General features: G+C 41.0%; 61 protein-coding genes and 1 tRNA gene (2 of these 62 running past the window's edge). 39 read left to right on the top strand and 23 right to left on the bottom strand.

Annotated elements, in window-relative coordinates; genetic code table 11:
• Positions 1-302 carry the 5' portion of a VOC family protein gene (locus G509_RS0103540; RefSeq protein WP_026990263.1) on the bottom strand. Its footprint begins 61 nt before the window's first position, so only the first 302 of its 363 coding nucleotides appear in the window; it begins with the start codon at positions 300-302; its stop codon lies off the left edge, out of view.
• 145 nt (positions 303-447) lie between these two features.
• On the opposite strand from G509_RS0103540, the gene G509_RS23620 reads away from it, so the two are divergent.
• Positions 448-621, top strand: a complete 174-nt coding sequence (locus tag G509_RS23620; protein ID WP_211219579.1) for an SDR family oxidoreductase — start codon at positions 448-450, stop codon at positions 619-621.
• A 134-nt stretch (positions 622-755) separates the two neighbouring features.
• On the opposite strand, the gene G509_RS0103530 is transcribed toward G509_RS23620, so the two are convergent.
• A complete protein-coding gene (locus G509_RS0103530; RefSeq protein ID WP_026990262.1) occupies positions 756-2,258 on the bottom strand; it encodes a hypothetical protein in 1,503 nt (500 codons plus the stop codon).
• Between the two features lie 270 nt (positions 2,259-2,528).
• On the opposite strand from G509_RS0103530, the gene G509_RS0103520 reads away from it, so the two are divergent.
• From G509_RS0103520 to G509_RS0103510, 3 genes are read left to right on the top strand one after another with little or no spacing between them, the layout of a single operon-like run.
• Complete coding sequence (locus tag G509_RS0103520) at positions 2,529-5,780, top strand: tetratricopeptide repeat protein (protein ID WP_131450744.1); 3,252 nt, start codon at positions 2,529-2,531, stop codon at positions 5,778-5,780.
• The gene (locus tag G509_RS0103515; RefSeq protein WP_161627164.1) at positions 5,749-7,695 is read left to right on the top strand and encodes a DUF3857 domain-containing protein; all 1,947 of its coding nucleotides are present in this window, start codon (positions 5,749-5,751) and stop codon (positions 7,693-7,695) included. Before G509_RS0103520 ends, G509_RS0103515 begins: the two co-directional genes overlap by 32 nt.
• A complete protein-coding gene (locus G509_RS0103510) occupies positions 7,692-9,671 on the top strand; it encodes a DUF3857 domain-containing protein (protein WP_026990259.1) in 1,980 nt (659 codons plus the stop codon). The genes G509_RS0103515 and G509_RS0103510 overlap by 4 nt, the downstream gene beginning before the upstream one ends.
• 113 nt (positions 9,672-9,784) lie before the next feature.
• On the opposite strand, the gene G509_RS0103505 is transcribed toward G509_RS0103510, so the two are convergent.
• Complete coding sequence (locus tag G509_RS0103505; RefSeq protein WP_035738446.1) at positions 9,785-10,621, bottom strand: GIN domain-containing protein; 837 nt, start codon at positions 10,619-10,621, stop codon at positions 9,785-9,787.
• 155 nt (positions 10,622-10,776) lie between these two features.
• Between G509_RS0103505 and G509_RS0103500 the strand changes: the two genes are divergently transcribed.
• Together G509_RS0103500 and G509_RS0103495 are read left to right on the top strand one after the other, a co-directional pair.
• Complete coding sequence (locus G509_RS0103500; RefSeq protein ID WP_026990257.1) at positions 10,777-14,064, top strand: S41 family peptidase; 3,288 nt, start codon at positions 10,777-10,779, stop codon at positions 14,062-14,064.
• A gap of 79 nt (positions 14,065-14,143) precedes the next feature.
• The gene (locus G509_RS0103495) at positions 14,144-14,539 is read left to right on the top strand and encodes a rhodanese-like domain-containing protein (RefSeq protein WP_026990256.1); all 396 of its coding nucleotides are present in this window, start codon (positions 14,144-14,146) and stop codon (positions 14,537-14,539) included.
• Positions 14,540-14,587: 48 nt separating this feature from the next.
• Here the strand turns inward: G509_RS0103495 and G509_RS0103490 are convergent, their stop codons facing one another.
• The 5 genes from G509_RS0103490 to G509_RS0103470 all read right to left on the bottom strand — a co-directional run bounded on the left by G509_RS0103490 (position 14,588) and on the right by G509_RS0103470 (position 18,926).
• Entirely contained in the window at positions 14,588-15,316 is a 729-nt protein-coding gene (locus tag G509_RS0103490) for a head GIN domain-containing protein (RefSeq protein WP_026990255.1), read from the bottom strand.
• Between the two features lie 40 nt (positions 15,317-15,356).
• Positions 15,357-17,150: a PspC domain-containing protein gene (locus G509_RS0103485; protein WP_026990254.1), complete on the bottom strand. Its 1,794-nt coding sequence runs from the start codon at positions 17,148-17,150 to the stop codon at positions 15,357-15,359.
• Complete coding sequence (locus tag G509_RS0103480) at positions 17,147-17,485, bottom strand: PadR family transcriptional regulator (protein WP_026990253.1); 339 nt, start codon at positions 17,483-17,485, stop codon at positions 17,147-17,149. Before G509_RS0103480 ends, G509_RS0103485 begins: the two co-directional genes overlap by 4 nt.
• Positions 17,486-17,536: 51 nt before the next feature.
• A complete protein-coding gene (locus G509_RS0103475; protein WP_026990252.1) occupies positions 17,537-18,304 on the bottom strand; it encodes a GIN domain-containing protein in 768 nt (255 codons plus the stop codon).
• Between the two features lie 145 nt (positions 18,305-18,449).
• The gene (locus G509_RS0103470) at positions 18,450-18,926 is read right to left on the bottom strand and encodes a DUF4870 domain-containing protein (protein WP_026990251.1); all 477 of its coding nucleotides are present in this window, start codon (positions 18,924-18,926) and stop codon (positions 18,450-18,452) included.
• Between the two features lie 148 nt (positions 18,927-19,074).
• Between G509_RS0103470 and G509_RS0103465 the strand changes: the two genes are divergently transcribed.
• The 8 genes from G509_RS0103465 (at position 19,075) to G509_RS0103425 (ending at position 27,195) form a co-directional block, all read left to right on the top strand.
• Positions 19,075-19,527 carry a DUF4442 domain-containing protein gene (locus G509_RS0103465; protein ID WP_026990250.1) on the top strand — a complete coding sequence of 151 codons (453 nt, stop codon included), beginning with the start codon at positions 19,075-19,077 and terminating at the stop codon, positions 19,525-19,527.
• Positions 19,528-19,652: 125 nt separating this feature from the next.
• A complete protein-coding gene (locus G509_RS0103460) occupies positions 19,653-20,558 on the top strand; it encodes a TIGR01777 family oxidoreductase (RefSeq protein WP_026990249.1) in 906 nt (301 codons plus the stop codon).
• A 192-nt stretch (positions 20,559-20,750) separates the two neighbouring features.
• Complete coding sequence (locus G509_RS0103455; protein ID WP_394363567.1) at positions 20,751-21,323, top strand: nucleotide exchange factor GrpE; 573 nt, start codon at positions 20,751-20,753, stop codon at positions 21,321-21,323.
• A gap of 26 nt (positions 21,324-21,349) precedes the next feature.
• Entirely contained in the window at positions 21,350-22,480 is a 1,131-nt protein-coding gene (gene dnaJ, locus G509_RS0103450; RefSeq protein ID WP_026990247.1) for a molecular chaperone DnaJ, read from the top strand.
• A gap of 195 nt (positions 22,481-22,675) precedes the next feature.
• Positions 22,676-23,605 carry an ABC transporter ATP-binding protein gene (locus tag G509_RS0103445; RefSeq protein ID WP_026990246.1) on the top strand — a complete coding sequence of 310 codons (930 nt, stop codon included), beginning with the start codon at positions 22,676-22,678 and terminating at the stop codon, positions 23,603-23,605.
• A gap of 1 nt (position 23,606) precedes the next feature.
• The gene (locus G509_RS0103440; RefSeq protein WP_026990245.1) at positions 23,607-24,905 is read left to right on the top strand and encodes an ABC transporter permease; all 1,299 of its coding nucleotides are present in this window, start codon (positions 23,607-23,609) and stop codon (positions 24,903-24,905) included.
• Between the two features lie 179 nt (positions 24,906-25,084).
• Positions 25,085-26,695 carry a T9SS type A sorting domain-containing protein gene (locus G509_RS0103430; protein ID WP_026990244.1) on the top strand — a complete coding sequence of 537 codons (1,611 nt, stop codon included), beginning with the start codon at positions 25,085-25,087 and terminating at the stop codon, positions 26,693-26,695.
• A gap of 281 nt (positions 26,696-26,976) precedes the next feature.
• Positions 26,977-27,195: a hypothetical protein gene (locus G509_RS0103425; protein ID WP_026990243.1), complete on the top strand. Its 219-nt coding sequence runs from the start codon at positions 26,977-26,979 to the stop codon at positions 27,193-27,195.
• 75 nt (positions 27,196-27,270) lie between these two features.
• Here G509_RS0103425 and G509_RS0103420 read toward each other — a convergent pair whose 3' ends face one another.
• A complete protein-coding gene (locus G509_RS0103420) occupies positions 27,271-28,371 on the bottom strand; it encodes an AI-2E family transporter (protein WP_026990242.1) in 1,101 nt (366 codons plus the stop codon).
• Positions 28,372-28,707: 336 nt separating this feature from the next.
• Between G509_RS0103420 and G509_RS0103415 the strand changes: the two genes are divergently transcribed.
• Together G509_RS0103415 and G509_RS0103410 are read left to right on the top strand one after the other, a co-directional pair.
• On the top strand, positions 28,708-29,391 hold the full coding sequence (locus tag G509_RS0103415; RefSeq protein WP_026990241.1) for a hypothetical protein: 684 nt from the start codon (positions 28,708-28,710) through the stop codon (positions 29,389-29,391).
• Between the two features lie 161 nt (positions 29,392-29,552).
• Complete coding sequence (locus G509_RS0103410; RefSeq protein WP_026990240.1) at positions 29,553-29,807, top strand: DUF7218 family protein; 255 nt, start codon at positions 29,553-29,555, stop codon at positions 29,805-29,807.
• Here the strand turns inward: G509_RS0103410 and G509_RS23615 are convergent.
• The 3 genes from G509_RS23615 to G509_RS0103395 all read right to left on the bottom strand — a co-directional run bounded on the left by G509_RS23615 (position 29,804) and on the right by G509_RS0103395 (position 33,122).
• Positions 29,804-30,436 (bottom strand): hypothetical protein, encoded by a 633-nt coding sequence (locus tag G509_RS23615; protein ID WP_026990239.1) that lies wholly within the window; start codon positions 30,434-30,436, stop codon positions 29,804-29,806. The two genes, G509_RS0103410 and G509_RS23615, sit on opposite strands and share 4 nt — an antisense overlap.
• Positions 30,437-30,548: 112 nt before the next feature.
• A complete protein-coding gene (locus G509_RS0103400; protein ID WP_026990238.1) occupies positions 30,549-32,417 on the bottom strand; it encodes an ABC-F family ATP-binding cassette domain-containing protein in 1,869 nt (622 codons plus the stop codon).
• Between the two features lie 183 nt (positions 32,418-32,600).
• The gene (locus G509_RS0103395) at positions 32,601-33,122 is read right to left on the bottom strand and encodes a DUF4833 domain-containing protein (RefSeq protein ID WP_026990237.1); all 522 of its coding nucleotides are present in this window, start codon (positions 33,120-33,122) and stop codon (positions 32,601-32,603) included.
• A gap of 256 nt (positions 33,123-33,378) precedes the next feature.
• Between G509_RS0103395 and G509_RS21395 the strand changes: the two genes are divergently transcribed.
• The 6 genes from G509_RS21395 (at position 33,379) to G509_RS0103365 (ending at position 37,744) form a co-directional block, all read left to right on the top strand.
• Positions 33,379-33,930, top strand: coding sequence for a DUF2199 domain-containing protein (locus G509_RS21395; RefSeq protein WP_035738445.1), 552 nt, complete (start codon positions 33,379-33,381; stop codon positions 33,928-33,930).
• Positions 33,931-34,009: 79 nt separating this feature from the next.
• Positions 34,010-35,173, top strand: a complete 1,164-nt coding sequence (locus G509_RS0103385) for a sigma-54-dependent transcriptional regulator (RefSeq protein ID WP_026990236.1) — start codon at positions 34,010-34,012, stop codon at positions 35,171-35,173.
• A 146-nt stretch (positions 35,174-35,319) separates the two neighbouring features.
• Positions 35,320-36,006, top strand: coding sequence for a DEAD/DEAH box helicase (locus tag G509_RS0103380; RefSeq protein WP_026990235.1), 687 nt, complete (start codon positions 35,320-35,322; stop codon positions 36,004-36,006).
• Between the two features lie 7 nt (positions 36,007-36,013).
• Positions 36,014-36,235 carry a putative signal transducing protein gene (locus tag G509_RS0103375; RefSeq protein ID WP_026990234.1) on the top strand — a complete coding sequence of 74 codons (222 nt, stop codon included), beginning with the start codon at positions 36,014-36,016 and terminating at the stop codon, positions 36,233-36,235.
• 176 nt (positions 36,236-36,411) lie between these two features.
• Entirely contained in the window at positions 36,412-36,951 is a 540-nt protein-coding gene (locus G509_RS0103370) for a GNAT family N-acetyltransferase (RefSeq protein WP_026990233.1), read from the top strand.
• Positions 36,938-37,744 carry an alpha/beta hydrolase gene (locus G509_RS0103365; protein WP_026990232.1) on the top strand — a complete coding sequence of 269 codons (807 nt, stop codon included), beginning with the start codon at positions 36,938-36,940 and terminating at the stop codon, positions 37,742-37,744. Before G509_RS0103370 ends, G509_RS0103365 begins: the two co-directional genes overlap by 14 nt.
• 99 nt (positions 37,745-37,843) lie before the next feature.
• On the opposite strand, the gene G509_RS0103360 is transcribed toward G509_RS0103365, so the two are convergent.
• Positions 37,844-38,464 (bottom strand): HAD family hydrolase, encoded by a 621-nt coding sequence (locus G509_RS0103360; RefSeq protein WP_026990231.1) that lies wholly within the window; start codon positions 38,462-38,464, stop codon positions 37,844-37,846.
• Entirely contained in the window at positions 38,457-39,569 is a 1,113-nt protein-coding gene (ribD, locus tag G509_RS0103355; RefSeq protein ID WP_035738443.1) for a bifunctional diaminohydroxyphosphoribosylaminopyrimidine deaminase/5-amino-6-(5-phosphoribosylamino)uracil reductase RibD, read from the bottom strand. The genes G509_RS0103360 and ribD overlap by 8 nt, the downstream gene beginning before the upstream one ends.
• A 103-nt stretch (positions 39,570-39,672) precedes the next feature.
• On the opposite strand from ribD, the gene G509_RS0103350 reads away from it, so the two are divergent.
• Both G509_RS0103350 and prmC read left to right on the top strand, forming a co-directional pair.
• Positions 39,673-40,161 carry a GNAT family N-acetyltransferase gene (locus G509_RS0103350; protein WP_026990229.1) on the top strand — a complete coding sequence of 163 codons (489 nt, stop codon included), beginning with the start codon at positions 39,673-39,675 and terminating at the stop codon, positions 40,159-40,161.
• Positions 40,162-40,234: 73 nt separating this feature from the next.
• Positions 40,235-41,080: a peptide chain release factor N(5)-glutamine methyltransferase gene (gene prmC, locus G509_RS0103345; RefSeq protein ID WP_026990228.1), complete on the top strand. Its 846-nt coding sequence runs from the start codon at positions 40,235-40,237 to the stop codon at positions 41,078-41,080.
• A 75-nt stretch (positions 41,081-41,155) separates the two neighbouring features.
• On the opposite strand, the gene G509_RS0103340 is transcribed toward prmC, so the two are convergent.
• Positions 41,156-42,400 (bottom strand): ABC transporter permease, encoded by a 1,245-nt coding sequence (locus G509_RS0103340; protein ID WP_026990227.1) that lies wholly within the window; start codon positions 42,398-42,400, stop codon positions 41,156-41,158.
• Positions 42,401-42,590: 190 nt separating this feature from the next.
• On the opposite strand from G509_RS0103340, the gene hisS reads away from it, so the two are divergent.
• On the top strand, positions 42,591-44,210 hold the full coding sequence (gene hisS, locus G509_RS0103335; protein WP_026990226.1) for a histidine--tRNA ligase: 1,620 nt from the start codon (positions 42,591-42,593) through the stop codon (positions 44,208-44,210).
• Positions 44,211-44,321: 111 nt separating this feature from the next.
• Here the strand turns inward: hisS and G509_RS0103330 are convergent, their stop codons facing one another.
• Positions 44,322-44,555: a hypothetical protein gene (locus G509_RS0103330; protein ID WP_026990225.1), complete on the bottom strand. Its 234-nt coding sequence runs from the start codon at positions 44,553-44,555 to the stop codon at positions 44,322-44,324.
• 276 nt (positions 44,556-44,831) lie between these two features.
• On the bottom strand, positions 44,832-45,446 hold the full coding sequence (locus tag G509_RS0103325) for a hypothetical protein (RefSeq protein WP_026990224.1): 615 nt from the start codon (positions 45,444-45,446) through the stop codon (positions 44,832-44,834).
• A 99-nt stretch (positions 45,447-45,545) separates the two neighbouring features.
• Between G509_RS0103325 and G509_RS0103320 the strand changes: the two genes are divergently transcribed.
• The 4 genes from G509_RS0103320 to G509_RS0103305 all read left to right on the top strand — a co-directional run bounded on the left by G509_RS0103320 (position 45,546) and on the right by G509_RS0103305 (position 47,603).
• Positions 45,546-45,968, top strand: coding sequence for a hypothetical protein (locus G509_RS0103320; protein ID WP_026990223.1), 423 nt, complete (start codon positions 45,546-45,548; stop codon positions 45,966-45,968).
• Positions 45,969-46,136: 168 nt separating this feature from the next.
• Entirely contained in the window at positions 46,137-46,424 is a 288-nt protein-coding gene (locus G509_RS21390) for a hypothetical protein (RefSeq protein WP_051199923.1), read from the top strand.
• 119 nt (positions 46,425-46,543) lie between these two features.
• Positions 46,544-47,386, top strand: a complete 843-nt coding sequence (locus tag G509_RS0103310) for a hypothetical protein (RefSeq protein WP_026990222.1) — start codon at positions 46,544-46,546, stop codon at positions 47,384-47,386.
• A gap of 4 nt (positions 47,387-47,390) precedes the next feature.
• Positions 47,391-47,603: a hypothetical protein gene (locus tag G509_RS0103305; protein WP_026990221.1), complete on the top strand. Its 213-nt coding sequence runs from the start codon at positions 47,391-47,393 to the stop codon at positions 47,601-47,603.
• A 71-nt stretch (positions 47,604-47,674) separates the two neighbouring features.
• Here the strand turns inward: G509_RS0103305 and G509_RS0103300 are convergent, their stop codons facing one another.
• Together G509_RS0103300 and G509_RS23260 are read right to left on the bottom strand one after the other, a co-directional pair.
• Positions 47,675-47,863: a hypothetical protein gene (locus G509_RS0103300; RefSeq protein WP_026990220.1), complete on the bottom strand. Its 189-nt coding sequence runs from the start codon at positions 47,861-47,863 to the stop codon at positions 47,675-47,677.
• Between the two features lie 136 nt (positions 47,864-47,999).
• Complete coding sequence (locus tag G509_RS23260; RefSeq protein WP_154657760.1) at positions 48,000-48,155, bottom strand: hypothetical protein; 156 nt, start codon at positions 48,153-48,155, stop codon at positions 48,000-48,002.
• A gap of 195 nt (positions 48,156-48,350) precedes the next feature.
• On the opposite strand from G509_RS23260, the gene G509_RS0103290 reads away from it, so the two are divergent.
• The 5 genes from G509_RS0103290 (at position 48,351) to G509_RS0103270 (ending at position 52,883) form a co-directional block, all read left to right on the top strand.
• Entirely contained in the window at positions 48,351-48,887 is a 537-nt protein-coding gene (locus tag G509_RS0103290) for an AAA family ATPase (RefSeq protein ID WP_026990219.1), read from the top strand.
• A gap of 4 nt (positions 48,888-48,891) precedes the next feature.
• Complete coding sequence (locus G509_RS0103285) at positions 48,892-50,784, top strand: RecQ family ATP-dependent DNA helicase (RefSeq protein WP_026990218.1); 1,893 nt, start codon at positions 48,892-48,894, stop codon at positions 50,782-50,784.
• Positions 50,785-51,732 (top strand): methionyl-tRNA formyltransferase, encoded by a 948-nt coding sequence (fmt, locus tag G509_RS0103280; protein WP_026990217.1) that lies wholly within the window; start codon positions 50,785-50,787, stop codon positions 51,730-51,732.
• A 189-nt stretch (positions 51,733-51,921) separates the two neighbouring features.
• Complete coding sequence (locus G509_RS0103275; protein WP_026990216.1) at positions 51,922-52,200, top strand: HU family DNA-binding protein; 279 nt, start codon at positions 51,922-51,924, stop codon at positions 52,198-52,200.
• Between the two features lie 122 nt (positions 52,201-52,322).
• Positions 52,323-52,883, top strand: coding sequence for a YqgE/AlgH family protein (locus G509_RS0103270; protein ID WP_026990215.1), 561 nt, complete (start codon positions 52,323-52,325; stop codon positions 52,881-52,883).
• A 14-nt stretch (positions 52,884-52,897) separates the two neighbouring features.
• Here G509_RS0103270 and G509_RS0103265 read toward each other — a convergent pair whose 3' ends face one another.
• Positions 52,898-53,737 (bottom strand): aminotransferase class IV, encoded by an 840-nt coding sequence (locus G509_RS0103265; protein WP_026990214.1) that lies wholly within the window; start codon positions 53,735-53,737, stop codon positions 52,898-52,900.
• Positions 53,738-53,788: 51 nt separating this feature from the next.
• Positions 53,789-54,181 (bottom strand): START-like domain-containing protein, encoded by a 393-nt coding sequence (locus G509_RS0103260; RefSeq protein ID WP_026990213.1) that lies wholly within the window; start codon positions 54,179-54,181, stop codon positions 53,789-53,791.
• 148 nt (positions 54,182-54,329) lie between these two features.
• Here G509_RS0103260 and G509_RS0103255 point away from each other — a divergent pair.
• Together G509_RS0103255 and G509_RS0103250 are read left to right on the top strand one after the other, a co-directional pair.
• Positions 54,330-54,403: transfer RNA gene (locus G509_RS0103255), tRNA-Met, on the top strand.
• A 177-nt stretch (positions 54,404-54,580) separates the two neighbouring features.
• Positions 54,581-54,823, top strand: coding sequence for a hypothetical protein (locus G509_RS0103250; RefSeq protein WP_026990212.1), 243 nt, complete (start codon positions 54,581-54,583; stop codon positions 54,821-54,823).
• Between the two features lie 163 nt (positions 54,824-54,986).
• On the opposite strand, the gene G509_RS0103245 is transcribed toward G509_RS0103250, so the two are convergent.
• A complete protein-coding gene (locus G509_RS0103245; RefSeq protein ID WP_026990211.1) occupies positions 54,987-55,229 on the bottom strand; it encodes a hypothetical protein in 243 nt (80 codons plus the stop codon).
• A 146-nt stretch (positions 55,230-55,375) separates the two neighbouring features.
• On the opposite strand from G509_RS0103245, the gene G509_RS0103240 reads away from it, so the two are divergent.
• The 3 genes from G509_RS0103240 to G509_RS0103225 all read left to right on the top strand — a co-directional run bounded on the left by G509_RS0103240 (position 55,376) and on the right by G509_RS0103225 (position 56,812).
• Positions 55,376-55,627: a hypothetical protein gene (locus G509_RS0103240; protein ID WP_026990210.1), complete on the top strand. Its 252-nt coding sequence runs from the start codon at positions 55,376-55,378 to the stop codon at positions 55,625-55,627.
• Positions 55,628-55,702: 75 nt separating this feature from the next.
• Positions 55,703-56,353 carry a hypothetical protein gene (locus tag G509_RS0103230; protein ID WP_026990209.1) on the top strand — a complete coding sequence of 217 codons (651 nt, stop codon included), beginning with the start codon at positions 55,703-55,705 and terminating at the stop codon, positions 56,351-56,353.
• Positions 56,354-56,356: 3 nt separating this feature from the next.
• The gene (locus G509_RS0103225) at positions 56,357-56,812 is read left to right on the top strand and encodes an NUDIX hydrolase (protein WP_026990208.1); all 456 of its coding nucleotides are present in this window, start codon (positions 56,357-56,359) and stop codon (positions 56,810-56,812) included.
• Between the two features lie 81 nt (positions 56,813-56,893).
• On the opposite strand, the gene G509_RS0103220 is transcribed toward G509_RS0103225, so the two are convergent.
• A protein-coding gene (locus tag G509_RS0103220) for an SRPBCC family protein (RefSeq protein ID WP_081663232.1) crosses the window boundary here: on the bottom strand, positions 56,894-56,921 show its final stretch. The gene runs 770 nt beyond the window's last position; the window shows 28 of its 798 coding nt (coding positions 771-798); its start codon lies beyond the right edge, outside the window — the gene reads right to left on this strand; its stop codon occupies positions 56,894-56,896.

Raw genomic sequence — 56,921 nt, 5'->3', positions numbered from 1 at the left:
CCCCAATGTTCATCGCGTATGGGTACCAGTCTTGCGGAGCTGTATTTTTTGGGTAGGTTCAGTGCGGCTAATTCTTCGTAAACAAGGGCTGTGTTTTTTACCTGGAAAAATATCATGGTATTATCTACCCAGTCCTGCTGATAGTAGTTTTGCAGATAAAAGCCCAGCTCTCCCCATGTAAATAAAGACAATACGGGGCTTAAAACCACTTCGGTAAAACCAATATCCTGGTAAAAGTTCCTGGATTCGTCAAAATTTTTGGCACCTATAAACGGGCGGATAGAAATGGCCTCTTGTTTCATTATAATTGCTTTTTGTTTATTTGATGGACTAAATTAGAAAATTTATTTATGCTGGCACCAAACCTGCAAGACATTTCTCATAATGTTTCATGTAGTTAGTTACATTATAACTAATTTTTAGAAATTTTTTAGAAAACTTTAAGAATTGCTTGGCATAATTGGTAAAACAGCGGTGTTCCTGGCATCTGACGATTCATCGTTTATACTTGGTACCGAAATTTTGGTTGATGGCGGTATGACCTACCTGTCTAAGCAATTATCCAAAAGCAATTTTAATAGGGTATGTATGGTTTTTAAGTCCACAAAAATCAAAAATTAAAGACAAGGAAACAGTATTATTAAGTAGTAATACTTTTACCTAAAATAATTGTTATGTCTTATCTCAACACAAAAGCCGAACAATACTGTTCGGCTTTTGTTATGTTTTAAATTATTTTACAGAACTTTTAATATTTAGAAGCTTATTTTAGTAATTGTGCCTGTTTGCTTTTGCTGGCCAAACATAAAAATTTCGTTTTCTTTAGGTTGTTTTCCAAATTTAGGATTGTACACTATTTTTTCGCTCTTAATTTCTGCTACACTCTTAATCTCTGCTACACTCTTAACCTTTATTTCGCCGTTATCGTTAATATCAAAAAGGGTTATATATGTGTTTTCGCCTGATTTTGCTTTCTTGTCGGATTTTTTCTCATCTTTAGTAGAGGTTACTACTAAATGCATTTGGCCATTCCAGATAACTGGAACTGCACCTCCGTTAACAGCACCATCCAGATAAGGACTGTCTTTGGTAATATCTCTTGAATAAAGCATCTTACCATCTGTAGAAATCCGTGCTATAATAATATCATCAAATCGTTCTTGAGCAATTATTCCGGATGCCGATGTACTGGCCAGGCTATGGTCTTGTACACTGTATAAAATATCGCCATTAGATGCAAATCCGCACTCGCGCAACTCATAAGTTCCAATTATTTTTTCGGCTTTATCTCTTCCAAATTTATCAATATTAAACTGAGATGTAAAAGGGTTGTATTTAATATTTTTAACGGCTAATGTGGCTGCATCAATATCATAAAAGAAAAAGCCGCTTTCGCGCCTGTCCCTTTTTTTATTTTCGCCATAACCCCCTACGCAATATACCCTTTCATTTTTAACCATTACCTTTACATTAGATACTGCTAAATAGTCTTCTGTTTTTAGTGCCAGTTGATTATAACCCTGTGTGTCAACTTTTTCAAGCTGGTAATAAAAATAATCCTGCGGTACCGAAAGTCCCTTCCTTTCCAGTAGATAACTGGTTAGGTATGCTGCCGTTCTGTTTTCATTAAGTACAAGGCTTTCGTAGCCATGTGCATATTTTTGAGCATCCTTTTCTGTAAATTTCTTTTCAAAAAGTAAATTCTGGGTTGCAGTATCGTATATATATAGCTCTTTTCGGCCTATTCCTTTAATTGGGGCAAAATCTACATATAAAGCAAAAGCACTTTTATCGTCGCTAAAAGTAACAGTTATAACATGTTCTTTTGAAGACATAAGGCCATAACTTGTCATACTTTTATAAGTATCTACTTCTTTTGATGCAAAAGCCAGTAAAGTTTTTGAGGTAAATTTAAAATCGCTTGTAGCTGCACTAGCAGCATTGCATTTGTATTCTCTAGTCTTTTCATCATAATAAAAAGATATAAGTAGCGCCACATTGTTTGTAAAGGCTTTTCCGCGGCAGTAGCTTGGGGTAATGTATTTGTATTCGCGGTTGGATTTAAGTTCTTTGTCAAAAATCCGGAATATATGGTTATCCCCATCACTCATCATCATAATTTCATTATTGTCTGTAACAGCTATTTCTTTTAATATATAGCCCTTAGCAATTGTAAAGTCGGGTCCGTTTTGTGTATTTTGGGCAAAGGCGTTACTACAAAGTAACAATTGTAGTGCTGCAATAAGGAAGTGTTTCATGGGGTAGAAATTTTTTCTAAAGATATCTATTTGTACAAGATACCGTGCCTTGCTAAAAAAATAATTATTAAGGGTAACATAATATAAATAAAGGCATTTGCATTTTACAGCTTATCTTTTATTCAAATCCAAACCTGAAAGACATTTCTCATAATGTTTCAGGTAGTTAGTTATATTATGACTAATTTTTAGAAATTTTTTAGAAAACTTTAAGAATTGCTTGGCATAATTGGTAAAAAAATTATATTTGGAGAAATTATTATTCTCCCCATGAAAAACATATTGGCAGCCCTTGTTTTTGGGCTATGTAGCACAGCTTATTCTCAGGTAGATTACTCTGTTGTTTATGATGGTAATGCTTTTGTTGCCGAAGGTATCAGGCTGTATGATGAAGGTAAATATGTCGATGCCATTAAGCAATTTGATAAGGTTGCTAAAAACGACCCCAAATTTTATACTGCTCAATACGAAAAAGCCCTGGCTCTTGCCGCCGGCGAAGATAAAGAAGCTGCTAAAGCTTTTTACGAAGCTGCCTATACAAAAGGCTACATGAACGAAGTTACTGATTTTTATATGTCGTACGGTAACTTGCTGAGTGACCAGAAAGACTACGAAAAATCGGAAAAGATGTTTTTAGAGGCCCAGAAATCACTGCCCAATTCGGCAGTGCTGCTTTACAATATGGCGTTGCTTTATATTAGAAAAGACGAACGCCAAAAAAGTGTAGACCTGCTGGAAAAGGCCATTACAATAAATCCCAACCATACCGGGTCGCATTACCTGCTGGGCCTTATGGCGCTGGAAGACGGCCGCGTTGTAGAAGGGTCTATGGCATTGCTGGCTTATTTAACGCTGGCACCAAACAGTTCTGCCAACGCCGATATTATTATAAAACTAAATTCTAAGTTTGCCGAGAACTATCTGGAAAAGAATAAACTTATATTCTCAAGAGCCGGGGGCGATAATTTTGAAGACATTGATGTTATTCTTCGTAACTCGCTGCCGTTAAAGAGTGCCTATAAAATTAACTCAACGTTTGATGATGTAATTATCCGCCAGATGCAGGCTATTGTAGATTATTCTGCAGAACATAAAGTGCAAAACGGCTTTTTTGAAACCATGTACATTCCGTGGCTTGCCGATATGGCAAAAAAGAAACAGTTTGAAGGCTTTTCATATTATATCTTAAATGGTTTAAAAGAAAAGCTGGGCAAAAAACTGTCATCGCAAAGTAAAAAAACCGATGCTTTTACAAACGGATATTTAGCTAACGATTTTTGGGATGTTTTTGCCAAACGCAAAGTAGATCTTTTTGGTAAAGAAGAAGAAGTGGTAGTATACCTGGAAAATGGCAAGCCCTACCTGTTAGGCAAAGTGGTTAACGGTAAAAAAGAAGGTAAGTACAAAGTGCTTAACGCCAGTGGCAACGTTGTTAGCGAACTTAATTTTGTTAACGATGAGGCAGACGGCCTACAAAAATATTTTGACCATAAAGGCCGCCTTACCGATGAGAAAAACTACACCAAAGGCAAGCTTAACGGTAAAAAGACCTCTTATTTTGATAACGGTAATGTTGAGGTGGTCGAAAATTATAAAGACGATCGGCTAAACGGCATCAGTACCGGCTATTACATTAATGGCGGTAAAGCCTGCGAAGGTAATTTTGTTAACGGCGAGCGCGATGGTGCCCTTATTTGCCTGTACGAAAACGGCACTAAAAAAACCGAAATAAACTACACCAACGGCAAGCTTAACGGTAAATACATTCTTTATGATAAAGCAGGCAACGTATCGAGAGAGCAGGCGTATGTTATGGAAAAACGCGAGGGCAGGGCGGTAGAATACTACAACGGTAAGGTTGTAAAATCAGAGATTGAATTTAAGGGCGGCGTGGTTGCATCTCCGTATAAAGAATATTATCCTAACGGTACGCTTAAAGAAGAGACTACCTATGTAAACGATATTGCAACCGGTGGCGTTAACTATTTTGCCAACGGTAAAAAATCGTATGAAACAATTTATGATAAAGAGGGCAACGTAACCGGCTATAACTTTTACAACGGCGCCGGCGATAAATATTTTCAGGAAAACTACAAGCTTGGCGAAATTAAACCCGGCCTGCAATATGCTGTCGGTGCCGCAAAACCTGTAGATGTACCTGTAAAAGGCGTGTATACCATTAAAAGTATGAACGGTACAACTTTAACCACCGGTAAATACGAGAAAGGTAAAAAAATTGGCGAGTGGAATTATTTTTACAACACCGGTGTTTTAAAAAATAAAGAAAACTACCAAAATGGTTTACAACAGGGTAAAGCGTTTAGGTATAGCGATGATGAAAGGCTTGCAAGTATTTCAAATTATATAAACGATACCGTACAGGGTGTTTACGAGAATTATAATAGCGGTATTCTTTCCAGTACCTATTATTACAGCCACGGCGATGCCAGCGGCCCGGCAAAATCGTTTTATGCTGATGGTGGCGTGTCGTCTGAAAGCTTTTACATTAACGATGAGCTGTATTCTAAACAATACGATTACTGGCAAAACGGTAACGTAAGCGAAATTACAGAGTATGTAGATGGCACTCCGCTTAAAATGCAAAGCTTTACGCCAGAGGGTAAAAAAGAGAACGAGCTTGATTATGCCAACAAGAACGGTAAAATAACCAACCAGTATTATAATGGTACAGAGGTACACGATTATAACATGGTTAACGGCACCCTAAACGGTAAATACCTTATTAAAGACAAAACCGGTAAAATAGTTGTAGAGTGCAACTATGCAAGCGGCGGCAGGCATGGCAAATACATTAAAAACGGCCCAACGGGTGCACCGTTGGTAGATAGAGATTACTACGCGGGCAAGCTCGATGGCCTTAGCAAGTTTTACGACCTGGCCGGTAACCTTAGGATGGTAGATACCTACGTGTTTGGCGACAATACGGGTGCTACCATACGCTACTACAGCAACAAGAGTAAATTTTCTGAAACGATGCAGTATGACGAAGATAAGGAAGGCGAGGTAAAATACTATAACATAAAAGGCGATAACATACTTATACTGGGCTACCAGCGCAACGAGCTGGTGTATTACATTACACTTGGCAAAGATGGAAAACTGACCGAGAAAACACCTATAGTTGGGCAAACGGCTAAAATAGTGTCGGTTTACCCTAACGGTAAAAATGCTATGGAGCTAAGCTATGTAAAAGGCAACCTTGACGGTAAGTTTTTAATAAGCAGTGCAGAGGGCAAGCCGGAGTATGAAAGCAACTATGATAAAGGCCTTTTAACAGGTGCGCGCACAGAGTACTATGCTAACGGAAAAATATACAAAAAAGAAAACTTTAAAAATTCATCTTTTGAGGGCCTTCAGGAGTTTTTTAAAGAAGACGGCAAGCCATGGGTAACCGCCGAATATAAAAATGATGAGATGCACGGCCTTTGTAAAGTGTACACTAACGGAACTATTTCTCAAACCAAACGCTATGATTCAGATGTACTTGTTGAGATTAAATAAAAAATGCCTTTTGGCGGTTTTGCCGCTAATGGCATTGCAGGCTACTGCGCAGGAAAAAACGGGTTCGTTTACCGATTATAAAAAAACGTATAACGATGTTAACGAATTGGTTATTAGCGATAAAAGCTCGTATGATATTTTTGTGGATAACAAAAAGCTGCGCGTTTTACAGGATAACTATTACGAGTCGATGATAATGTCGGAAAATGGCATACAAAACAACCAGGAAAACTTTTCGTATTCAGAGCTGGTAAAGCTTAACGAGTACGAAGCTTTTTCGGTAGTTAATGATAAGGGCAAAGACCGTAAAATTAAGGTTACGCAAACCAACGAAAAACAGGCACGGCAAAACTCTGTGTTTTACAACGATGTAAAAGAGCGCCAGCTTATTTTTCCTAACCTGGAGGCAGGGGCAAGAAAGGTGTACAGCGTACAGACCGAATTTTTAGATCCGTTCCTATTACAAAGCTATGTTTTTGGCAGCAACTACCCCATGCTTAACTCTACGCTTGAGGTGCGTACCGATAAAGATATCACTATTGGCTACCGCATTTTTAACGACCCCAACAACAGCATCGAATTTTCTAAAACAGAAAAAAAGGGCAAGTTTATTTACCGCTGGACGCTTAAAGATGTAAAAGCCGTAAAAATGGAGCCTAACAACCCGGGGTTCCGTTACTTTATTCCGCACATTAACGTGTATGTAAAAGACTATACGGTAGATGCTAAAAAGATAAACGTGCTGGATAATACCGAAAAGCTGTACGATTACTACAAGAGCTTTACCAAAAACCTGAACAAGACCGAGGATGCCGACCTAAAAGCGATTGCTACCGAGATTACGTCCGGGCTTACTACTGATACCGAGAAGGTAAAAAGGATATTTTACTGGGTAAAAGACAACATTAAGTACATTGCTTTCGAAAACGGGTACGAAGGTTTTATTCCGCGCGAAGCGGCACTGGTATGCAAACGCAAGTTTGGCGACTGTAAAGATATGGCCAGCATTATAAGTGCTATGGCCAATTATGCCGGTGTAAAAAGCGTAACCGTTTCGTGGATAGGCACACGCGATATTCCGTATTCTTACGAAGAACTTTCTACCCCAGCCGTAGACAACCACATGATAGCCGTATACAACGATAATGATAATTATGTGTTTCTGGATGCGACCGACAGAGAAACCCGCTACGGCATCCCTACGGCCTTTATACAGGGCAAAGAGGCGCTTATAAGCAATGGCGATACCTACAAAATTATAAACGTGCCTGTTGTTGCAGCCGAAAATAATGAAGCTGTTGAGGTGGTAAAACTAAGCCTTGATAAAGAAAAGATAATCGGCTCCGGCTCGGTAAGCTACAACGGCTACTCCAGGAGCAACATACTGGCGCAAATTGGCGATGCATCCAACAAAACCCGTTTTGAAATGATCAAAAGCCTGGTGCTAAAGGGCAGCAATAAGTTTCACTTAAAAGATTATACCGAGGCTAATGTATCTGACCGCGATAAGCCGTACCAGGTTAACTTTAACTTTGAGCTGGACGATTATGCCATGCAGGTAGACAAAGAGCTGTACATAAACCTTTTTATGGACCGCATGTACGAAAAGCTTACGCTGGAGCCCGACCGTGTAACGGCTTTTGACCTGGATTACCTTTCGGCCTACAACACCCGTTACGACCTTACAATCCCTCAAAACTATTCGGTAAAATACCTTCCGGAAAATTTTAGCCTTGATAATGCCGTTATGAAAGCCGATTTTAAATACACCAATACCGCAGGCGTTGTATCGCTTGTGGCTAAAATCCAGCTTAAAAAACTGTTGCTGCAAAAAGACGATTTTGCGTTGTGGACAGAGAGCATCAAAAAACTTAAAAGTACTTATACACAAACCTTAATACTTACCGAAAAATGAATTTTAACCTCAAACTAAAAACGGCGCTACTGTTTTTTGTGGCGTGCAGTTGTTATAGTTATGCCCAGTCTCAGGATTTTTCCTTTAAAAATTATAATTGGGATGAGAAACAAACCAAAGTAGACATCCCGGCCAAATACAAAGACGAAAAAGAGGCCATACTGGAGCGTAATATTAAGATAGAATTTGTTTCGGGTAAAAACAGTGCGTTGCAGTACTACCTGTCGCACGAAAAAACATACATCAATAGCGATGATGCGGTAGAGCGTAACAACAAGATCTACATTCCGTATGCATCTAACGAAAACGTAATTACCACAAAGGCCCGTGTTATACTAAAGAGCGGCAAGGTAATAGAGCTTAAAAAAGGCGATATTAAAGAAGAGACCGATGAGGAGAGGGGTATTAAATTTAAGTACTTCGCGGTAAACGGCCTGGAGAAAGGTGCGGTAATAGAAACCATCTTTATATTAGAGGAAACACCTGAAATTAAAGGGCATACCATTAAAATGCAGGATGAGTATCCTATTGCAAAAAGTACGTTCCAGTTAATATACCCCGATCATTTGCTGTTTAAAACCAAGAGCTACAACGGCCTGTCTGAACCGGTTATAGCCGAGAAAACGCCATCGGCCAAGCTAAACACGCTAACCATTACAGAGAACGATACACCTGCTTTGGATGACGATGAAAAATATGCCAACTGGAACACCAATATTAAGCGTTTTCGTTACAAGCTGGACGAGAATTTAGCCAACGGCGCTAAAAACCTGTACAACTTTAAAGAGTTTTCTACCAACCTGTACGAGAGGTTTCACCCGGTGTACAGCAAGAAAGACCAGAAGGTTATCGACGATTTTTGTAAAGGCATAGCTAAATCTGCCGATGTGCAGGAGCAGGTTTGGAATATTGAGAACAAGATAAAGAAAACCATTAACTACAGCCGTTATATTGATGGGCAGGAGTCGCTACAGGACATCATTAAAACTAAACAGGCCAACCAGAGCGATATTATAAGGCTTTACATTGCCGTGTTTACAACCATGGGGGTAGAGAATAACCTTGTGTTTACATCGAGCCGTTACAAAGTGGCCTTTGACAAGGATTTTGAAAGCTACGAAAACCTGGACGACCTGTTGTTTTACTTTCCGGCCATTAAAAAATTTATGACACCACTGGAGGTAGAATACAGGATACCGCTTATACCTGAACAATTGGCCGGTACAAACGGACTGTTTATTAAAGAAAAAGCCTTTGCAGGTACTAAGATGGGTATTGGCGAGGTTGCCATGATAGATATTCCGGGTACAGATATTACGCACGATGTAATGGATATTACCGTAGATTTTTCTAAAGACCTGGAAAACCCTACCGTAACCGATAAGATACAGTTTGGGGGGTATTCGGCATTGAATTTTCAGCCTATTAAAGATTTTGCCCCGGCAGACCAGTACAAGACCATACTTAAAAGCATTGCCGAAAACTACACGGTAGAAACGGAGTACAAAACCCTTACCACAGAAAATGATGGTGTAGAGTTTATTGGCAAAAAGCCATTTGTAATGAATGTTACCTTTGAGGGTAAAGACCTTATACGCAAGGCGGGCGATAACTACCTGTTCTCGGTAGGGCAAACCATTGGCAAGCAAATGGAGCTGTACCAGGAAAACAAGCGTGTGCTACCGGTAGAAATTAACTACCCGCACTCGTACACCCGTAAAATAAGGATCATTCTGCCGGAAGGCGCCACGGTTAAAAACCTTGATAAATTTAACATGAACAAAACGGCCAATGTAAACGGCAAGACCGAAGCTGCTTTTGTTAGCAAGTACGAGAAAAAAGGCAACGAGATTATAGTAGAAAATACAGAGTACTACAATGTGCTGAATTATCCGCTCGAAAATTTTGAAGCTTACAGGGCGGTAATAAATGCCGCTGCCGACTTTAACAAAATTGTTATCATCTTAAATAAATAATAGTAAAAAAGCCGGACCTCAAATCCGGCTTTTTTTATGGATTTGGGTCAACAAAAAAGCAGCGCTGATTAGCGCTGCTTTTTTGTGCAATCTCAAAGTCCAAAAGTGAAATATTAAAGCTCTTTTTTATAGATAATGGCACTATCGGCAAACTTTTTCATGGTTACACTTGTAGGTGCCCCGTAAAGTTCAATTTCGGTTTTTCCGGTTACTTCCATGTCTAATGTTTCGGCTACCGTAATGCTGCATTTAGTGTAGCTTTCGGCTACCAGGCTTGCATTTTTAACACTAAATTTCTTGCCGGTAAACACCGCATTGTTGTCTACGCGCAGTTGCATGGCAGCAGCATCGCCCTCTATGGCGGCGGTAGTCTTTTGGTACATATCCATCTTAAGGTTCTGGGTGGCAATCAGTGCTTTAAGGTCGGCATTCTTGCTCAGGTCTATGGTGGTGCTCTCTGCTTTAACGTTAATTTCTGCAGTGGTTTTATCGTTTAGGCTAAGGCTGAAAGAGCCGGCTTTAACATTAAGGAATGATTTAGAGAAGTCAAGGTTTTTGATGGTAATGTCCTCAACCTCAAGCTCTGTAAGCGCGTACAGCATTACCTGGTGCTTAGCAATGATGGACTTAAGCTCGCCCGTATAATTAATACGCACCGTGATTTTTTTGGCGCCGCTAACTTCTTTATTGGTGTAAAGGCGCAGCGTACCCCCATGAATATCAGCCTGTATTACATCGTGCAGGTTGTCGTCGGCTTCAATTTCGAGGCCCTGTTCGGTGCCTTTGGTAAGGTATACCTCAAGGTTGTCTTCAATTTCGAGGCTGTCAAAAGCGGCAACCTCTTTTTTGGCAACGGTAACATTCTTAGAACCCTTAATTTTCTCCCTCTTTTGGGCGAAGGTAACTGCCGTAAATAGCAGTGCGAGCAGCAGTAAGCAGCTTTTTTTCATAATATGTGGCATTTTATTGGTACTGGCAAATATATAAAAAACACCTGCTGAATAAGGCCCTGCAGGCTTATTTCTGTAACATTTAATTAACAATACCGTTGGTTAATTATCGTAAGATAACAATGCTTATATTTGTTACGCAAACACAATTCATTATGAAAAAAATCACCTGTTTACTATTGCTTTTAGCAGGGGGTGGCATATATGCCCAGGTTGCAAAAGCACCCGATGCCGCACCAAAATGGCTGCGTAGTGCCGCTATATCTCCAGACGGATCTTTAATAGCCTTTTCGTACCAGGGCGATATTTTTACCATACCTGCTACTGGCGGCCAGGCAGTTAGGCTCACTATACATGAAGCCTATGACTCTGACCCGGTGTGGAGTAACGATGGCAAGCAGATAGCTTTCTCGTCTACCCGCTACGGCAATAAAGATGTATTTGTAATTCCGGCAAACGGCGGTGTGTCTAAAAGGCTAACCTATTATAGCACAGACGATGTGCCTACTGATTTTAACCCCGCTGGCGATAAAGTTATCTTTACCGCTGCAAGGTTAGATGATGCCGCAAGCTCTATATACCCAACGGCGCTTTTGCCTGAATTATACGAGGTTAGCACGGCAGGCGGCATGGAAAAACGTATTACCGCAGTGCCGGCCGAAATGGCAACTTTTAGTGCCGATGGCAGCAGGATATTCTATCACGACAGAAAAGGTTACGAAGACCCATTCCGTAAGCACCAGACGTCTTCGGTTACGCGAGATTTGTGGATCTATGACATCAAAACCAAAACTTATAGTGAAGTTACTGAGACTAATACCGAAGAGCGTAACCCTGTTTTTGGCAACAATAACGAGTACTACTTTTTAAGTGAAAGAAACGGCACCTTTAATGTTTGGAAGGCAAGCCTTATAAATAATAAAGAGAGCAATGCCCAACAGGTAACCAACTATACCAAGAACCCGGTGCGCTTTTTAAGCCGCGCTAATAATGGTACGCTTTGCTATACCTGGGATGGCGAAATTTATACCCAGACCGATGGCGGCCAGCCTAAAAAAGTAGCTATAAGCATACAGAGTGATGACCGTTATAACGAGAAGGTGGTGGAAACGCTACGTGCTGATGCCGAGGATTTTGCAATCTCTCCTAACGGTAAAGAAGAAGCCTTTATAGCGCACGGCGAGGTATTTGTAGTGAGCACCGAATTCGGCATTACTAAAAGGATTACCGACACGCCTGAGCAGGAGCGTAACATACAATTCAGTCCCGATGGGCGCAGCCTTTTATATTCAGGAGAGCGTGGCGGATGCTGGAATATCTATGAAACCAGCCTTGTAAACAAAGACGATAAGTACTTTTTTGATGCTACACAGTTTAAAGAAACGGCAGTGGTAAGCTCGGGTAAAGAGTCGTTTCAGGCACAATATTCGCCGGATGGCAAAGAAATTGCCTTTTTAGAGGAGCGTACCACGGTTCGTATCAAAAACATAGCAAGCGGTGCGGTGCGTACCGTTTTATCAGGCCAGAAAAATTACTCGTACCAGGATGGCGACCAGTATTTTACGTGGTCGCCTGATAGTAAATGGCTGTTAGTGCCCTACATGGCTTACGAGCGTTGGAATACCGATATTGGCCTTATTAATGTTAACGATGGCAAACCGCCTATTAACCTGAGCCAGAGCGGGTACAACAATCAGATGCCTAAGTTTGGCATGGAGGGCGAAATGGTGTACTGGGCGTCTGACAAAGACGGTTACCGTTCGCACGGCAGCTGGGGGTCTGAAAGCGATGTATATGCTGTGTTCCTTACAGAAAATGCCCAAAAGAAATTTGAGCTGAGCAAAGCCGAATATGCCCTTTGGAAAGAGCAAAGCGATGCCAAAAAAGGTAAAGACGACGATAAAGATAATAAGGATAAGAAAGATAAAAAACGCAAGGATAAAGATAAGGAAGATGATAAAAAAGAGGCAGTTAAGCCGGTTAAAATAGATTTTGAAGGCCTGCAGGACCGTAAGGTTAAGCTAACCATACATTCGTCGAGACTGTCTGATTTTGTGGTAGATAAAGATGCCGAGAACATTTATTACCTAACCCGTTTTGAGGAGGGTACCAACCTGTGGAGGACAAAATTCCGCGAGAAGGAAACCAAGCTGTTTGTAAACCTTAACAGCGAAGATTCTAAAATAGTGCTGGATACTAAAGAAGAGAACATTTACCTTATAGACAAAGGCGGCAGGCTTGTAAAAATTGCCGTTAAAGATGCTAAAAAAGAGCCGGTTAACTTTTCGGCAGAAATGAATTTAAATGAAACTGCCGAACGTGCCTATATGTTTGAGCATGCCTGGAGGCAGTTTAAAAAGAAATTTTACCTGGAAGACCTGCATGGTGTAGACTGGGATTTCTATAAAAATGAGTACGCTAAGTTTTTGCCATACATAAACAACTCGGTAGATTTTGCCGATTTGCTTAGCGAAATGCTGGGCGAGGTTAATGCTTCGCACACGGGTGGCCGCTACAGGCCTGAGCGTAAAGCGGGCAGCGATGCCACGGCGTCGCTTGGGGTATATTTAGATAACAAGTACACCGGCAACGGCGTAAGGATAGTAGAGGTGCTGGATAGGAGCCCGCTGTTTAAAGCCAAGCAAAAAATCAGGGACGGATTTATTATAGAGGCTATAGACGGTACTAAAATTACGCCCGATCAAAACTATTACGCGCTGCTGAACAGGAAAGCTGATAAGAAAGTGCTGGTTAGCTTTTTTGATGACAAAACCGGCAAACGCTGGAACGAGGTTGTAGAGCCTATTACCATTGGCAAAGAAGGCCAACTGGCTTACGACCGCTGGGTTAAAAACAGGGAGAAAGACGTAGACCGCCTGTCGGGTGGTAAACTGGGCTATGTACACGTACAGGGCATGAATTCTGAAAGCTTTAGGGAAGTGTTTGAAAAAGCCCTTGGTAAATATAATGATGCCGATGCCCTTATTGTAGATACCCGTTTTAACGGTGGCGGATGGCTGCACGACGACCTTGCTACCTTTTTGAGTGGAAAGACGTATATGAGCTTTGAACCAAGAGGGCAGAAGAACCTGGGTACAGAGCCGCAGTTTAAATGGCATAAACCATCGGTGGTGCTTATAAGCGAGGGTAACTATAGCGATGCGCACATGTTTCCGTACACCTATAAAGCACTGGGTATTGGCAAGCTGATAGGCATGCCGGTGCCGGGTACGGGCACTGCTGTTTGGTGGGAAAAAATGATAGATGGCAAAACCATCTTCGGGATACCGCAAATAGGCATGCGTACCGTTAACGAGGGCAAGCTGATGGAGAACTTTCAGTTAGAGCCCGATGTTAAGGTTAAGAACGAACCAACACAGTTAAACGCCGGCGAAGACCAGCAACTGGCAAAAGCTGTTGAAGAGCTTTTGAAAAAGAAATAAACCAACGTAAACGGCTGCCTCCAAAGGGTGGCCGTTTGCAATTAGCATCATATTTAATTACAACTAACTACGACACAAAATGGAAGCGCAAATTAAACATTACGAGAACAAACTGGCTTATGAGATAGATGCATCCGACCTTTTTGAGGCGCTGAACAACGGCGAAAAGATTATGCCCCTTGATGCCCGCAAGGCTTTTGGTTTTGAGGTAGAGCACATTCCGAACGCTATAAACCTGCCGCACCGCGAAATGACTGCCGAAAGTACCGCACATTTGGATAAGGATGTTTTATACGTAACTTATTGCGATGGTATTGGCTGTAATGCATCTACCAAAGGCGCTTTAAATATGGCACGCTTAGGCTTTAAAGTAAAAGAATTAATAGGGGGTATACAGTGGTGGAAGTTTGATGGCTATGCCACCGAGGGCACTAATGCTAATAAAGGCGGGGAGAAAATTGAGTGTGCTTGTTGAAATAGTATATAAAAAATGCCCACCATTAAGTGGGCATATTAAATCTTTTTATTGTTTTGAGACAGAGCCTCCGGAGTCTGATGTTGTGCTTATCTTTTTAACAGGGGTAGTAAGATATCGTATAGAGCTACCACTTGATGCATCTGCTGCAAGTTTTTCGGTAGGGTTTACAATAAGGCTGGCACCGCTGCTTGCTTCTGCATCGGCATTAATTGTTTTAAGCTCGCCTGCGTTTAAGGTACTGCCGCTGCTGGCTTCGGCATCAAGGTTTTCTGTAGATCCCAGTAGCTTAACAGTGCCCGAGCTGCTGGTTTCGCAAACAACATCTTTTGCAATAACAGTAACTTCTAACACCCCTGCGCTGTTGGCATTAAGTTTAACCTTATCGGTTTTTAAAACCGTTTTGCCTTTAACCCCTGATCCGCTGTTAGCTTCTATACCGGTAATTTCGGGCAATACAACGGTAATTTTTTTAGATTCGGAATTACCAATATTTACATCGCTGGTAATTTTAAGTTCTGTACCAGAGGCCTCTACCTTAATATGCTGCTGTAGGTTATCATCTGCCTCTACCACCACTGACCTGTTAACGCCCTGTTCTATGTAAACGTCTAATCCGCTCGATGCTGTAACGCTTGTAAACTCTCCGCTAACCGTTCTGGTTTGTTTGGTAACGTTACCGCTACCATCTACCGTTTCCATATTACACGAAGAAAAAAGCAGGGCAACAACCACAGCAATTATGGCTTGGGCTATGTGTACAATAACTTTAATCATGGTATTTATATTTTAATTTGTTGGTTGATCTTTAAAAACCTTACTGCATGTTTTTGGCATCCTTTTCCATCTGCTCAGCCTGTTTTTTCATTTCCTCGGCCTGCACCTTCATTTCTTTAGCCTGTTGCTCGGCCTGTATCTTCATCTCTTCCGCCTGCACTTTCATGTCGGCAGCCTGTTGTTTCAGTTGCTCTTTTATCTGCTCAGTATTGCCTTCGTCGCCGTTATCGCCAAACTGGTTGCCTTCTTCACCTTCAACACAATCCAGGCACTTAACGTTATCTTTAGTCATCTGGTACTTGTGGTCGCCATCAAACCAAAGGTTAAAAAACTCATCGTCGCTCTGGTCGTAATCCTGTAAGCTTTTATCAGGATGAAAGTACGTACCCTCCGGCAGGTATAAAAATATCTCTACACGCTGCTTGCGGTATTTGGCATTGTTGTCTCCGCCGGTAAGCAAATAATTGTCTAAAATTAAGTTATTTCCTTCAATTTTAAAGCCATACTTAATAATTTCTGCCGATTTTCTTGCCTGTTGCAGCGTACCGCCGCTGGCAATGCGCTCTATTTGCAGGTAAGGCTTGGCTTCATCTGTTTTAAGAACAAAAAACTGGACATCGTTACTGTATATAACCTCGTTACCAAGCGAATCCTGCTTAAAGCGGAAGTCGTAATCATGGTGAAGCGATTTTGTAAAGTACTCGTTATACCTAAATTTTACATGAAGTGTATCGGTCCTTGCAAGGTTAATTTCGGTTTTGCTAACCGTTTTTCCCTCGTTGGCAAACTGTGCCGATTGCATAATGCCCAGATAAATACAGGCACTTACAGATACTATCCACAACACAAGCAGCGTATATTTTGTTAAGTTGCCAACCGGCCTTAAATTGTCTGACAGTATTTTTAAACCCAACAGAAATAATGAGAATAGCGGTATTGCCAGGGCAAGAAAGCCCACTATGCCTATAACCCACATAGGTGTATTGGTATAATTCATGCTGTTTACATAAGGGTACCAGGCATCTCCGGCAAGCGATGATGATGTTAGCATGGCCAGCAGACCTACTACCAAAGACCCTAGCATGATAGCACTAAAAATAACAATTAATGCCCCAATAACCTTAGCTATAGCTTTAAGTATGGCCAGTACTGCGGTGCTAACGCCCGTACCCAGCCTTTCGGCACCGGTTTTAACGTTGTGGCCAATTTTATCATAATCTACATTGCCAAACTTATCGGCAAACTGGCTAAACTCTTCCTTAACCTTTTTTTCTATGTTTGAAATATTGATGGGCTCGCCCGTCATTTCCAGTTTTTCGGTAGTTGTAATAGCCTGCGGAATTAATATCCAAAGCAGTATGTATACAAAGGCACTGGTACCAAAGGTTACAAATGGAGATACTATAAACAAGATCCTTACCCACAATGGGTCTATCCTAAAATAGTGGCCAAGGCCTGCGCATACACCACCAATTATGGCTTTATCGGCATCCCTGTAAAACTTTTTAGTCTGCGGGAACGGAAAGGTAAAGTTAGGCGCCTTGTAGCTGCTGTTGGTGCTTGTATCGTCTTCGTCTATACGGTAATCTTCGGGCTGGCCCATAACGGCAATAACGTGGTCTACCTCTGTAACGCTAACTACCTGTTTATCGTTATTAAGCTTTTCAGTAAGCAGTTCTGCAATCCTGCCCTCTATATCACTCATGATCTCGTCTCGGCCATCCGGCGAAAGCGAACGCCTTATGGCATCAAAATAGCGGTTAAGCTTTTGATAGGCGTCTTCATCTATATGAAAAAAGAAACCTCCTAAATTTATACTTACTGTTTTGTTCATGACTGTGCTTTTTGGCTGGTTATTATATTTACTGCATCAGACAGTTCTGTCCAGGTAATGCTTAATTCTTTTAAAAATTCTTTTCCTTCATCGGTTAATCCGTAATACTTTCTGGGCGGCCCCGATGTCGATTCTTCCCAACGGTAGTTTAGCAGGCCGTCGTTTTTTAATCTTGTAAGCAGTGGGTAAACCGTGCCCTCCACAACAAGCAGCTTAGCGTTTTTAAGGGTATCCAGTATTTCTGAAGTATATGCATCTTTTTCTTTTAAAACAGACAGGATGCAGAATTCCAAAACTCCCTTACGCATTTGGGCTTTGGTGTTCTCAATATTCATAAGCTTTCATGTATTTATTTTTAGCGCCGGGTTAGGGCAGTTGTGTGTGTCTTAGTTTAGTGTAAAATTAAAATTATCTCTTTTAACAGCATAGGCATTAGGGCCAAATTCTGTTTTGGCAGGATCGCCGTAGTACGTAATGGCAGACGAGCCATCGGCATTAGCTTTAATGTAAGCATCGGCCCCTATAAATACTGCCGAAGCATTTTTGGCAAACACCTCTACCCAGCTGCAAACAAACTTGCCGGCTTGTAACGATGCGCTGCTGCAATACATATCGGCTGTTTTGGCAGTGCCCGAAAGCCTTATGTAAGCACCACCACGGGCATCGCCTTTAAAGCTATCGGTAATAACTTTGCCCCTAAAGCCTGCGCCACCGGCTACCTTAACCGTGCAGGAGCCTTCTATCTCCATATTGGCAATAAACATAGCGCCCGATGCTACATTAATACTAACCTGCGGCATGTGCAGTGTATCGTAAGATTTTATAATAGCACTGCCTGCTACCTTAAACACGGTTACATTTTTTTGGGTTACATATACCTTTGCAGGCGCTATAACCAATGTTTTGTTGTCTTCGGGCGTTTTCATGTAAATTTTTAATGTGTTGCCTTTGTGCTCTGTAATAATGTTTGCAAAATTAGTGTCGCTGTTGGTTTGTACCGATAGGGCTGCGGTATCGGCCTGTGTAAACACCACCTCTATACCGTTGTTAACTTCAATTTTTGTAACGTCGTACGCCTGTCGCTGCTGGGTTACCTGGGCTTGTGCACCAAGGCTGATGAGGCCTGTAAATGCTGTAATTAATAATAATTTCATAACTGTTCGGTTTTTTTACCCGCCTGCCGGCTTGTGGGTGATTGATTTGATTGATGATGATTCGATGATTGATTGATGACTGAACTCCGCTGGAGTGGGCCTGTTGCCGGCAAACAGGCGGTATTAATGCTGATGAGGCATTTTTTTATTTAATAAATTTTATGGTAAACGGATAATTGCTTTTAATGCCATTGCTGTTTTTTACGGCCGAATAGATGATCAGGAAAAACTCGGCTATCTTCATCACAACAAGTATAAATCCTACAATAGCTGCTATGGCAATAAGGCTTGGAATTTTTTCGGTATCAAAATTTTCTACTACCCAACGGCTGTTGCTTTCTATAACCCAGTCGCTGTTATCTAAAAAGGCAAAATCTACGCTGCTAAACAGGCAATAGATAAAAACCGGAATAGAAATTATTACAATTACTATAGCGTAAATAAATAGGCTTAACTGAAAATTGATGGCCTGTTTGCCATTATAATCTACAAACTCCGATTCGTTTTTTTTGGCGCTCCATATTAAAACAGGGAAAATAAAGTTACCAAACGGAAAAAAGTACTGCGTTAAAGCGCTAAGTTGTAGTAAGGTTGCGGTGGTTTTGTTTGCTGTTGTTTCCATAGTAGAGGCTTATGTCTATTAATATCCTATGCAAATATATGGCTAAAGAAAGGTAGTGTGCAACGCATAGTACTAATATTTAACAAAATATTAACATTTTGAAATGGTACAGATAAAACGTAAATTAGCCTGAAAATCAATTATAAATATGGAATTTACGCCATCTAAACTCAATACATTCCTGCTTTTTAAGCTGCCTTCGGCTTATTTTAGCGGGGTTAGAGTAAAACAAATTTCTACAGAGCAGTGCACCGTAACGGTTAAACATAAATGGATAAACCAAAACCCGTTTAACAGTATGTATTTTGCTGTACAGGCTATGGCGGCAGAACTTAGCACTGGAGCGCTGGTAATGTATCATATAAAAAATAGCGGCAAAAAAATCTCTATGCTGGTAGCTAACAATAAAGGTAACTTTAGCAAAAAAGCACGTGGCAGGATTACGTTTACCTGCACACAGGGCCATCTTATTAAAGAAGCTATAGAGCGCACCGTGGCAACAGGCGAGGGGCAAACCTTCTGGATGAAATCTATTGGGGTTGATGAAAAAGGCGATCAGGTATCTGAAATGGATTTTGAATGGAGCGTTAAGGCTAAATAGTCCTTTTGTGCATAATGTTGTAACAAAAGGGGTAATATGTCATAAACATTAGTTAAAGCTAAGGCGGCTTTACGTTTAATTGGGGCAGGTAAAATAAATTTGCAGCAAATGATAAAGAAGAAGATATGAAAGTTTTAATTACCGGGGCCACGGGGCTTGTAGGGAATGAACTGGTATCGCTGCTGCTAAAGAACGGTATTTACATTAATTACCTTACCACATCTGAAAAAAAAATACAAAACGAAGAAAAATACAAAGGCTTTTTATGGAATCCTGAAAAGGGTGATATAGACTTTAATTGTATTGATGATGTAGATGTTGTAATTCACCTGGCGGGGGCTTCTATCTCTAAAAGGTGGACGCAAAAGTATAAAGAAGAAATTTTAGAAAGCCGTGTTCTTAGTACGCAATTGCTCTACACACTTTTAAAAGGCACAGATAATAAAGTGCACCAGTTTATATGCGCTTCGGCTACGGGTATATACCCAAGCAGTTTAGAGGCAGTATACTCTGAAGAAAGCCCGGAACGCGACCACTCGTTTTTAGGAACGGTAGTGCAAAAATGGGAAGAAGCGGCCGACCAGATTAGCCGCCTGGATATTAGAGTAGCTAAAATACGTACCGGTTTGGTACTATCTGGCAAAGGCGGGGTTTTAAAAGAACTGGCCGGGCCGGTAAAATTTGGCCTTGGTGCCGCTTTTGGCAGTGGCAAGCAAATACAATCGTGGATAAACCTGCGCGATCTGGCAGGTATTTATGTATACGCGCTTAAAAACGAATTGGAAGGTGCCTATAATGCCGTTGCTCCGTATCCGGTTAGCCAGTCGGCGCTGGTTAAAACAATAGCCAAAGTATTAGATAAACCTTATTTTATGCCAAACATCCCTCAGTTTGCCATGCAGCTGGCACTGGGCGAAATGAGCACACTGCTGTTTGATAGCCAGAATGTAAGCGCTAAAAAGATAATAGGAGAGGGATACCAGTTTAAATACCTCTCGCTCGAAAAAGCTATAGAGCATGAATTAAAGTAACCGCCCTAAAGGCGGTTTTTTTATGCTAAAGGTGTAGGTCTATCATCTATTATCTCACTTCTAAATACTCACATCTCAAATCTATCTTCTAAAAAAGAGTGACAATTTGACATTTTCTAACCTTTGGCAATACTTTTGCACATCGCTTTAGCGACCATTAGAGAAACAATGTTTAAGAAAATATTTAAAAGTATGAGCCGGGAACATTCTGAAAATGCCGAAAACGAGCTAACACAGGACGAATTAGTAAATAACACTGAAACTACTGACCAACAGGCAGAACCAACAGAAGGGATACCTACTGCAGAAGGATTATCTGAAGTAGAACAACTGGGTGAGGATCTGGCTAAAGAAAAAGATAAGTTTTTGCGCCTGTTTGCCGAATTTGACAATTATAAGAAAAGAACGTCTAAAGAAAGGATGGACCTGTTTAAAACAGCCAACCAGGAAGTATTGCAGGCCCTTTTGCCTGTAATGGATGATTTTGACAGGGCTTTGATCCAGATATCTAAAAGCGAAGACGCGGCTTTGGTTACAGGTGTAGAGCTTATTTACAATAAGCTTAAAGATACCCTTGTGTCTAAAGGCCTGGAGCAGGTAGACATTAAGGCAGGCGATGCTTTTAATGCCGATTTTGCCGAGGCTATTACACAAATACCTGCACCAACGCCAGAACTTAAAGGTAAGATTGTAGATGTTTTAGAAAAAGGTTATAAGTTGGGCGACAAGATTATACGTTTCCCTAAAGTAGTTTTAGGTAATTAATTAAGTGGTTTAGATACCAAGCCGAGATGAAAAAAGATTATTACGAAATATTAGGTATTGAGAAAGGCGCTACGGCAGAGCAAATTAAAAAGGCTTACCGTAAAAAGGCTATTGAATACCACCCTGACAAAAACCCCGGTAACAAAGAAGCTGAAGAAAAGTTTAAAACTGCAGCCGAAGCTTATGAGATTTTAAGCGATGCCGACAAAAAAGCGCGTTATGACCAATATGGCCATGCTGCTTTTGATGGCGGTAATGGTGGTTTTAACGGCGGCGGGCACCACATGAATATGGATGACATATTTAGCCAGTTTGGCGACATCTTTGGCAATGCCTTTGGCGGCGGCGGAGGTTTTGGCGGTTTTGGTGGCGGTGGCGGCCAGCGCAGGATGAAAGGGAGCAACCTAAGAATTAAAGTAAAGCTTACGCTTGATGAGATTGCTAACGGCGTAGAAAAAAAGGTTAAGGTAAAACGTAAAGTTCAGGCTAAAGGCGTTAGCTACAAAACCTGCCCTACCTGTAATGGTGCGGGCCAGGTAATGAAGGTTACCAACACCATTCTGGGCAGGATGCAAACTGCATCTACCTGCCATAGCTGTGGCGGTACCGGCCAGATAATAGAGTCTAAACCAAGCCAGGCCGATGCACAGGGTATGATAATGGAAGACGAAACGGTATCTATTAAAATACCTGCCGGCGTAGCCGATGGCATGCAACTTAAAGTTAGCAGCAAGGGTAACGATGCTCCGGGTGGCAACAGCGTGCCGGGCGACCTTATTGTGGCTATAGAAGAGGTAGAGCACGAAACGCTTAAGCGCGAGGGCGAAAACCTGCATTTAGACCTGTACATTAGCGTAGCCGAGGCTGCACTGGGTACATCTAAAGATATTGAAACCGTAACCGGTAAGGTTAGGATTAAGTTAGAAGAAGGTATACAAAGCGGCAAAATATTAAGGCTTAAAGGCAAGGGTATACCAAGCCTTAACAGCTATGGCAGCGGCGACCTTTTGGTGCACGTTAACGTGTGGACACCAAAGACGTTAAACAAAGAGCAGCGCCAGTTTTTTGAGAAGTCGCTTACCGATGAAAACTTCATTCCGAAGCCCGAAAAAAGTGAGAAATCTTTTTTTGAAAAAGTTAAGGATATGTTTTCATAATTTAAGAAATTTTTATACATTTGAAATTCACTATGTAAATAGTGAATTTTTCTTTTTCATAGCAATTTTTCCCATTCTTATGCAAATAAGGATGGGTTTTTTTATTTGCGGCAATTTGTGTAATTTTTACTGTAACATTTTACAACTTTTTGCGCCATATAATCTGTATTTTTACAATCACAATTAATCTATTTAATGAAACCAATATTAGAAGTTAAAAACGTTGTAAAGCAGTATGGCGACTACACTGCACTTAACAGCGTTTCGCTAAGCGTTCCGCAGGGCAGCATCTATGGGCTGCTTGGCCCCAATGGTGCCGGTAAAACATCGCTTATACGTATCATCAACCAGATAACCCTGCCCGATAGTGGCGAAATCTTGCTGGATGGCGAAAAACTTGCCCCACACCACGTATCGCAAATTGGCTATATGCCAGAAGAGCGTGGCCTTTACAAGAGTATGAAGGTAGGAGAGCAGGCGTTGTACCTGGCGCAGCTAAAAGGCCTTACCAAGGCCGAAGCTAAAGAACAATTAGAGTATTGGTTTGATAAACTACAGATAAAAGGCTGGTGGAATAAAAAAATACAGGAGCTGTCTAAAGGTATGGCCCAAAAAATACAGTTTGTGGTAACGGTATTGCACCGCCCCAAACTGCTTATTTTGGATGAGCCCTTTAGCGGATTTGACCCCGTTAACGCCAACCTTATAAAAGACGAGATATTAGAACTGCGCGATAAAGGCACCACCGTTATATTTTCTACCCACCGCATGGAGAGTGTTGAGGATATGTGCGACCATATTGCGCTGATACACCAATCTAACAAACTTATAGAAGGCGAGTTGCAGGACGTTAAACGCCGCTACCGTACCAATACGTTCGAGGTGGGTATCGCTCCGCAAAACTTTGAGCATTTGCTGGCAGACATCAGCACAAAATATACTACGCAGCAGGCTACCTTTAAAACGCTCGACGACGAACTTAAGCTTTTGGTATCGCTACCCCAAGGAACGCCATCGCGCGAGCTGCTTAATTATCTTATGCAAAAGGGCGACGTTACCTACTTTATGGAAAAAATACCCAGCGTAAACGACATATTTATACAAACCGTAAGCCAACAAAAATAACATGAGCCTGTCTTTAATCATAAAAAGAGAATTTAACGCCAAGGTGCGCAACAAGTCGTTTATTGTAATGACGTTCCTTAGTCCGCTATTATTTGTGGGCATGGCTTTGCTGGTGGGTTACCTTGCCAGTGTAAATGGCGATGAGGTGGTTAAAATAGCCCTGCACGACCAAAGTGGTGTGCTTGCCAAAGATTTTAAAAACGATAAGAAAACCCATTATACAGATCTTTCATCACTCCCGCTAAATGTAGCTAAAGAAAAAGCCGCCGAAAGCTACGAGGGCCTTATTTATGTGCCTGCCGTAACCGATACCAAAGAGCTGGTGCATAAGGTAGAGTACATTAGCAACGATAGCCCATCGATGGAATTTATTGGCGGTATAGAAGATGTTATAAACGACAAGCTTACCAAGAATAACCTGGCTCAGGCGGGTATCGACTATAAAAAAATAGATGCTGCTAAAACCAATGCCGACATTAAGCTGAGCAAATTTAGTGGCGAAGAAAGCCTTAGATGGCTTAACGAAATTAAAATAGGCATTGGGTTTGCCTTTGGTTACCTTATCATGATGTTTATAATTATATACGGCAACATGGTAATGCGTAGCGTTATAGAAGAAAAAACCAACCGTATTATAGAGATCATTATATCATCTGTTAAACCGTTCCAGTTAATGATGGGCAAGATAATAGGTACCTCTATGGCAGGTTTGTTACAGTTTTTAATCTGGGCAATATTGGGCGGCGTGCTGTTATTTGTGGCGGCTAATGTATTTGGGCTTCAGGTAGGGGCAAGTGGTGCGGTTACGGCCGAAGCCATGCAGGCCAATACCGGTAAAATGGCCGAAATGCAAAGCTACCTTGGCGAAATTTATCAACTGCCGTGGGCAACCATGCTTATATCGTTCCTGTTGTTTTTTATTGGCGGGTTCTTTTTATACAGCTCTATCTATGCCTCTATTGGTGCCGCGGTAGATAGCGAGACCGATTCTCAGCAATTCCTACTGCCTATAATCCTTCCACTTATGCTTGGGGTATATGTAGGTTTCTTTACCGTTATAAACGACCCTCACGGTACCGTAGCTACTATTTTTAGCATGATTCCGCTAACATCGCCAATTGTAATGATGATGAGGCTGCCATTTGGCGTTCCGTTATGGGAAATAGCATTATCTATGACAATATTATTCCTTACCTTTTTTGGAGTGGTATGGTTTGCCGCAAAAATTTACCGCATAGGTATACTTATGTACGGCAAAAAGCCAACCTACAAAGAGTTGTTTAAATGGCTTAAGTATTAAAAAAGCATCTTAAAAATAAATATCAAAAAGGATATATAACTCAGGTTGTATATCCTTTTTTCTTTTAAAATTATCATATACAGCAATATAATAATATGATAATAGTTAAATTATTGAGATATGGTGTAGGGTAAATGCCTGTAAGGTTGTTTATTACTCAACAAACCAACCAATATCTTATGAAAAAAAATTACCTTACTTATGCCTTTGGGGCATTTCTGTTATTTCAATATACTGCTTTTGCCCAACAACCGGGCAGTTTAGATCAAACTTTTGGTACCGGTGGCAAAGTTACTTACAACGCCGAGCATCCCTCTACAAACGGAGCCAGGATAAAATTACTGCCCAATGGTAAATTGCTCAGTGCCGGATATTCTAATATTCCTGATAGTGGATCGGACAGTGATTTGTTACTGATGCAGTTTAACGCAGATGGTAGCATAGATACCGAATTTGGCGATAATGGCAGTACCTTATTTGATAAGGATAACAGGTACGAAGAGGCTCTGGCAATATGCCTTGTGGGCGAAAAATCGCTTGTTGCAATAAATATGTTTGGCAGCGGAGTGTTAGAGGCCGGCTTTGTAAGGTTTAATGCCGATGGAAGCATAGATACTACATTTGGTACTAATGGCTATGCTGCCCACAGTATTGAAGGCAAGCACCTGCTTATTGCAGATATGGTTACATTGCCCGACGGAAAGATATTAGCCGTTGGCGATGCTATAAATGCCAGTATGGACCCCAACAGGCATTGGTTTGTAGGGAGGTACAACGCCGATATGACTCCTGATACTACTTTTGGCAACGGTTTAGGCTATTGGATAGACCCTGTAGAAGGGGGTACCCACGTTGTTACCGGCCTTGCCGTTAATAATGATGGCAAAATTATAGTTGCAGGCCAAAGGCCACAGTTGGTGTGGGATGCTTTTGCCATAATGCAGTTTAACAGCGATGGCACCGTAGATACGGCATTTGGTAATGAGGGTACTACGATGTTTAACTTTGATACTTTTGTTGATTACCTGCACGGCATAAGCTTACAGGAAGATGGTAAAATTGTATTGGGCGGGTGGACAACCAATTTAGTGAACATATATCACGGGGGCGATTTTTGCGTTGCCCGCTTAAATATTGATGGGTCATTAGATAATAGCTTTGGCACTAATGGCAAGGCAGTTTATGATATGGGCCTGGAGCCGCACGAATTTGCTTTGGATGTTTTAGTTCGTAAAAACGGCAAAATGGTGCTTGGTGGCTCTATGGTAATAAATGGTCAGCCAGATATGGGACTATTATTTTTAAACAGTGATGGATCTCCCGATACTACTTTTGGGCCTGATGGGCGCGTTTCTACTAACTTTGATAATGGGCCGGAAGAAGGCTTTTCTGAGTCAATTTTTGTTTTGGAAGAGCAGCCTGACGGTAAGATAATTGCATCGGGCAAAACGGCTATAAGCAGCGTTGCGTACAGCACCCTGGCGCGTTATAATGTAGAGCAGCCAACTGCATCTGTACAGCAGCAGGAGCTTGATAAGTCTGTAAATGTATACCCTAACCCGGTTAGTAATGTGCTGTATATTAAATTTAATCTGCCGCAAGAGCAGGATGCGCAAATAAAACTGTATAATATAAACGGACAGGAAATAGCAACCGATTATTCCGGAGCAAAAGTTTCGGTTTATAACAATACTATTGCCCTTAATAACTTTGCGGCATTAGCTAACGGTATTTATTTGGTGCAGGTAATGGCAGGCAATATCACCCAAACGTATAAGGTAGTTAAGTAACTAAGGTAAATAGATATTAAAATGCCGCATTATTAAACAATGCGGCATTTTTTAAATCGGTTATTTAATATGTAGATAATTATAAAGTCAGTTTACAATGTAAATTTATGGGGTAATAGTGTAATTGTTCTGTTTTTAAGAGAGTTATATTTGTTGTGTGTATTGGTTCTTACTCATCTGTAAGTAAGACTGGTAATAATAATTTAAATATTTATATCGCTCCTAAGTGTTTCGGCTTAAATATTGCAACAACAAATTCCTCACACCAAAATCAGGCATTTATGAAACTATTTTGTTTTCTGGCTTCCGTAGCCGGGTTCTTTGTCACCCTTTATTTTTTTGTGAGAAGCTTATTTAGCCTTACCGAATTAAACGATTACATTTTTACCACAATGTATGCCGTACTAATGCTTATGTGTTTGTTAGGTATTGCTATTTACAAAGACAGCCTGCCCCATAGTACCAGAAAATTAAAACGCCATGTGGTAAAAAGGGCTTAGTATAGTTTGCAGTGTTCAGTCGCAGTTTTCAGTCAACGTGAAACTCCAAACTCTCAACCCTCAACTCATAACCCATTACGCAACCGGCGGCAGTTCTTCATCAGCAGGAATATCTTTCTGCGTTTCGGCAAGGGAGTCCTCACCCAAAACCATTCCCCACGGCTTAAGGCCTTCTACACGGTCAAAAATTACTTTAGCAATAGCCAGTACCGGTATAGAAAGGAACATGCCTGTTATACCCCATATCATTTCGCCCAACACCAACCCTATAACGGCGGCAAGGGTGTTTATCTTTACTTTAGAGCCTACAATTTTCGGCATTATATAGTTGCTGTCTACCAGGTGAATGCATATTAACGCAGCCGCTACAAACAGCACGTGGCTGGTATCGGCAGTAGCAAAGGTTACAAGGACCGACATTACCATTGATATAAAAATACCTATGTAAGGTATAATGTTTAAAATGCCTGTTAGTAATCCTAAGAGAAAGGCATACTTAATTCCTAACAAAGTAAATACAATGCAGCTAAGCGTGGCTACAATAGCCATTTGAAGCAGTAGTCCTAATATATATTTACGGATAATGTATTGTATGCGCGCAACAACCTCGTAAACAACCGGGCTGTGGTCTTTATGGAATAATGCCAATATAAAACGCAACAGCAGGCTGCGGTGCATTAGTAAAAAGAAGGTATACAAAAATATAAATACCGTAAATAGCAGCGATGAGGATAGCGATAGTAGCGTTACCCCAATTATGGCAGTACCCTTACCCAGAGCGCTTTCGGCGGTGCTGTTAATGTATTCGGTTTGTTGTTTGTTATTGATGTTGAAGGATTGTGCTATCCAGTCCTGCAGGGCGTCGAGCGAATCCATAAGTTGTTTTTCGAAAGCGGGAATGTCTTCGGCGAAGGCCGAAAGCTGGCTTCCTAACAGTACCATGATGCCGCTGATGGCCCCAATTAATAATATAAGTACAAAAAACGACGATAATCCACGCGAAAACCTAAGCTTGCGTTCCAGTAAGTTGGCAAATGGTATAAGCAGCATGGCAAACAATACGGCCAGTATAAGCGGGGCAAGTAGTGTTTTGCCTTCAATTGCTAAAAAGCCCAATCCTAAGATACAGATGGTTATGTGGGCCAGTTTGGTGTAGAAAGGGGTAGCTTTTATCATGCAGCGTGTTAGGTAAGTTCCCAAAGCTACTATTTAATTATCATATATAGAATAGCCATTGGCAAACTGTTAAGGAATTTTGGGTTATGGGTTAAGAGTTTTGAGTTGTGGGTTAAGAGTTGTGGGTTAGGGGTCAGGATTGCGGGTTTGAAGGCAACCCTTAAACCCCAAACTCCAAACCCGTAACTACTTCGCTGTGTTAACAAGTTCATAAAATTCTTAAAAATATCACAAGTGTATTAAAGTATTCTTAATAATTTAATTCAAATTTTGATATATGATGAAATGTAAGCTAATTTTGGTTAATCTAAAAGTAACATTAAATACAAAACAACCATGAGAAATTTCAAATTAGCATTAGGAGCTGTTATAGTAGCAGCGGGTTTTGCGTCTTGTAAAGACGAGGCAAAAATGACTGCCGAAAAACATGTAGATCATTATGTAGTATTTGTAGACTCTGTAAACAGCCTTGATGCTCAAGAGCGTGCTGCTAACTGGGCTGCTATACAAGCTGAATATGAAATGAGGACTGCCGAGGCTGAAGCTGCTCTTGCAACTTTAGAGAACGAAGCTAAAGCACAAGAACGTATAACTGAAAGCAAATCTAAATACGAAGGTGTTAAAACACAGGCTGAAAGCGAAGCTAAAGCTAAAATGGAAGCTGAAGCCACTCCTGCTCCTGCAGGTACAGGTTCTTTAGCTGATGCATTTTTTGGCCCTGGCGTAGTTGTTGGTAACGACATGAAGTTTGCATGGGTTAACAAAGACAACATTTTAAGTGTATACCAAAAATTTGTTGATACATTTAACGCTAACAAAGACAACTACTCAAGACAGGATTTTGATAAAATTAAAGCGTATTACGAAGCGCTTGATACAAGAAAAAATACTGTAGAAAAAGAAGGTTTATCTGGTGAGGATAACCGTAAAATTGCAGCCCTTAAATTAGGTTTTGCGCCTAAATTTAAATGGGAGCGTATGACAGCTAAAAGCGACGAGAACGCTAAAGCTAAAGAATAAGCACTAAAAATAAAGGTTTTTTATAAATTTGTGAGAAGGGCAAGCCGAAAGGTTTGCCCTTTTTTTGGCTTTTTATTGAGTTTGTTTTAACCGGTGGTTAACGTTGGGCTATTAATACTATTGGTAACTTTATGTTATTAAACCAATTAAAAATTAAAGTTATGCCAGGTAAAAAATCACCCGGGCCACAGGTTAAAGATAACGACCAGTATGAGGCCCTGCGAGACAAAGGCTATAGCAAACAAAAATCTGCAAGGATAGCCAACAGCAAAGGCGCCGAACACAGGGGCGGCAAAGCCAAAGCTTATGAAGACCAAACCAAGCAACAGCTTTATGATGATGCTAAAAAAGTTGGTATAGAGGGGCGCTCTAAAATGACTAAAGCCGAGCTGATGAAGGCTTTAAGGTCTAATTAATGCAACAATCCCCAGAGGTTGCGGATGCCCAGAACAGCATCTAAAACTATAGATCTATATGGGCGGATGATAAAATGTTGTTTTGTTTGTTCGCGCCTAAAAAATACAAGGCCTAAATGATACGTGTCTACAGTTACCGTAACATTTGGGTCTTTTTTTATGGTTTCCCAGGCGGCTTCCATTTTGGGTGTTGCATGTATGTTAGCTAAAACGCATACGCTGTTGTTGTTAACATCGGGCAGCAGCCTTTCAAACTCCGGTTGTATCGAAGCTGTATCGGTACCGGTAAGAAAAGCTAAGTCTACACCTCCGGGAACGGGTACCATGGTAGAGTAAAACCATATCTTGGCGTTTATTTCTTCGGCGGCAGCGCGTATGGTGTCGGTGGCGGCAGGGGCTTCATCGCCTAAAACCAACAGCTTGTATGCTTTAAAGTAGAGTATTGTTTTAAACAGCGTGTAAAGTGCCTGTTTGTTTAAGCCAATGTCTGAATTGTATTTTAGGCCTGATGCTATAAACTGCCTCTTATAAAAACCTTTTGTAACCAAATTAAATACAAATGGCGAATGCACACCATGCGCATTTACAGAGTTATAAAGAAATTTTAGGTAGTTTTTATTTTGAGGCATAGTTGTAAAATACAAGTTTCGAATTTAGTCAAAAAAAGTAAACCGTAAAATTGTTATTTTACGGTTTATATTATTATAGGTACTGCCTACTGAGACTGCGACTAAAAACTGCTTATTCCAGTTTTGCGCTAAGCTCAAACCAGCGCTCAGTAGTTTCGTCAAGCTGTTTTAATATCTTTTCAAGATCGGTAGCTTTTTTGGCAATATCGGCATCTGCAATGGTACCATCGGCAAATTGCTTTTCTATGGTTGCTTTTTCGCGCTCCAGGTCTTTAATGTCTTTCTCTATTTTAGAAAATTCTTTTTGCTCGTTAAAGGTAAGTCCGGCCTTTACGTTGTTCTTTTTCCACTCCTTTTTATTGTCGCCGCCCACGGTATTTAGTTCAGCTTTAGTAGGTTCAGAACTGTCTTCGTAGCTACGGAAGTCGCTGTAGTTACCGGGGAAATCTTCAATAACGCCTTCGCCCCTAAATACAAACAGGTGGTCTACAATCTTATCCATAAAATATCTGTCGTGGCTAACCACAAGCAGGCACCCCGGATAGTCTAACAAAAAGCTTTCCAGTACGTTAAGGGTAACAATGTCAAGGTCGTTGGTAGGCTCATCGAGGATTAGGAAATTCGGATTCTGAATTAATACCGTGCACAGGTACAGCCTTTTAAGTTCGCCACCGCTTAATCGCTCAACAAAATCGTATTGTTTTTTACGGTCGAATAAAAAGCGCTCCAAAAGCTGTGCAGCCGATATGGTCCTGCCCTTAGAAAGCGGAATGTATTCGCCATACTCCTTAATAATGTCTATAACCTTTTGCTCCGGCTTAGGATTAATACCGCTTTGGGTGTAGTAACCAATTTTAATAGTATCGCCAATAACCACTTTACCGCTGTCTACCGGTATGGTTTCGGTAATCATGTTCAGAAAGGTCGATTTACCCGTACCGTTCTTACCGATGATTCCAATACGCTCGCCACGTTTAAAGTTAAAGCTAAAGTTGTCCAGTATAGCCTTGTCGCCAAAATTCTTGCTAATGTTGTGTAGTTCAACAATTTTGCTGCCCATACGCTCCATGTTAATCTCCAGCTCAACCACATGCTCCTTACGGCGGCTCTGTGCTTTTTCCTGAATAACATAAAAGTCGTCCTGGCGCGATTTACTCTTGGTAGTACGCGCTTTAGGTTGGCGTCGCATCCAGGATAACTCCTTAACAAACAGGTTCTGGGCCTTGTCTATACTGGCGTTTTCGGCAGCAATGCGCTCTTCTTTTTTCTGTAGGTAATACGAGTAGTTACCTTTATACTGGTACAGCTTACCGTTATCCAGTTCTATAATTTCGTTACAAACGCGCTCTAAGAAAAAGCGGTCGTGAGTAACCATAAATAGCGTAATGTTTTCTTTGGCAAAGTAATTTTCCAGCCACTCAATCATCTCAAGGTCAAGGTGGTTGGTAGGCTCATCCAGAATAAGCAAATCGGGCTTATTGATAAGGATGATAGCCAATGCAAGGCGTTTTTTCTGGCCCCCCGAAAGATTTTTAACCTTAAGTTTCAGGTCTTCCATCTTAAGCTTGGTCAGGATCATTTTATACTGGGTTTCAAAATCCCAGGCATTATGCAGCTCCATGCGCTCAAAAGCCTTTTGGTAGGCAACCTCGTCTTCGGGGTTTTCAAGCGCCTTTTCATAAGCCTCAATAACGTGTAATATTTCACTATCGGATGCGAAGATACTCTCTTCAATGGTCAGTTCCGGGTTCAGGTTAGGTTCCTGAGAAAGGAACTCCATTTTAATTTCTTTACGAAGAACTACCTGTCCGGTATCGGGTGTATCATCACCATTAATAATTTTAAGGATGCTGGTTTTGCCGCTGCCGTTTTTTGCTACAAAAGCAATTTTCTGGTCTTTGTTAATGCCGAAAGAAATGTTCTCGAAAAGCGTACGCTCGCCAAAAGACTTGGATATATTTTCTACTGAAAGGTAATTCACGCTATAATTTTTTGCAAAAATAGGTTTTTTGTTTCAGGTATGCGCTTTATATGTTGTTTTCAGGGCGAATAAGTGTTTGTTTTGGAGGCTATACCACAAAGATTTGCATATTAGTTACGATTTGATGTGTAGCAGGCTATCAGCAATCGCTGCAAACTGCGACTGAATATTGCAAACTGAACACTACTCCTTAACCACCAGCCGTTCGCAAACCTCTTTACCGGTTGCTATATTCTTGCCGTAAAAGTCGATGGTTTTTACCGATGTACCAATTTTGTTGCACGATAAAAACATTTTGCGCAGTATCAGTTCTTTACCGTTTACAATTACAGTAACATAAGGCGTACCGTCTGCCTTAAATTTTAAGGTAAGCGATTTTGCGGCGTAAGACACCAGCTTAAACTCTACCATAGAGCTGCTTTTCTTTAAAATGTCTATGCCGTAGGCCATTTTACGCTGTATGCTGCTCAGCTCTTCTCTAATGCCCCCTTTGGTGTATGTAATGCGGTAAATTTTTATAGGCTCTGTGGCGTGCAGCTGCTTGGGCTTTATAAAGTTAGCATCGTACACAAAAGTGTTGTGGCTGTTGCTGTGCTGAATGTAAAACAACCTGTTGGCCTCAAGCTTTGGTTCCGGGTAGCCCTCCTGTGCGCAGAGGCCGGCTGCGGTAAGCAAAAACAGTATAAGGTAAAGGTGTTTTTTCATTTAACAATTTGATAATTATAAATATAGATAAAAAAAGTTACAAATTGCTATAGGGCTAAAAAGTTTAGGAGCGAAAAGTTAGCGCATAGTCAGCATTGGCATTTCCCGCTTTGCACTTTATCCCTCCATTGCATTACGGGGATGCCGCTTCAATCGGGGCTACAGAGCGCGGGTATGGCGTATTTGATAGTATCATATGATACTATCATGCTGTCATCATTAAAAATATTTGTCTATTTTTAGGCAAAAATCGGCCATGCTAAATCATTTCAAAAAACTATTTACATCAAAAAAAGATACATCCGTATACACCTGTAGTAGTTGTGGCAAGCAGCATGATAATTGGCCGGCAATAGGTTATAATGAGCCGCATTATTATTCGGCATTATCAAATGAAGAAAAAACTACAATTGCACAACTGTCATCTGACTTTTGTGAAATACAGTATCCGGATGAAACCAGCAGGTTTATAAGGGCAACTCTTGATTTGTTTGTTGATGATAATTGCGAAGACTTAAATTATGGTTTGTGGGTTTCGTTGAGCGAAAAAAGCTTTGATGATTATAAAGCCAATTTTAATAACCCCAATTACGAGGGGGTGTATTTTGGATGGATAAGCAATACGTTAGAAGGTTATAAAGATTCATTGAGTATTCCTACAGATGTAAAATGCAGAACGGGCGGCAGTAGGCCGGAGGTTATTCCGCATCACGACTTTGACCATCCTTTAGTAAGAGATTATTATAATGGCATTAGTAAAGCAGTAGCACAGCAAAGGATTAATGATATTATTAACAACAATTCCTGATAGATTCACTATTTTTGAATGTAGTCTAATTCGGATAGCCTAACAATTTAAACACCTGCTATCCAACAATCTTAAGAACATGCCTAAAATATTAATTATAGAAGACGAAGCCGCAATACGCCGTGTACTGGGTAAAATACTATCGGAAGAAAACGATACCTATAAAGTAGAAGAAGCCGAAGATGGGCAGGCGGGACTCGAAAAAATTAAGAATGATGATTTCGACCTGGTACTGTGCGATATTAAAATGCCCAAAATGGATGGGGTAGAGGTGCTGGAAGCCGTAAAAAAGTTTAAGCCCGAAATTCCGTTTGTAATGATATCGGGCCACGGCGACCTCGAAACGGCTATTAACACCATGCGGCTTGGTGCCTTCGATTATATCTCCAAACCACCCGATCTTAACCGTTTGCTTAACACCGTTCGCAATGCGTTAGACCGTAAAGTGCTGGTGGTAGAAAACAAGATGCTTAAAAAGAAGGTAAGCAAAAACTATGAGATGATTGGCGATAGCGAGCCTATTAACCACATTAAACAAATTATAGAAAAAGTTGCCCCTACCGATGCCCGCGTGCTTATAACAGGCCCCAACGGTACGGGTAAAGAACTGGTGGCGCACTGGCTGCACGAAAAAAGCGAGCGTGCCGGTAACCCGTTTATAGAGGTTAACTGCGCAGCCATCCCGTCAGAACTTATAGAGAGCGAACTGTTTGGCCACGTTAAAGGCGCTTTTACCAGTGCCGTTAAAGACCGTGCCGGTAAGTTTGAGGCTGCCGATAAGGGCACGATTTTTCTGGACGAAATTGGCGATATGAGCCTGCCTGCACAGGCCAAGGTGTTGCGTGCCCTGCAGGAAAATATGATTCAGCGTGTGGGGGCAGAGAAAGATATTAAGGTAGATGTGCGCGTTATTGCTGCTACCAACAAAGATCTTAAAACGGAAATTGCCGAAGGGCGTTTTCGTGAGGATTTGTACCACCGCCTTGCTGTAATTTTAGTAAAGGTGCCGGCATTAAACGACAGGAGGGATGATATTCCGCTATTGATATCGCACTTTGCCGAGAAGATAGCCGGAGAGCAGGGCAATGCCCAAAAACGCTTTACGCACGAGGCTACTATGCTACTGCAGGAGTACGACTGGACGGGCAACATACGCGAGTTGCGCAACGTGGTAGAGCGCCTTATAATTCTTGGTGGCAGCGAAATATCAGAGAGCGATGTAAGGCTCTTTGCAAGTAAGTAACGTAGATACAAATAAATATTAAGGCAGAGATTTGCAGAGTATACTATGCTTTGCAAATCTTTGCCTTATCTTTGCAGTTCCATAATAATAGCTTAAGGGTTACGGCACTTCTCGTAATTCGTAATTTATAATTCGTAACTAATAACATGTTTTTAAAAAAAATACACCCGGGCCTTTCAGAATCGTTGGCAGAAGCCGGGCTAACCCAGCCTACTGCACTGCAAAAAGAAACGTTTGGTACCATTAAAAGCGGCGCCGACTGTGTAATATCGGCACCATCATCCGAAGGTAAAACCAACACCATTGTAATAAACGTTATACAGCGTCTCGAAAAAGAGTTTGAAGAGTCGCCACGTGCGCTTATTATTGTTTATGATAAAGCCAAGGTGCTGGAGGTAATGGAACTTTTTAAAAAATACGGCCACCATACCGATTTGCGCGTGTATGGCGTGCACGAAAAAGGCGATATAGATTACGATAAAAACCATATATCTTTAGGTATAGATGTGCTTGTGGGCACACCGGGCAGGCTTAGCGATATGTTTTCGTCGGCCGGGTTTGATGTTAACCAGCTTAAAATGTTTATCCTGGATGATGCCAATGCCATACTTAAGCTAAGGCACGACACCCGCATTATGCGCATGAGCGATGGTATTACCAAAACGCAGCGCCTTTTTTTTACCGAAGAAATTACCGAGCGTGTAGAATCACTTGCTGATAAAATAATGATCGAGCCCTTTTATTTTGATTTTGACCAAGAAGCAGAAGATGAGGATGAAGAAGAATATGACGATGAGGAAGTAGAAGAACAAAACGAAGAAGAAACAGAATAAATAAATTATGGCACGTAAAAAAATATTTTCAGGCAGCGAGATCCTGGCGCAGGCACTTCAGGCAAAGCTTGAAGGCGCAGGCATAAGCAGCACCGTTAAAAACAATATACAATCAAGCATGATATCCGGTCTTGGCACACTGGCGGGTACTGCTGTAGAGGTATTTGTTGAAGAATACGATATGGAAAAAGCCGGGCCTGTTATAGAGGCTTTTAAAATGGGAGAATAACCATATTGATACGATATATTAGAGGCTGCTTAGAAATAGGCAGCCTTTTTTATATTAATGGATTAATGTGTATTAGTAAATATTTGTTAAACCCGTTAAGTTTAAAAACATTATTAATAATTTTATAAGTCATTAATATTTACCCTAAATACTACTTTTATTTAGAATTACCTGCTATGTCCATTACACTCGAAACCAATCGCCTATACTACCGTGAGCTGCAACCTACCGACGACGAAGCTATGTTTGCGTTAGATTCTAACCCTGAAGTTCACCGCTACCTGGGTAATAAGCCCGTTACTACTATTGAGCAAAGCAGGGACATGATAGAAAACATACGGCAGCAATATGTAAATAACGGCATTGGCCGAATGGCGGCAATACTTAAAGAAACCGATGAATTTATTGGCTGGGTAGGGCTTAAACTTGAACGTAATGTAAATGGCCGCGACCAATTTTACGATATTGGTTACCGCCTTTTGCAGGAACATTGGGGCAAAGGCTACGCTACAGAAGCTAACCTGTTTTTTAGGGATTATGCTTTTAACAATCTTAAAATCCAGGTGCTTAACGCCACGGCACTTACTGCGCATAAAGCATCGTGCAGGATACTTGAAAAAACGGGACTGGTGTTTACCGAGGTTTTTGATTATGATGGCCAGGAGTGCCGATGGTTCGAAATGATTAACCCTGCAATGCCTTATGAAAAAGAGTAATAAACGCCTGCTTTATATTGTTGTGGGTATTATTGCATTTTACCTGAGCAACCTGGTTTTTGTATATTTTATGCAGGAAAAGCTGTTGTTTCACCCCGAGGTACTTACTGCCGGGCATGCCTTTAATTTTGATTCTGATTACGAGGAGATTTATATTCCAGTAGATAAAGAGGTAAAGCTGCACGGCGTGCTGTTTAAGGCTAAAGAGTCTAAAGGGCTGGTGTTTTACCTGCATGGCAACGGCGGATCTGTTAATGGCAGGGGCAAGGGCACCGATGAGTTTACCGCCTTGGGTTACGACCTTTTTATACTGGATTATCGCGGCTACGGCAAAAGTGGCGGCGAGCTACAAAGCGAGGCACAAATGGATGCGGATATGCAAAAGGCATTTACCTTTATGGCTGACAAATATAAAGATAAGCCTATTGTAGTAGCTGGTTATTCTATAGGGAGTGGCCCTGCCACAGAGCTGGCTGCCAACAACAAAATTAAAGCGCTTATACTACAGGCTCCTTACTATAGCCTAACCGAATTAATAGATACCAAAGTGCCTTTTATCCCCGATTTTATAAAGCGCTATAAATTCGAAACCTGTTCGTACATAAAAAAGGTAACGGTACCTATTTACCTTTTTCATGGTACCGATGATAAGCTTATCCCTATAAGTAATTCAGAAAGGTTGGTTCAACTATGCGCCCACGGGGCACATTTAATACGCCTGGATGGCGCCGGCCATAACGGCCTTAACGAAAACCAAACGTTTAGAGATTCTTTAAAAACTATTTTGAAGTAGTTTACAGTAATCAGTGGTCAGTATTCAGTTGAGGAAAGTTTACAGTGGTCAGTGAACAGCTGCAAACTGCGACTGAATACTGACCACTGCAAACTTGCGTTAACGTTGTTCATCAAGGTTTAGTACGCTTTTGTCAAAAAGGTCTACCACATCTTCTTCGCCTTTTTGCAGGTTCCAAACCTGGAAACCAAGTTCGGCGGCGGCATCGGTATTAAACTTTTTATCATCTACCATAAGCGTACGCTTTGGCTGAATATCGTGCTTGTTTATAACGTGGTTAAAAGCATCGGCATCGGGCTTGCGGACACCAATTTCGTGCGAGAAATAGATTTTTTCAAAGCACTGGTAAAAGTCGCTGTAAAAAGAGGCACCCGCTTCCTGTTCAAATTTCTCAATATGTATCGGGTCAGTATTGCTTAGCAGAAACAACCTGTAATTTGCCGATAGCTTCTGTAAAAACTCAAGCCTGTATAACGGAAAGTCGGTAATACCGGCATTCCATGCATCTTTAATAGCCTCTAACGATGCGCCATTGGTGTGCGGCTGTATGCCTTTAAGATAGCCTTCTTCGCCAATTTTACCGGTCTCCAGTTTTTTTTCCAGCTTTTCGAGGTCGTCATTCCAGTCGGTTATTCCAATTTTTGCCAGGGCATCAACTTTTGCCTGTTTGTCTTTATTTAAAAAGACATCGCCCATATCAAATATTATCGTGTTAATCATAATTGCCAAAAATTAAGAGTTCGTTGTCCTGTATAGCCTGCTTTTTTAATAGCGGTGCCGAAAACCGGGGTGCCTTAGTGCCATTGCCAAAAACAGCCGGGCCTTTAAACACGCGGGCTTCATCCCACAGGCCGGCATCTATAAAAGTTTGCAGCGTTTGCCTGCCACCCTCTATAATTAACGAAAGCAAATTATGCTTATACAGCACATTTGCAATGGTGTGAGGCAGGGCCTCGTTAAAAGTCACGGTTTCGTACAGCAGGTTATCTAAGTTAGGTAAATCGCGCTGCTCTGTCAAAACAATTGTCTTTATTTTTAGATTTTTAACGTAATAATCGTTTGTAATTTTTCCGGTGCGGTCTAAAACAATGCGCACAGGGTTGGGGCCCGTCCAGGAGCGTACATCCAGTTGCGGGTTATCATCCAGAACGGTTTGCGTACCCACCAGTATGGCAGCCTCTTCACTACGCCATTTATGCACTAACTGCCGGGAGTATTGATTAGTAATCCAGACCGGTTTTTTATCCGCTACACTGTCTCCCTGAGCTTCAACACCATCTTGCTCCCGAATAACCAAATCATCAAATATCCGAACCCCCTTCTCCGGACTCAAATACCCATCGGCACTTTCTGCCCATTTTAAAATTATGTAAGGACGTTTCTTTTCATGAAACGTAAAAAAGCGTTTATTGCTCTCACGGCATTTGGCTTCCAGCATGCCAACGGTTACGTTTTTACCCGCTTCGCGTAGTTTTTTAATGCCATTGCCTGCCACTTTTTCGTGCGGGTCGGTTGTGCCAACCACTAAATTTTTTATCTGGTGCTCAATTATAAGGTCGCAACAGGGCGGCGTTTTACCGTAATGGCTGCAAGGCTCCAGGCTAACGTACAGCGTAGCATCGGTTATCAGGTGGCGGTCTTCCGGTTTAACCGAATTAATGCAGTTAACCTCGCCGTGCGGGCCACCGAAAGCTGATGTATGGCCTTCGCCAATAATCCTGTCATTGTATACCAGCACCGCCCCGACCGACGGATTGGGCATAGCCGCCCGTTGCCCGTTTTGGGCCAGCTCCAGGCAGCGCTGCATGTAAATTGTGTTGTGCATAGTTAGAAGTTGCAAAGTCTCAAAGTTACAAAGTTTAGTGCTTTATGCGCCCCGAATAACCAAATAACCCCATCAACAAATAAACATTTAGTAGCTTTGCAGTATGCATACCGTTACCATCAGAAAAATAGAACCCACAGACAATGCTGCCATAGCAGCTATAATTCGTAATGTGTTTATAGAACTCAATGCGCCTTTGGTGGGCACCGCTTATGCCGACCCCACCCTCGATAAGCTATTTGAGGTGTACCAGACACCTAAGTCGGCCTACTATGTGGTGGAGCAAGACGGGCAGGTTATAGGCGGCTGCGGCATTGCACCCTTAGAAAATGGCGATGCCACCGTATGCGAACTGCAAAAAATGTACTTTGCACCGCAGGCAAGGGGTTTAGGTTTGGGTGTGCAGATGATAACCCAATGCCTGGATGCTGCTAAAAGCTTCGGCTACAGCCAATGTTATTTAGAAACGCTTACCGATATGAAAGCCGCCCAAAAACTCTATACTAAATCAGGGTTTACCTATTTAGATAGCCCACTGGGCTGTACGGGCCATAGCTCGTGCCCGGTGTGGATGATAAAGAGCCTCAAGTAATCAGTAATCAGTCGCAGTTAGCAGTTATTAGCCGTACGCAAAACCCGTAACCCACAACTCTAAACCCGAAACAATGCTTCTAAAACAATACCGTACCTACTTTATACAAAAACTTACCCCGCTGTACGATGCTATGGAGGCGGAGAGTTTTTTCCACATTGCTTTAGAAGAGCTTAAGGGCTGGCGAAGGGTAGACCTGGCGCTGAATCCGGATGCAGAATTATCATCTTCAGAAATTGAAAAATGGAATGAGGTGCTGCACCAGCTCGAAACCCAAAAGCCTATACAGTACATTTTTGGGAAAGCCCATTTTTACGGACTGGAGTTTGAAGTGAGCTCTAACACCTTGATACCCCGACCCGAAACCGAAGAGCTGGTAGGATGGATTATTAAAGAAAATGAGTTTAAGGGCAGCATAAAAGCGCTGGATATTGGCACAGGATCGGGCTGCATTGCCATTTCGTTAGCAAAGAACCTGGCTGATGCCAAAGTGTCTGCTATTGATGTTTCTGCGGAAGCGCTTGCAGTTGCCAAAAGAAATTCTGACACCAATAAAGTAGGGGTTACCTTTATTTTGCAGGATATATTGGCGGCCGATGCACTGCCACAACAGTATGATGTTATAGTATCTAATCCGCCGTACGTGCGCGAATTAGAAAAAGCCGAAATTAAGCAAAACGTACTGGATTACGAACCGCACCTGGCGTTATTTGTTGCCGACACCGATCCGCTTTTATTTTACCGAAAGATAGCCTTGCTTGCTAAAGGCAACCTGAAACCAAACGGTAAGCTGTATTTTGAAATTAACCAATACTTAGGACCCGAAACGGTTGCTATGCTCGAAGAGATGAGCTTTAAAAACGTGGTTTTAAAGCAGGATATTTATGGTAATGACAGGATGGTAGCCTGCGGCGTTTAGAGTTCGGGGTTTAAAGTTTAGAGTTCAGTTCGATCCCGAAACGCTTAACTCAAAACCCGCAACCCACAACCAAAGCTATTCGTAGCGCAAAGCCTCTACCGGATCCAGTGCTGCGGCTTTTACGGCCGGATAAGAACCCGAGAATAAGGTTACTATCATGATGGTAATGAGGGCTGCAAAAACAGCCACCCACGGTGTGAAAAATTCTGACCCACTTACCGCTGAAAGTATTACGCCCACCATTATCCCTAAAAATATTCCTAAAGCACCGCCAATAAAGCTGATGATAAGCGTTTCGGTAAAAAACTGCATGGCAATGGTACTTTTCTTCGCGCCAAGCGATTTACGCACGCCAATTTCGCGGGTACGCTCGGTTACAGATACCAGCATGATGTTCATTAGTGCAATAGACGATCCAAAAACGGTTATAATACCAATTACCCATGCAGCAACGTTAAGCGTATCGGTTTCAGATCTTAACGATTCCAATAACTCATCGCTGCGCTCAATACCAAAATTTTCTGATACCGTTGGGCTTAGTTTCCTAACGCGGCGCATGGTAAGTATGGCCTCGTCTACGGCGCCATCTAAAAAGTCGCTGTTGGCAATGCTCACTTTAATACTGTAATCTATATTTGGTGCAGAAAATAAAGATCGCGCCAGCTGAATGGGTATCATAAGGTTAAGGTCCTGGCGGTTTCCAAATGTAGAGCCACGGGCTTTAAGCACACCAACAATTTTAAAGCGCGCGCCGCGAATAGACAGTGTTTGGCCAATAGGGTCTACATCTTTTAAGATGCCTTTCTCAAAATCAGAGCCTATAACACAAACATAATTGTTATTTATAATATCAAAACTGGTAAAATTGCGCCCTTTAACCGTTTCGAGTCCGGAATTGGGTAAATAGTACTGGTCGGCACCAAGAACAGTAACCTCTGGGTCGGTTTTTTTGTCGTTAAACTTAACCTCGGCATTGCCGGCTGCGGTAAAAGACAACGACGTCTCTGCTCCCGGAAAGTTATATTTTTGCTGAAACTGCTGCGCCTGCGGATAGCTTATAACCGGGTTAACACGGGTATCGGCATTGTTTTGGCGGCCCACCTGCTCAGAAAAATCGTAGCGGCTAATAGAAAAAGCATTGGCCCCCATACCTGCAAAATTGCTTGTAACTGTGCCTTCTAAAAATGCAACAGCCGCTAAAATACCCACCAAGGCAAAAATGCCCAGGCCAATAATAATAACGGTTAATATGGTACGCAGCATCTGGCTGCGGATGGAGCTGAATGCAATTCGGGTATTTTCCCTAAACAGTTTAAACATGCAGTTTGGTTTATGGCAACTAAATTAAACAATTAGTATAAATTGGCAGCTTTATGTTACACATTAAATAATAAATCTCAAATTCCAAAAGCAACTTCAAAATCTCCGGTCATCAATCTGAAATCTGAATTCTAAAATCTGAATTCTAAAAACCCAATACGTATATTTGCACTCTAAATTAAAAAACAAGATGGCAAAACCGGGAATTCCAAGAGGCACAAGAGATTTTTCACCCATAGAGGTGGCTAAGCGTCAATACATAACAGGGGCGATAAAGCATCATTTTGAGTCGTTTGGTTTCCAGCCTATAGAAACGCCAAGCTTTGAAAATTCTGATACCCTTATGGGTAAGTATGGCGAAGAGGGCGACCGCCTTATTTTTAAGATACTAAACAGTGGCGATTATTTTTCTTCTTCTTTAGAATTGATTAATGAATTTGGTAAGATTGTACTGGATTTACAAAACATTATCGACGATAGGAATAATCAAGGAATTGAAAACTTTAGTATCTCAGGAGAAATCTCTGAGGTTGAAAAAAGATTATTTGTTAGCAAATCAATTAAAAAGACTTATATTGATTTATTAAACGAGCCTCAGTTACAGGCTAATTTTCTGGAAGCTCAAACTGTGGATGAGATTTTAAATTTTGGATTCTTAGATGTTCTGTTATCAGAAGTTTTCGAGTTTGATTCGAAAAAACTTACTCCAAAAATATCTGAAAAAGCCCTGCGTTACGACCTTACCGTGCCTTTTGCGCGCTATGTAGTGCAGCACCAGAACGATATTACTTTCCCTTTTAAGCGTTACCAGATACAGCCGGTTTGGCGTGCCGATAACCCACAGAAAGGGCGTTTCCGCGAGTTTTACCAGTGCGATGCCGATGTGGTAGGTTCTACATCGTTATGGCAGGAGGTAGAGCTGGTGCAGCTTTATGATAAGGTTTTTAGCACCCTTGGCTTAGTGGGTGCTACCATAAAAATAAACAACCGTAAGGTGCTTAGCGGTATTGCTGAGGTTATTGGTGCTAAAGATAAACTGATAGACTTTACTGTTGCGTTAGATAAGCTGGATAAAATTGGCGAAGACGGCGTTAAACGCGAAATGGAAGCCAAAGGCATTACGCCCGAAGCGATTGAAAAAGTACAGCCGTTATTTAACTTTACCGGTAGTATTGCCGAAAAACTTGATAAGCTGGACGATTTACTGGCAACATCTGAAGAAGGTAAAAAAGGGGTTAACGAGCTGCGTTTTATTTGCGAGAATGTAGCCGAGCTTGGCCTGGCCGAAAGCCTGCTGGACCTTGATGTTACCCTTGCTCGCGGCCTTAATTATTACACCGGTGCGATATTTGAGGTAGCTGCCCCTGCGGGTGTGGCTATGGGCTCTATTGGTGGCGGTGGCCGTTATGACGATCTTACCGGCATTTTTGGGCTTAAGAATATGAGTGGCGTAGGTATCTCTTTCGGTCTGGACAGGATCTATCTTGTTTTAGAAGAGTTAGGCTTGTTTCCTGAAACGGTTACCGATGGCGTTAAGGTGCTCTTTATAAACTTTGGCGACAAGGAAGCACTGTATGCACTTAAAACCATTAAAAAGCTAAGGGAAGCCGGTATTAAAGCCGAGCTATACCCTGATGCCGCCAAGATAGGCAAGCAGTTTCAGCATGCCGATAAAAGGGCCATACCTTTTGCGGTACTAACCGGTGATGAAGAAATTATCAATAATAAATTTACATTAAAGAATTTACAATCAGGCAACCAGGAAAGTGTTAGCTATGAGGCATTGCTGGCACAGGTAACAGGGCTTTAATAAAGTAACTATACCACAGAGCTCTGTGAAATCTAAACTAATTAAAACAAAAATCCCGTAAGGCAGTAGCGTTACGGGATTGTTTTTTGTTGTAAGATGTTTGTTTGAAAACTACTCAACTGCATCAAGAACATTTACCTTGTTTTGAGGTACGCTGCCTGTAGTGTCCTGCAGGATCTCGATACCTAAAATTTCGAACGGACGCTCAATCTGGTTGCCATTGGTGTCCAGGTAATCCATTACCAGGTCGTCAAAACTGTCTGGATGTAATGTAATTGCTACACTGTCAGTCAATTCATTTTCGAGAATAAAGTTACGCATTGCGTCTAGGGTAATTTTCTCCATAATTATTAAGGGTTTAAGTAGGATAAAAGTAGACGAAAAAACTGAATAATGTATAGTTAAAAATGTTAAAAATTGACAATTTAACATTTATATGCTTGTATCACGGCATATATTGTATAAATTCTTGTTAAAATATAAGGATATATTAATTGATTATTTCTTAATAACCTATAAAATAAGCAGTAAGCTTAACATTTTTGCCTGTAAGATATTTATTTTATGATAAAACGTTGTGCAAATGAGAGAGTTATGGTTATGAACGGCAAATCTTACAAATTACCTAAAATCTATAATTCCTTCGCCATTATTTCCTGTTTTTGGGGTGCGGTCTATGGCTTTATCCCAGTCTATTGACGGGAATTTTCTCTTAAATTCGGCAATATCCCTGTCTTTGTATCCTGCAACATAAATGCGTGGTGTGCCTTTTTGAGCCTGGTCCAGGTAGCTCAACTCACCAAAATATGTAATCTCACCTTTTTTAACCTCGAAAGGAATCCCGAATTTTTTGCTGTCGCTAACCATTCCGTTAGAGCCAATATGGTCTAAAAAGCTGTATTGCGTAAAAGCGTAATTGCCCGGGTCGCGCTCTAAAACAATAAGGTAGGTCTTTTTATTATTAAAGTCGCCATTAAAAGCACTGGTGTTATTTTCGCGTGCCTTTATAACAATTTTACCCGAGTTTTGTTTTTTAAAAGATTTATCGCCGCTTTGCGCTTCGTAAAAAAAGCGGTAAATATCGTTAACGGGTACATCGGCTTCAAAAGTAAGTGTGCCAATAGCAAGGCCTTTGTTAGATGAAGCATCAAAAGTAGCAGGAGGGGTATTGGTAGCGGCAGGGCTGCATCCTAAAAATAAAGCAAGTAGGGGTAGTAGTAAATAAGCGGTTTTCATATACATTTAATTAAGAAATGTAAAGTTAACCAAATACCATTTAGGTGTAGTTAAAGAATAATTTTATATTTGTGTACAAACTGCTAAAACTCCCACGTTATGAAAAGATTTTTACTCCTATTATTAATAGCCACCACGTTACCGTCGTTTACCCTGCCGCCCACTGCCCCTTTTAATATTGTAGGCAAATGGAAAGCCACCGAAGACGGTATAGCAATTATTCTGGATTTTGATAAAGATGGCTATGCCATTATGCAAAAAGGCAAAGATGTTATGGGTGGTAAAGAGTTTGATGTAAAAGGATTTAAAGGCAGCATGACTTATAAAGTTGATTATACCAAAGAGCCCGATGAGCTGGACATTGTTATTACCAATATTTCTACCGGCGAAAGAAAAGTGCTTAAAGGCATTTTTAAGGTAATGGGCGATAACCAGATGAAGGTGCTTATAGGGTACGATTCGGTTAGGCCAACCAATTTTGATACGCCCGATGCTATGATATTTACGCGTGTAACTAAGTAGTTAACACAATTTAATACTCTAAAAAAGCTGCCCTGTAAGGCAGCTTTTTTAGTTTAACGTAATCTTATAACTAATTAACATAATGGTATAAATTGTTTATTATCAGGCTCGTTACCTTTACTGTAAGTCCTAACTAAAAAAGGAATTATAAACTAAAAAAGTAACATTATGTCATTCGAAAACAACGACCATTCTGAAGGTAAAACCGCAAAAGCGATCGAAAAACAAACTGCAAAAATTCCATCCGATGTATTTCTGTGGGCAGCATTAGGCTCAATGGCAGTATCGGCCGGATTAAAAATTGCCAACCAAAAACACAGCGCACTTTTTGTAGGCCAGTGGGCAGCACCATTTTTGCTACTGGGCATTTACAATAAGCTTGTTAAGCTTGAAGGAAGCGACCAGGAAGACAACCACCCTATAAGCGGCTATGCCGAACCGGAAGGAGAATTTTAAAAACTGTTCTATAAAGTATTACACTAACCCTTAGCCATTGCGGTTAAGGGTTTTGTTTTTGTGTGGATGTTTTGTAAGTGGTTAATTTTTATATATTTGGTGCAAACCCTACAATATTTATGATAAAACAATTACTATTATTTGCAACGGCATTGCTAACCCTGCCCGCATTTTGCCAGGAAAAAGAGAAACAGGAAATTATGAAAGAAGCCAAGCTGCTTTATAACTCTGAAAGGGCATCGTGGAGTGGCACCGATATATTTATGGCAAAATTTCCGGAAAAGAGGGAGAAGATGGGTGGTTACTTTTCGTATTCGCAAGGTAATCAGCATAAATGTGTGTTTGTAGACAATCAGGCCAGCCCCAATGTACTGGCAACCATTTTGTTTGATGACGGCTTTGTAATTGAGGCTTCTAAAACTGATACGGTAAGCAGAAAATTGACGCCCTTAGAAAGCGACCTGTATACAATAAGGCAAAAAGCACTTGCCGAAGTTAGAACCGATACACTTTTTAAGCACTATAAAAATACAAGCCTTAACTTAATACCCATTATACATAACAACAAAAAAAAGGTATACATGTTAACCGGCCCAAGTGCAACAGGTGTTGTAATTTTTGGTAACGATTATTTAGTTGAGTTTGATAAGAACAATGCAATTAAATCTAAAAAGGTACTTCATAAAAATATTATACCCATTAACTATACCGACAATGAGGGTGAGATAAGTACAATACATAACCACACCAAAGAAACGGGCTACCTGCCTACAGCTACAGATATTTGTACATTGCTTTTATATGCCCAATATACGCATTGGCAACAGCATTATGTTATTTCTAAAAAGTACATTTCTATATGGGATTGTAATAAGGAAGAGTTTTTTGTAATGACTACAGAGGCCTGGGAAAAAATTTCCAAAGACTCTGAAGACCGCAAATCTAAAGGCGGAAAAAATTAAAGTTATGAAAAGACTACTCCTGTTATTATTCTTTATCCCGCTAACATCGTTTACCGTTGTAGATAGCGATGTATACATCTGCAAGAGCACCGGCGCAAAAAAATATCATTTAACAGAAAGTTGCCGTGGGCTGTCTAACTGCAAGGCCGAGATTGGTAAGGTAAAATTATCTGAAGCCAAAAACCAGGGCAAAACCATTTGCGGTTGGGAGGATTAGGATAGGCATCAAATAAAAATCCCCATCAAAAAATATTGATGGGGATTAATTATAATTTGTGCGGTAGTTATTTAGTACAGGTCGGCAAGGTAGTACACTTCTTTATCGGTGTAAACAGCTTCGTCGCGGCCTTTGTTGGCAGAACAGGTATAGGTAACAGAACCATCGGTGTTGTGGTTTATTTTCCATACTGTAAGTGCCGTTCTTAAACCAAATTTACCGGCCTGGTAAACCTCGTCGTTAATGCTAAACTTTATCATTTTTAAGTATTTAGGTAAAGGTAGCGATAATAAAACTGGTATTGGGCAAAAGCCCTGCTTATTTTAGGTAGCTGCTAAAATCAGGGCATAAAAAAAGCGCGAATATATCGCGCTTAGGTGTAAACAACTAAACCATTTAGTTGTTGTATGCATCATACAGGCCTGCACATATCATAATAACTATAATACTGGCGGCTGCTATTTCTAAAAGTTTAATAATGGTGTCTTTACGGTTAAAAGACGTTTGGTAATTTGCATACCTTTTTCCGGCAAGTGATGACTGTTTTTTCATAGCTCAATTTCATTTATAGTGCAAAATTAAATAACGCATCCCGTTAATAAAAATTGTTTAACAAAGTATTAAATGTATTTTGATATTTTTAAGATATGTTTTTTATAATTCGTAAATATTTACCGATAAAGATATAAAATGTTCTTGTTTTACCTTAAATAATCTTTGTTTAAATTTACAGATTATTAAAAACACGTGAGTAATACCATTATTGTAATAATCGGCGGACCCGGATCGGGTAAAACCACAGTTATAGAAGCACTTACCCAGAGCGGATACACCTGCTACCCCGAGGTTTCGCGCGAGGTAACCCTACAGGCGCGGCAGCAGGGCATCGAGCAGCTTTTTTTAGAGCAGCCCTTGTTATTTAGCGAGCTTTTGTTAGAAGGCCGCATAAAACAATACACTAACGCCGTGGCCGATGCCGCCCCCGTTGTGTTTATAGACCGCGGCATACCCGATGTGCTGGCGTATATGCATTACATTGGCGATTCTTATCCATCGGGTTTCGACCAGGCGTGCAAAGATTACGTATATAGTAAAATATTTTATTTACCGCCGTGGGAAGCCATTTATACGCCCGATGATGCCCGTTACGAAAATTACGAACAGGCCGTGCTTATTGCCCATCATTTAAAGGAGACATACACCGGCTACGGCTATAATTTAATAACAGTACCGCAGGATACACCCCAAAACAGGGTAGCCTTTATTTTAAACAACCTAACCTAACACCATGCAGCAGGCGCTCGATATTCTTAAAAAATACTGGCAGCACGACAGCTTTCGCGATCCGCAGGATAAAATTATCCAAACGGTTTTAGAGGGTAACGATGCCTTTGCGCTCATGCCAACCGGTGGGGGTAAATCGATCTGCTTTCAGGTGCCGGCCATGATTAAGGATGGTTTGTGCCTTGTAATATCGCCCTTGGTGGCGCTAATGAAAGACCAGGTGCAAAACCTCGAAAAGCGCAACATAAAAGCCATTGCCTTAACGGGAAGCCTTTCGGTTAACGAAATAAGCGACCTGCTGGATAACTGCCGCTTTGGCAACTATAAATTTTTATACCTAAGTCCGGAACGCCTGCAGGCCGACTGGATAGTAGACCGTATTGCGGCGTTGCCCATAAGCCTTGTAGCGGTAGACGAGGCGCACTGCGTATCGCAATGGGGGCACGATTTCAGGCCGGCGTACTTAAAGATATCGGCATTAAAAAAACACCTGCCGCAAGTGCCGTTTTTAGCACTAACGGCATCTGCAACAGAGCGTGTGCAAAAAGATATTGTTACCCAATTGGGGCTAACAGACCCGGTTATCTATAAAAAATCATTCGCCAGAGAAAATATTGCCTACATGGTTTTTGAGACGGAGGATAAGCTGTACCGCCTGCAGCAGATACTCACCAAAAACCCCGGCCCATCTATTATATACGTGCGCAACAGGAGGTCGTGCCACGATGTATCCAGCCAGTTGCAATCGCTTGGTTTTACGGCTACTTTTTACCACGGAGGACTCAAAGAAAAAGAAAAGTCGGCCAACATGGAAGCCTGGATAAAAGACAGGGTTCAGGTAATAGTGGCTACCAACGCCTTTGGCATGGGTATAGATAAGCCTAATGTTAGAACGGTGCTGCACATTCAGCTGCCCGAAAATATAGAGAATTACTATCAGGAAGCGGGCAGGGCAGGGCGTAACGGCCAAAAAGCTTATGCGGTGCTGCTGGCAACAAAATCGGATATTAAGGCTACCCAAAGCCAGTTTATAGAGGTATTGCCCGATAAGAAATTTTTAAAAGAGGTGTATCTTAAGTTAAACACTTTTCTGCAAATTGCCTATGGCGAGGGTATGGACCAGGTGTACCCGTTTAATTTTAACGACTTTTGCCATAAGTATAAATTCCCCGCCGTTAAAACATTCAACGCCTTACAGTTTTTAGACAGGCAGGGCATCTTAACTATGTCTAAAGAATTTACAGAAAAAGTACACATACAATTTATAATACCCAGCAAAGAGGTGGTACGGTACGTAAGCCTTAATCCGGGCGATGAAGAAGCCATACTTACCATACTGCGCAACTACACAGGTATTTTTGAGATGGAAACCGCCCTTAATACCAGCCTTATTACGCGGGCAGCCAAAATATCGGAAGCCGATTTAATAGGTATGTTGCATAAATTAGAGCAAAAAGGGGTAATTTCGTTACGCACTTTGGGTAACGACAGTAGCCTGGCCTTTAACGAGGTTCGCGAAGACGAGCACACAATTAACAGGGTGTCTAAATTTTTAGAGCAGCAAAACCTTATAAAAGTTGGGCAGTTTAATAGCGTTGTGCATTATGCTACTGATGATTCCCGCTGTAAAAGCAGGCTGATACTGGAGTATTTTGATGAGGTTACCACGGCAGATTGCGGTATTTGCTCCTACTGTGTTGCTAAAAAAAGGCAGCCCAAAAGCCCTGTGGAAATTGCTACTGCAATAATAGAACTATTAAAGGAGGCCGACTTAAATTCGCGCGATATAGAAACCAAGCTGGAGCTTACGGCGCAGGAAACTATTTTTGCCCTGGAGCTATTGCTGGAAAACGATAAGATAAAAATAAACGCATACAACCAATATACAGTTACGTAAATGGAACAGTTAAGAATAGTTTTTATGGGTACCCCGGAGTTTGCCGTGGGTATACTTGATGCTATATACCAAAGAAATTATAATGTGGTAGGGGTTATTACCGCTGCCGATAAACCTGCCGGCCGTGGGCAAAAAGTAAAATTTTCGGCAGTTAAAGAATATGCTTTAGAAAAAGGGCTAAACTTATTGCAGCCTACCAACCTTAAAGATGAGGCTTTTTTAGCCGACCTTAAAGCGCTTAATGCTAACCTGCAGGTGGTAGTGGCCTTTAGAATGCTACCCGAAGCCGTGTGGAAAATGCCTAAGCTGGGTACGTTTAACCTTCACGCATCGTTACTGCCGCAATACAGGGGGGCTGCCCCAATTAACTGGGCGGTTATTAACGGCGAAGAAAAAACCGGGGTTACTACCTTTTTTATTGATGATAAGATAGATACCGGCGCCATGATATTAAAGGCAGAAACAGAGATAGGAGCAGAGGAGTCTGCCGGAGCGTTGCACGACCGTTTGATGGATCTTGGTAAAGATACTGTTATTAAAACCCTTGCACTTATAGAAGGCGGCAATGCTACCACTACGGTGCAACCTGCCGATGATGATGTTAAAACGGCCTATAAGCTTAATAAAGATAATTGCAAGATAGACTGGCAAAAGCCGGGCAAGGAGATTTTTAACCTTGTGCGTGGCCTTAGCCCGTATCCGGCAGCGTGGTGCTTTTTAAAAGACAGCGGGCAGGAATATAATGTAAAGATTTATGAAACTATTTTTACACCCGAAAATCATGATTTGGCAACGGGTACAATTGTTGCTACTAAAAAAGAAATTAAGGTGGCGGCCGTAGACGGTTTTATCCAGATAAAAAGCCTGCAAATGCCCGGCAAGAAAAAAATGGCTGCGCAGGAACTGCTTAACGGAATGGCGTTTACAATTGAAGCAATAATGTTTTAAAGCCCTTATTTTACTCGCTTTTTACAAGATTCCGATAAAACAAGCGTCAATATTAACATTTTGGAAAAAGTTATCAACAATTAAAATGAATTGTGCATTAATTACTTGCGTAGTTTGTAATTCCTATTAAATTTGTAGAACAGGAATTGAAAAAACATAATTTTAACCAAACAATTAATAACAATTATTATGAACAAATCAGAATTAATCGACGCAATGGCTGCCGATGCAGGAATTTCTAAAGGTGCAGCTAAAAAGGCATTAGAGTCTTTTGTAGAGAACGTTAGTGGTGCGCTAAACAAAGGTGGCAGAGTTTCACTTGTTGGTTTTGGCTCATTTTCTGTATCAAGCAGGGCTGCAAGAGAAGGTAGAAATCCTCAAACGGGTAAATCAATCAGCATCGCGGCTAAAAATGTAGTGAAATTTAAACCGGGAGCAGAGCTTGACGGTCACGTAAACACTAAATAATTAATTGTTGCGGAATAATATGAAAAGCCCTTCTTTTTAAAGAGGGGCTTTTTTTTTAAAACTTTGTGAAAATTTTTGGTGGTCGCTATTTTTTGGCTAAATTTATTACAAATTGCAAGAAGATGATTTCAATAAAACCCCAAAAAGGTCATCTGCTTATAGCAGAGCCCTCTACAATCGGAGATCTTTCTTTCAACAGGTCGGTGGTGCTCCTTGCCGATCATAATTCTGAGGGCTCAATTGGTTTTATCCTGAATAAACCTTTGGGCTATACTATTAACGACCTTATTCCGGAAATTACGGGCAGCTTTAAAATTTACAACGGCGGCCCTGTAGAACAGGATAATTTGTATTTTATACATAACATTCCTGAGCTTATCCCCGGCAGTATAGAAATATCTAACGGTATTTACTGGGGTGGCGATTTTGAGTCTACTAAAGAGCTTATTAACCAGGGTATGATTAAAAAGAGCAACATACGTTTCTTTTTAGGCTACAGCGGCTGGAACGCCCATCAACTGGAAGACGAGCTGGAGGAAAACTCCTGGATAATATCAGAAAATAGTTATAGCAACAAGATTATAGGCAAATCGAGCGCATCCTTCTGGAAAGAAAAAATTATGGAACTTGGCGGCGAGTACCTTATATGGTCTAACGCGCCAGAAAACCCCGCACTTAATTGATATAAACCTTTACGCTAACTAAACCGTACTTTAGCATTTAGCCTTTTTACAAGGTCTGTAGCTACGGTGTTTACAAATTCCTTTTTCCTGTATTTGGTAATGGGCTGTATGCCTATTATTACATTTGTAATAAATAGCTCATCGGCCTTTTGCAAATCAAACGGAGAAATAGATGCCTCTGTAACTTCAAGGCCTTCAATTTTTTTGGCAAGCTCCAATACCTGTTTGCGCATAACGCCGTTAAGGCAGCCATCGGCAAGGGGTGGGGTAACCAGTTTATTGCCGGTAACCATAAATAAATTGCCCTGTAGCGCCTCTATCACATTTTTATCATCGTTAATAAGCAGGCAATTGTTATAGCCGTTCTCATCGGCAAAAATGCTGCCTGTAATGTGCACCATCTTATTAGTACTTTTAAGGGTAGATAAAAGCTGTTTGGTAACGTAGTAGTCTTTAAACAATTCAACCTCATATACGGCTTCGTTAATGCTGTATAAAGCATTATCTAATGGCTCTGCGGTAATTATAAATTCACAGTTATTATCTGTAGGCAGGTATTTGCCGCCCGGTTTCCTGAAAAAAGAAATACGGGGCCTGTAGGCAGCGGCAGGCTCCAGGGTGTTGATTAACAGTATAACCTGTTCTTCCATATACTCCATTGTAAATTCCATAGGAATTTCCATGCGCACAATACGTAACGACGCCATGAGCCTGAAATAGTGGTCTTCTAAAAAAAGAATTTTTTTATCGAGTACCCTAAGCGTTTCAAAAATAGAATCGCCGTATAAAAAAGCCCTGTTTTGGTGTAACGCTATAGAGGTTTCGGCAACCAGGGTGCCGTTGTAATTAATCATAAAAAAAGCCCTGAAAATTCAGGGCAAATATAAGGTAATAAAACTAAATTCCTAAACAGAGCCTAATACGTGCTTAAGGTCAGACACCTGGTTTTCCCAAAGCTGCTTAGATTCGGCCATATCATCGTCTTCGGCAAAATCTACCACCATTAACGAAACGTCTTTAGTAATCTCGTCTACAAGAATACGAAGCTCAAAATAATAATCACTGTCGTTATTTTCCTCATCAATCCATCTGAATTTAACTTTCTCCCCACTTTTTTTAGAAGATAGGCGGGCTTTTTCCTCGGTATCATTCCATATAAAAGTAAAGAACTCGCCTCTCGAATTCACATTATCAGCAAACCATTCAGATAAACCTGAAGGTGTTGATATATATTGATATAAAAGCTGGGGCGATGAAGTTATCGGAAATTCCAGTTCATATTTAATTTTCTCGTCCATTGGTGTAAAAATTTTCGGAAATATATAATAATAAACATTCAAAAAAAAGTATTTCCAAAAATAATTTTTTTCGTGAAATTTTATTTGGAAGCTTTAAAATAATTTATATATTTGCACCCGCATTCAAGGATGCAATAACCGAATAAATGGCGAGGTAGCTCAGTCGGTTAGAGCGCAGGATTCATAACCCTGAGGTCACGGGTTCAACTCCCGTCTTCGCTACAAAACAAAGGAAGCAATTTTTGCTTCCTTTGTTGTTTTTAAGCCATATTTAGCCGTTGGGTAACAATAGTTTAAAGATATTGTGCAAAGTCTTAATTAATTATTAAAAAATTCTATAATATTTTTTTTTTCAAAATTAACTTCTATATTTGCAACATAATTTAAACCCCCAAAATTATGAAGACAAACTTTCTAAAATGGTATATGGTTGCTTTCCTGTTGGTTGGCGATTTTGTTATGTTTGCTCAGCCTGGTGATGACAACGGTGACGGTGTTGGAGATGATGGTGTTGTTGAAAACGACGACTCTGATGATACAGCGGGTTTCCCAATAAACTCAAGGCTAATTTGGCTTGCAGTAGTTGGTATTGCTTTTGCATTTCATTATTACAAGAAAAACAAAGAACAAAAAGCTATATAATTTATAGTTTTTTTTAAATGATACAGAAAGTCATGCTATTTAGCGTGACTTTTTTGTTTGTATATCCCTGGTGTTTACAATGGCCTGGTATATAAACACACAGATCCGTTTAAGGTGATTTTTGCCTCAAACGGATCTGTGCGTGTGTTGTTATGTTGCTTACTTAAGCTGTAACCTGCTGCTGTTGCGCTGTATTATTTTGTCTTTCTTCTTCTAATTCTACATTTTTAACCGTAAACATAGATCTTACTATTAATGTTGTAAATGCCACGCAAATAAGCATTACAAAAACGTGTAGTAGGGTTACTACAATGTTTTGCTGCTGGCCCTGTGCTACGGGTTCGCTTAGGTTAAAATAAGATATCGTAAAAAGTATAAGGTTGGGTAGTAATAAAAAGATTTTCATAGCATTTTATTTTCTGCTAATTTCTTGATTTTCAGTGTTAATTTTTGCTAACAGGTTTGTAATAATTCGTTAAATATTTACATTATAATAATTTAGCACTGCCCGCGTTACTTAAAAAAGTAATGTATATTTTGTAGTTTTGTGTAATGAAGTTAGCAGATTATAAAAGTCTAAATGAAGAAGAGCAATACCGCATTTTGTGGGATCAGGGCGTGCTTATAGATGCCTGTATAGACGGTGCCGTAAAAAAATTACTCTATGCCATAGATAATTTTTTTGTAGAGCTGTGGTGCCATACCCTTACCAATAAAATTATCTGGAAGCTTAGCTTTAAGCAGGGCAAGTTGTTGGAAAAATACCTTAACAAATACTCCGACAATATAAACTTTGATAAATAACCGCCTTACACAGTTTGGCCTTTATTTAACGGGTATGGGCATGCTATTTGTTTATCTTTATGTAAAATAATTACTATGGATTTGCATAAGGTTATAAAACAGGTGATGCCTACTTTTAACGATATCCGTAAAGATATCCATGTGCTTAGGTATGCTAATCCGGCACTGTCGCACCATGCGTTGGCTGCACTGTATTTAAAACGTACCCGAAATAAATATACAGGCGTTGGGGTAGTAACAGCACTGCCGGGCGTTATTCCCGGGTTGGGCACTACCGCACAAATTGCGGTTGAGGTTGGTGCTACATCGGCCGATATACTACTCATGCTGCGCTGGATGGCATCGCTTGCCTTTGGTATTGGCCTGTTATATGATAAGGATATAGAGGCCGATTTTGAAGACGAGTTTACTGTTATCCTCGGCATTTGGGCGGGCGTAATTGTTGCCGAAAAGGCAGCCCTTTCTAAAGGAGATAAAATTTCTATAGGCCATTTTGACCAGCATATAACAGATCGTATAAAGAACCGCATGAACCAGAAAATTGGCCGCAAGCTGGTAACCAAATACGGTTCTAAAAGGGGCGGGGCTGCCCTGGGCAGGCTTATACCGTTTGGTATTGGGGCCGTTGTGGGCGGTACCTTTAATTACTTTACCATAGAGCGTTTTGGCAAAGCTGCTGTAGATTATTTTACAGCCGTTAACAAAGATTATATTGTAGAAGACTAACCCATGAAACAAAGTGCCGGCATATTGCTTTATAAAAAGGTTGAGGGGAAACTACTGTTCTTTTTAGTGCATCCGGGCGGGCCGTTTTTTGCAAAAAAGAACGAAGGCTGGTGGACGGTGCCTAAAGGCGAATTACTGCCTGACGAACTGCCGCTTGATGCAGCTGTGCGCGAATTTAAAGAGGAGACGGGTTATAAACCGTTACCCCCTTTTTTAGAATTGCAGCCCATTACTCAAAAAGCGGGCAAACAGGTGTTGTGCTGGGCTGCGGTGGGCAACCTTGATGCTGCAACTATTACCTGCAATACTTTTGAGATAGAGTGGCCGCCAAAATCGGGTAAAATAAAGGCTTTTGCCGAAGTAGATAAAGCCGGCTGGTTTATGTATGATGAGGCCAAACTGCTTATTAACGAGCGGCAGGTTGCTTTTTTAGACGAGTTTATACTGAAACTCTCCTGATAATTTACATCGCAAAAAAAAGCCACCTGCAAATGCAAATGGCTCTCTTACTTTTTTAGTACTTGTATTTAATTTTTGTTTTTAAGCTTTTGGCGAAACGCCGGTTTCA

Origin of the sequence: Flavobacterium subsaxonicum WB 4.1-42 = DSM 21790, assembly GCF_000422725.1 — a bacterium.
GTDB lineage: Bacteria > Bacteroidota > Bacteroidia > Flavobacteriales > Flavobacteriaceae > Flavobacterium > Flavobacterium subsaxonicum.
Note: the sequence above shows the minus strand (reverse complement) of the source record. Positions and strands in the feature narration are given on the sequence as shown.

Coding starts and splice junctions, on each gene's coding strand:
- G509_RS0103330 (WP_026990225.1), bottom strand. CDS start 44,555: ATGGAGAAAATTACCCTAGACGCAATGCGTAACTTTATTCTCGAAAAT.
- G509_RS0103465 (WP_026990250.1), top strand. CDS start 19,075: ATGGAATTTACGCCATCTAAACTCAATACATTCCTGCTTTTTAAGCTG.
- G509_RS0103430 (WP_026990244.1), top strand. CDS start 25,085: ATGAAAAAAAATTACCTTACTTATGCCTTTGGGGCATTTCTGTTATTT.
- G509_RS0103495 (WP_026990256.1), top strand. CDS start 14,144: ATGGAAGCGCAAATTAAACATTACGAGAACAAACTGGCTTATGAGATA.
- G509_RS0103440 (WP_026990245.1), top strand. CDS start 23,607: ATGAGCCTGTCTTTAATCATAAAAAGAGAATTTAACGCCAAGGTGCGC.
- G509_RS0103225 (WP_026990208.1), top strand. CDS start 56,357: ATGAAACAAAGTGCCGGCATATTGCTTTATAAAAAGGTTGAGGGGAAA.
- G509_RS0103500 (WP_026990257.1), top strand. CDS start 10,777: ATGAAAAAAATCACCTGTTTACTATTGCTTTTAGCAGGGGGTGGCATA.
- G509_RS21395 (WP_035738445.1), top strand. CDS start 33,379: ATGCTAAATCATTTCAAAAAACTATTTACATCAAAAAAAGATACATCC.
- G509_RS0103245 (WP_026990211.1), bottom strand. CDS start 55,229: ATGAAAATCTTTTTATTACTACCCAACCTTATACTTTTTACGATATCT.
- G509_RS0103425 (WP_026990243.1), top strand. CDS start 26,977: ATGAAACTATTTTGTTTTCTGGCTTCCGTAGCCGGGTTCTTTGTCACC.
- G509_RS0103385 (WP_026990236.1), top strand. CDS start 34,010: ATGCCTAAAATATTAATTATAGAAGACGAAGCCGCAATACGCCGTGTA.
- G509_RS0103300 (WP_026990220.1), bottom strand. CDS start 47,863: ATGATAAAGTTTAGCATTAACGACGAGGTTTACCAGGCCGGTAAATTT.
- G509_RS0103375 (WP_026990234.1), top strand. CDS start 36,014: ATGGCACGTAAAAAAATATTTTCAGGCAGCGAGATCCTGGCGCAGGCA.
- G509_RS23615 (WP_026990239.1), bottom strand. CDS start 30,436: ATGCCTCAAAATAAAAACTACCTAAAATTTCTTTATAACTCTGTAAAT.
- ribD (WP_035738443.1), bottom strand. CDS start 39,569: ATGCACAACACAATTTACATGCAGCGCTGCCTGGAGCTGGCCCAAAAC.
- fmt (WP_026990217.1), top strand. CDS start 50,785: ATGGAACAGTTAAGAATAGTTTTTATGGGTACCCCGGAGTTTGCCGTG.
- G509_RS0103380 (WP_026990235.1), top strand. CDS start 35,320: ATGTTTTTAAAAAAAATACACCCGGGCCTTTCAGAATCGTTGGCAGAA.
- G509_RS0103460 (WP_026990249.1), top strand. CDS start 19,653: ATGAAAGTTTTAATTACCGGGGCCACGGGGCTTGTAGGGAATGAACTG.
- G509_RS23260 (WP_154657760.1), bottom strand. CDS start 48,155: ATGAAAAAACAGTCATCACTTGCCGGAAAAAGGTATGCAAATTACCAA.
- G509_RS0103275 (WP_026990216.1), top strand. CDS start 51,922: ATGAACAAATCAGAATTAATCGACGCAATGGCTGCCGATGCAGGAATT.
- G509_RS0103350 (WP_026990229.1), top strand. CDS start 39,673: ATGCATACCGTTACCATCAGAAAAATAGAACCCACAGACAATGCTGCC.
- G509_RS0103530 (WP_026990262.1), bottom strand. CDS start 2,258: ATGAAACACTTCCTTATTGCAGCACTACAATTGTTACTTTGTAGTAAC.
- G509_RS0103340 (WP_026990227.1), bottom strand. CDS start 42,400: ATGTTTAAACTGTTTAGGGAAAATACCCGAATTGCATTCAGCTCCATC.
- hisS (WP_026990226.1), top strand. CDS start 42,591: ATGGCAAAACCGGGAATTCCAAGAGGCACAAGAGATTTTTCACCCATA.
- G509_RS0103480 (WP_026990253.1), bottom strand. CDS start 17,485: ATGAATATTGAGAACACCAAAGCCCAAATGCGTAAGGGAGTTTTGGAA.
- G509_RS0103240 (WP_026990210.1), top strand. CDS start 55,376: ATGAAGTTAGCAGATTATAAAAGTCTAAATGAAGAAGAGCAATACCGC.
- G509_RS0103230 (WP_026990209.1), top strand. CDS start 55,703: ATGGATTTGCATAAGGTTATAAAACAGGTGATGCCTACTTTTAACGAT.
- G509_RS21390 (WP_051199923.1), top strand. CDS start 46,137: ATGTCATTCGAAAACAACGACCATTCTGAAGGTAAAACCGCAAAAGCG.
- G509_RS0103410 (WP_026990240.1), top strand. CDS start 29,553: ATGCCAGGTAAAAAATCACCCGGGCCACAGGTTAAAGATAACGACCAG.
- G509_RS0103470 (WP_026990251.1), bottom strand. CDS start 18,926: ATGGAAACAACAGCAAACAAAACCACCGCAACCTTACTACAACTTAGC.
- G509_RS0103365 (WP_026990232.1), top strand. CDS start 36,938: ATGAAAAAGAGTAATAAACGCCTGCTTTATATTGTTGTGGGTATTATT.
- G509_RS0103320 (WP_026990223.1), top strand. CDS start 45,546: ATGAAAAGATTTTTACTCCTATTATTAATAGCCACCACGTTACCGTCG.
- G509_RS0103270 (WP_026990215.1), top strand. CDS start 52,323: ATGATTTCAATAAAACCCCAAAAAGGTCATCTGCTTATAGCAGAGCCC.
- G509_RS0103305 (WP_026990221.1), top strand. CDS start 47,391: ATGAAAAGACTACTCCTGTTATTATTCTTTATCCCGCTAACATCGTTT.
- G509_RS0103490 (WP_026990255.1), bottom strand. CDS start 15,316: ATGATTAAAGTTATTGTACACATAGCCCAAGCCATAATTGCTGTGGTT.
- G509_RS0103325 (WP_026990224.1), bottom strand. CDS start 45,446: ATGAAAACCGCTTATTTACTACTACCCCTACTTGCTTTATTTTTAGGA.
- G509_RS0103515 (WP_161627164.1), top strand. CDS start 5,749: ATGATTCAGATGTACTTGTTGAGATTAAATAAAAAATGCCTTTTGGCG.
- G509_RS0103505 (WP_035738446.1), bottom strand. CDS start 10,621: ATGAAAAAAAGCTGCTTACTGCTGCTCGCACTGCTATTTACGGCAGTT.
- G509_RS0103415 (WP_026990241.1), top strand. CDS start 28,708: ATGAGAAATTTCAAATTAGCATTAGGAGCTGTTATAGTAGCAGCGGGT.
- G509_RS0103260 (WP_026990213.1), bottom strand. CDS start 54,181: ATGGACGAGAAAATTAAATATGAACTGGAATTTCCGATAACTTCATCG.
- G509_RS0103250 (WP_026990212.1), top strand. CDS start 54,581: ATGAAGACAAACTTTCTAAAATGGTATATGGTTGCTTTCCTGTTGGTT.
- dnaJ (WP_026990247.1), top strand. CDS start 21,350: ATGAAAAAAGATTATTACGAAATATTAGGTATTGAGAAAGGCGCTACG.
- G509_RS0103455 (WP_394363567.1), top strand. CDS start 20,751: ATGAGCCGGGAACATTCTGAAAATGCCGAAAACGAGCTAACACAGGAC.
- G509_RS0103285 (WP_026990218.1), top strand. CDS start 48,892: ATGCAGCAGGCGCTCGATATTCTTAAAAAATACTGGCAGCACGACAGC.
- G509_RS0103485 (WP_026990254.1), bottom strand. CDS start 17,150: ATGAACAAAACAGTAAGTATAAATTTAGGAGGTTTCTTTTTTCATATA.
- G509_RS0103395 (WP_026990237.1), bottom strand. CDS start 33,122: ATGAAAAAACACCTTTACCTTATACTGTTTTTGCTTACCGCAGCCGGC.
- G509_RS0103475 (WP_026990252.1), bottom strand. CDS start 18,304: ATGAAATTATTATTAATTACAGCATTTACAGGCCTCATCAGCCTTGGT.
- prmC (WP_026990228.1), top strand. CDS start 40,235: ATGCTTCTAAAACAATACCGTACCTACTTTATACAAAAACTTACCCCG.
- G509_RS0103510 (WP_026990259.1), top strand. CDS start 7,692: ATGAATTTTAACCTCAAACTAAAAACGGCGCTACTGTTTTTTGTGGCG.
- G509_RS0103265 (WP_026990214.1), bottom strand. CDS start 53,737: ATGATTAATTACAACGGCACCCTGGTTGCCGAAACCTCTATAGCGTTA.
- G509_RS0103370 (WP_026990233.1), top strand. CDS start 36,412: ATGTCCATTACACTCGAAACCAATCGCCTATACTACCGTGAGCTGCAA.
- G509_RS0103360 (WP_026990231.1), bottom strand. CDS start 38,464: ATGATTAACACGATAATATTTGATATGGGCGATGTCTTTTTAAATAAA.
- G509_RS0103445 (WP_026990246.1), top strand. CDS start 22,676: ATGAAACCAATATTAGAAGTTAAAAACGTTGTAAAGCAGTATGGCGAC.
- G509_RS0103520 (WP_131450744.1), top strand. CDS start 2,529: ATGAAAAACATATTGGCAGCCCTTGTTTTTGGGCTATGTAGCACAGCT.
- G509_RS0103310 (WP_026990222.1), top strand. CDS start 46,544: ATGATAAAACAATTACTATTATTTGCAACGGCATTGCTAACCCTGCCC.
- G509_RS0103420 (WP_026990242.1), bottom strand. CDS start 28,371: ATGATAAAAGCTACCCCTTTCTACACCAAACTGGCCCACATAACCATC.